This is a genomic window from Roseomonas sp. TF40 (assembly GCF_057219975.1).
Genome location: NZ_JBXVVR010000006.1, coordinates 222,791 through 280,461, shown reverse-complemented (window position 1 = coordinate 280,461; position 57,671 = coordinate 222,791). Strand labels below are relative to the sequence as shown.

Annotated in this window: 42 protein-coding genes (2 of these 42 running past the window's edge); 22 read left to right on the top strand and 20 right to left on the bottom strand. The window is 72.7% G+C overall.

Annotated features, from left to right (window positions below; genetic code table 11):
• On the bottom strand, nt 1-957 hold the 5' portion of the coding sequence (gene pgi / locus AC2D9U_RS18055; RefSeq protein ID WP_484751592.1) for a glucose-6-phosphate isomerase. 660 nt of this gene lie to the left of the window's left edge; the window shows 957 of its 1,617 coding nt (coding positions 1-957); it begins with the start codon at nt 955-957; its stop codon lies off the left edge, out of view.
• Between the two features lie 75 nt (nt 958-1,032).
• Complete coding sequence (locus tag AC2D9U_RS18050; RefSeq protein ID WP_484751591.1) at nt 1,033-1,389, bottom strand: DUF1127 domain-containing protein; 357 nt, start codon at nt 1,387-1,389, stop codon at nt 1,033-1,035.
• A gap of 188 nt (nt 1,390-1,577) precedes the next feature.
• Between AC2D9U_RS18050 and AC2D9U_RS18045 the strand changes: the two genes are divergently transcribed.
• The 7 genes from AC2D9U_RS18045 (at nt 1,578) to bcsD (ending at nt 16,007) form a co-directional block, all read left to right on the top strand.
• On the top strand, nt 1,578-3,356 hold the full coding sequence (locus AC2D9U_RS18045) for an aminopeptidase P family protein (RefSeq protein WP_484751590.1): 1,779 nt from the start codon (nt 1,578-1,580) through the stop codon (nt 3,354-3,356).
• Between the two features lie 125 nt (nt 3,357-3,481).
• Nucleotides 3,482-4,549: a family 8 glycosyl hydrolase gene (locus AC2D9U_RS18040; RefSeq protein WP_484751589.1), complete on the top strand. Its 1,068-nt coding sequence runs from the start codon at nt 3,482-3,484 to the stop codon at nt 4,547-4,549.
• Nucleotides 4,550-5,613: 1,064 nt separating this feature from the next.
• Nucleotides 5,614-5,841 (top strand): hypothetical protein, encoded by a 228-nt coding sequence (locus AC2D9U_RS18035; protein WP_484751588.1) that lies wholly within the window; start codon nt 5,614-5,616, stop codon nt 5,839-5,841.
• An 18-nt stretch (nt 5,842-5,859) separates the two neighbouring features.
• Complete coding sequence (gene bcsQ, locus AC2D9U_RS18030) at nt 5,860-6,660, top strand: cellulose biosynthesis protein BcsQ (protein ID WP_484751587.1); 801 nt, start codon at nt 5,860-5,862, stop codon at nt 6,658-6,660.
• On the top strand, nt 6,657-11,516 hold the full coding sequence (bcsA, locus tag AC2D9U_RS18025; protein WP_484751586.1) for a UDP-forming cellulose synthase catalytic subunit: 4,860 nt from the start codon (nt 6,657-6,659) through the stop codon (nt 11,514-11,516). Before bcsQ ends, bcsA begins: the two co-directional genes overlap by 4 nt.
• Complete coding sequence (locus tag AC2D9U_RS18020) at nt 11,516-15,514, top strand: cellulose biosynthesis protein BcsC (RefSeq protein ID WP_484751585.1); 3,999 nt, start codon at nt 11,516-11,518, stop codon at nt 15,512-15,514. Before bcsA ends, AC2D9U_RS18020 begins: the two co-directional genes overlap by 1 nt.
• A 13-nt stretch (nt 15,515-15,527) precedes the next feature.
• A complete protein-coding gene (bcsD, locus tag AC2D9U_RS18015; protein ID WP_484751584.1) occupies nt 15,528-16,007 on the top strand; it encodes a cellulose biosynthesis protein BcsD in 480 nt (159 codons plus the stop codon).
• A 53-nt stretch (nt 16,008-16,060) separates the two neighbouring features.
• Here the strand turns inward: bcsD and AC2D9U_RS18010 are convergent, their stop codons facing one another.
• Both AC2D9U_RS18010 and AC2D9U_RS18005 read right to left on the bottom strand, forming a co-directional pair.
• Nucleotides 16,061-18,112, bottom strand: coding sequence for a hydantoinase/oxoprolinase family protein (locus AC2D9U_RS18010; RefSeq protein ID WP_484751583.1), 2,052 nt, complete (start codon nt 18,110-18,112; stop codon nt 16,061-16,063).
• Nucleotides 18,109-19,758, bottom strand: coding sequence for a hydantoinase B/oxoprolinase family protein (locus AC2D9U_RS18005; protein ID WP_484751582.1), 1,650 nt, complete (start codon nt 19,756-19,758; stop codon nt 18,109-18,111). Before AC2D9U_RS18005 ends, AC2D9U_RS18010 begins: the two co-directional genes overlap by 4 nt.
• Nucleotides 19,759-19,946: 188 nt before the next feature.
• On the opposite strand from AC2D9U_RS18005, the gene AC2D9U_RS18000 reads away from it, so the two are divergent.
• The 4 genes from AC2D9U_RS18000 to pbpC all read left to right on the top strand — a co-directional run bounded on the left by AC2D9U_RS18000 (nt 19,947) and on the right by pbpC (nt 30,055).
• A complete protein-coding gene (locus AC2D9U_RS18000) occupies nt 19,947-21,407 on the top strand; it encodes an AMP-binding protein (RefSeq protein WP_484751581.1) in 1,461 nt (486 codons plus the stop codon).
• Complete coding sequence (locus AC2D9U_RS17995; protein WP_484751580.1) at nt 21,404-22,864, top strand: MDR family MFS transporter; 1,461 nt, start codon at nt 21,404-21,406, stop codon at nt 22,862-22,864. The genes AC2D9U_RS18000 and AC2D9U_RS17995 overlap by 4 nt, the downstream gene beginning before the upstream one ends.
• Nucleotides 22,865-23,021: 157 nt before the next feature.
• Nucleotides 23,022-28,124, top strand: a complete 5,103-nt coding sequence (locus tag AC2D9U_RS17990; RefSeq protein ID WP_484751579.1) for an alpha-2-macroglobulin family protein — start codon at nt 23,022-23,024, stop codon at nt 28,122-28,124.
• Nucleotides 28,124-30,055 carry a penicillin-binding protein 1C gene (gene pbpC / locus AC2D9U_RS17985; protein WP_484751578.1) on the top strand — a complete coding sequence of 644 codons (1,932 nt, stop codon included), beginning with the start codon at nt 28,124-28,126 and terminating at the stop codon, nt 30,053-30,055. The genes AC2D9U_RS17990 and pbpC overlap by 1 nt, the downstream gene beginning before the upstream one ends.
• Here the strand turns inward: pbpC and AC2D9U_RS17980 are convergent.
• Complete coding sequence (locus AC2D9U_RS17980; protein ID WP_484751577.1) at nt 30,035-30,766, bottom strand: RluA family pseudouridine synthase; 732 nt, start codon at nt 30,764-30,766, stop codon at nt 30,035-30,037. The genes pbpC and AC2D9U_RS17980 overlap by 21 nt on opposite strands.
• Between AC2D9U_RS17980 and AC2D9U_RS17975 the strand changes: the two genes are divergently transcribed.
• Nucleotides 30,765-31,679, top strand: coding sequence for a PfkB family carbohydrate kinase (locus tag AC2D9U_RS17975; protein ID WP_484751576.1), 915 nt, complete (start codon nt 30,765-30,767; stop codon nt 31,677-31,679). The two genes, AC2D9U_RS17980 and AC2D9U_RS17975, sit on opposite strands and share 2 nt — an antisense overlap.
• Here the strand turns inward: AC2D9U_RS17975 and AC2D9U_RS17970 are convergent.
• From AC2D9U_RS17970 to AC2D9U_RS17925, 10 genes are all read right to left on the bottom strand, one after another.
• Entirely contained in the window at nt 31,663-32,634 is a 972-nt protein-coding gene (locus tag AC2D9U_RS17970; RefSeq protein ID WP_484751575.1) for a D-2-hydroxyacid dehydrogenase, read from the bottom strand. The genes AC2D9U_RS17975 and AC2D9U_RS17970 overlap by 17 nt on opposite strands.
• Nucleotides 32,631-33,467 carry a 16S rRNA (adenine(1518)-N(6)/adenine(1519)-N(6))-dimethyltransferase RsmA gene (gene rsmA, locus AC2D9U_RS17965; protein ID WP_484751574.1) on the bottom strand — a complete coding sequence of 279 codons (837 nt, stop codon included), beginning with the start codon at nt 33,465-33,467 and terminating at the stop codon, nt 32,631-32,633. Before rsmA ends, AC2D9U_RS17970 begins: the two co-directional genes overlap by 4 nt.
• Nucleotides 33,468-33,471: 4 nt before the next feature.
• A complete protein-coding gene (locus tag AC2D9U_RS17960; protein WP_484751573.1) occupies nt 33,472-34,752 on the bottom strand; it encodes a peptidylprolyl isomerase in 1,281 nt (426 codons plus the stop codon).
• 164 nt (nt 34,753-34,916) lie between these two features.
• Entirely contained in the window at nt 34,917-37,235 is a 2,319-nt protein-coding gene (locus AC2D9U_RS17955) for an LPS-assembly protein LptD (RefSeq protein ID WP_484751572.1), read from the bottom strand.
• Complete coding sequence (gene lptG / locus AC2D9U_RS17950) at nt 37,236-38,384, bottom strand: LPS export ABC transporter permease LptG (protein ID WP_484751571.1); 1,149 nt, start codon at nt 38,382-38,384, stop codon at nt 37,236-37,238.
• Nucleotides 38,384-39,553 carry an LPS export ABC transporter permease LptF gene (gene lptF, locus AC2D9U_RS17945; protein WP_484751570.1) on the bottom strand — a complete coding sequence of 390 codons (1,170 nt, stop codon included), beginning with the start codon at nt 39,551-39,553 and terminating at the stop codon, nt 38,384-38,386. Before lptF ends, lptG begins: the two co-directional genes overlap by 1 nt.
• A 22-nt stretch (nt 39,554-39,575) precedes the next feature.
• Complete coding sequence (locus tag AC2D9U_RS17940) at nt 39,576-40,154, bottom strand: trypsin-like peptidase domain-containing protein (protein WP_484751569.1); 579 nt, start codon at nt 40,152-40,154, stop codon at nt 39,576-39,578.
• Nucleotides 40,155-40,252: 98 nt separating this feature from the next.
• Complete coding sequence (locus tag AC2D9U_RS17935) at nt 40,253-41,689, bottom strand: FAD-binding oxidoreductase (protein ID WP_484751568.1); 1,437 nt, start codon at nt 41,687-41,689, stop codon at nt 40,253-40,255.
• A 12-nt stretch (nt 41,690-41,701) separates the two neighbouring features.
• The gene (locus AC2D9U_RS17930; RefSeq protein ID WP_484751567.1) at nt 41,702-42,226 is read right to left on the bottom strand and encodes a chromate transporter; all 525 of its coding nucleotides are present in this window, start codon (nt 42,224-42,226) and stop codon (nt 41,702-41,704) included.
• Nucleotides 42,223-42,774, bottom strand: coding sequence for a chromate transporter (locus AC2D9U_RS17925; protein WP_484751566.1), 552 nt, complete (start codon nt 42,772-42,774; stop codon nt 42,223-42,225). The genes AC2D9U_RS17930 and AC2D9U_RS17925 overlap by 4 nt, the downstream gene beginning before the upstream one ends.
• A gap of 99 nt (nt 42,775-42,873) precedes the next feature.
• Here AC2D9U_RS17925 and AC2D9U_RS17920 point away from each other — a divergent pair, with 99 nt between their 5' ends.
• From AC2D9U_RS17920 to hppD, 4 genes are all read left to right on the top strand, one after another.
• A complete protein-coding gene (locus AC2D9U_RS17920; RefSeq protein WP_484751565.1) occupies nt 42,874-43,836 on the top strand; it encodes a Bug family tripartite tricarboxylate transporter substrate binding protein in 963 nt (320 codons plus the stop codon).
• Nucleotides 43,837-43,912: 76 nt separating this feature from the next.
• Nucleotides 43,913-45,547, top strand: coding sequence for a tannase/feruloyl esterase family alpha/beta hydrolase (locus tag AC2D9U_RS17915; RefSeq protein WP_484751564.1), 1,635 nt, complete (start codon nt 43,913-43,915; stop codon nt 45,545-45,547).
• A gap of 19 nt (nt 45,548-45,566) precedes the next feature.
• On the top strand, nt 45,567-46,595 hold the full coding sequence (locus tag AC2D9U_RS17910; protein ID WP_484751563.1) for an alpha/beta hydrolase: 1,029 nt from the start codon (nt 45,567-45,569) through the stop codon (nt 46,593-46,595).
• A 102-nt stretch (nt 46,596-46,697) separates the two neighbouring features.
• Entirely contained in the window at nt 46,698-47,798 is a 1,101-nt protein-coding gene (gene hppD, locus AC2D9U_RS17905) for a 4-hydroxyphenylpyruvate dioxygenase (protein ID WP_484751562.1), read from the top strand.
• Nucleotides 47,799-47,800: 2 nt separating this feature from the next.
• On the opposite strand, the gene AC2D9U_RS17900 is transcribed toward hppD, so the two are convergent.
• Nucleotides 47,801-48,772 carry an L-threonylcarbamoyladenylate synthase gene (locus AC2D9U_RS17900; protein ID WP_484751561.1) on the bottom strand — a complete coding sequence of 324 codons (972 nt, stop codon included), beginning with the start codon at nt 48,770-48,772 and terminating at the stop codon, nt 47,801-47,803.
• A gap of 101 nt (nt 48,773-48,873) precedes the next feature.
• On the opposite strand from AC2D9U_RS17900, the gene AC2D9U_RS17895 reads away from it, so the two are divergent.
• From AC2D9U_RS17895 to AC2D9U_RS17875, 5 genes are all read left to right on the top strand, one after another.
• Complete coding sequence (locus AC2D9U_RS17895) at nt 48,874-50,364, top strand: leucyl aminopeptidase (RefSeq protein WP_484751560.1); 1,491 nt, start codon at nt 48,874-48,876, stop codon at nt 50,362-50,364.
• Between the two features lie 214 nt (nt 50,365-50,578).
• Complete coding sequence (locus AC2D9U_RS17890) at nt 50,579-51,991, top strand: leucyl aminopeptidase family protein (RefSeq protein ID WP_484751559.1); 1,413 nt, start codon at nt 50,579-50,581, stop codon at nt 51,989-51,991.
• On the top strand, nt 51,991-52,440 hold the full coding sequence (locus AC2D9U_RS17885; protein WP_484751558.1) for a DNA polymerase III subunit chi: 450 nt from the start codon (nt 51,991-51,993) through the stop codon (nt 52,438-52,440). The genes AC2D9U_RS17890 and AC2D9U_RS17885 overlap by 1 nt, the downstream gene beginning before the upstream one ends.
• A gap of 44 nt (nt 52,441-52,484) precedes the next feature.
• On the top strand, nt 52,485-53,294 hold the full coding sequence (locus AC2D9U_RS17880; protein WP_484751557.1) for a TSUP family transporter: 810 nt from the start codon (nt 52,485-52,487) through the stop codon (nt 53,292-53,294).
• Nucleotides 53,295-53,392: 98 nt separating this feature from the next.
• Nucleotides 53,393-53,578 carry a hypothetical protein gene (locus tag AC2D9U_RS17875; RefSeq protein ID WP_484751556.1) on the top strand — a complete coding sequence of 62 codons (186 nt, stop codon included), beginning with the start codon at nt 53,393-53,395 and terminating at the stop codon, nt 53,576-53,578.
• Here AC2D9U_RS17875 and AC2D9U_RS17870 read toward each other — a convergent pair.
• Nucleotides 53,553-55,427 carry an ABC-F family ATP-binding cassette domain-containing protein gene (locus AC2D9U_RS17870; RefSeq protein ID WP_484751555.1) on the bottom strand — a complete coding sequence of 625 codons (1,875 nt, stop codon included), beginning with the start codon at nt 55,425-55,427 and terminating at the stop codon, nt 53,553-53,555. The genes AC2D9U_RS17875 and AC2D9U_RS17870 overlap by 26 nt on opposite strands.
• A 34-nt stretch (nt 55,428-55,461) precedes the next feature.
• Nucleotides 55,462-56,271: a dienelactone hydrolase family protein gene (locus tag AC2D9U_RS17865; RefSeq protein ID WP_484751554.1), complete on the bottom strand. Its 810-nt coding sequence runs from the start codon at nt 56,269-56,271 to the stop codon at nt 55,462-55,464.
• A gap of 142 nt (nt 56,272-56,413) precedes the next feature.
• Between AC2D9U_RS17865 and ndk the strand changes: the two genes are divergently transcribed.
• The gene (ndk, locus tag AC2D9U_RS17860; protein WP_484751553.1) at nt 56,414-56,836 is read left to right on the top strand and encodes a nucleoside-diphosphate kinase; all 423 of its coding nucleotides are present in this window, start codon (nt 56,414-56,416) and stop codon (nt 56,834-56,836) included.
• Nucleotides 56,837-56,905: 69 nt separating this feature from the next.
• Here the strand turns inward: ndk and AC2D9U_RS17855 are convergent, their stop codons facing one another.
• Both AC2D9U_RS17855 and purN read right to left on the bottom strand, forming a co-directional pair.
• Nucleotides 56,906-57,067 (bottom strand): aa3-type cytochrome c oxidase subunit IV, encoded by a 162-nt coding sequence (locus AC2D9U_RS17855; protein ID WP_484751552.1) that lies wholly within the window; start codon nt 57,065-57,067, stop codon nt 56,906-56,908.
• Nucleotides 57,068-57,102: 35 nt separating this feature from the next.
• Nucleotides 57,103-57,671, bottom strand: partial view of a phosphoribosylglycinamide formyltransferase gene (gene purN / locus AC2D9U_RS17850; protein ID WP_484751551.1) — the 3' portion only. 28 nt of this gene lie beyond the right edge of the window; 569 of the gene's 597 nt are visible here — the last part of the coding sequence; its start codon lies off the right edge, out of view; it ends in the stop codon at nt 57,103-57,105.

The window sequence follows — 57,671 nt, the reverse complement described above, 5'->3', positions numbered from 1 at the left end:
CAGCGCGTTCACGTGCCAGATCTCGGTGGCGGCGAGCAGGAAGGGCAGGTTGCCCGCGAGCGGCGCCTCCAGGAAGTGCCGGTCCATCGCGGCCGCGCCCTCGAGCAGCCCGGCGAAGGTCTCGACCCCGCAGGCGAGCGCGATGGAGAGCCCGACCGCCGACCACAGGCTGAACCGCCCGCCGACCCAGTCGCGGAAGCCGAAGACCCGCGCGGGCGGGATGCCGAAGGCCGCCGTGGCCGAGAGGTTGGTGGAGAGCGCGGCCAGGTGCTGCGGCGCGGCATGGGCGCCGAGCGTGCCCTCCAGCCAGGCCTTCACCAGCCGCGCATTGGCCATCGTCTCCTGCGTCGTGAAGGTCTTGGAGGCGACGAGCACCAGGGTGGTCTCGGGGTTCAGCCCGTGGCGCATCGCCTCCCAGGCATGGGCATCGACATTGGCGAGGTAATGGGCGCGCAGCGGCATGGCGTGGCGCCAGAGCGCGCGGGTGACCATGGCCGGGCCAAGGTCGGAGCCGCCGATGCCGATATTCACCACATCGGTGAAGGCGCGCCCCGTGGCGCCGCGGATCTCGCCGCGATGCACGGCGGAGGCGAAGTCGCGCATGGCGGCGAGCGTGGCGTGGACCTCGGCGGAGGCGTCCTCGCTGCCGGTGGTGAAGGCGCCGGGCGGGCCGCGCAGCGCCATGTGCAGCGCCGCGCGGCCTTCCGTGGCGTTCACCTTCTGGCCCGCGGCCATGGCATCGCGGAAGGCGGTGACCCCCGCGGCCTGCGCGAGGTCGCGGAGCGCCGCCAGCACCTCGTCATCCAGGGCGGTGCGCGAGAGATCCAGCAACAGGCCGGCGCCGCGATGATGCATCCGCGGGGCGCGGCCGGGATCGACGTCGAGCCTGGCGCGGATCGCGCGCGCCTCGGGGCGTGCTGCCAGCCTGTGCAGCGCCGCCCAATTCTGTTCGACCATCTGGCCCCCTGCCACCGTGCCGCATCACGAGGATGCGGCAGGCGCGTGGCGAAGGCCAGATGGCCAAACTTCGGGTCAGGCGGCGGTCTTGCTGCCTGCCCGGTTGGAGTTGGCGGCGGCGGGCAGCTCGTAGCCGGGCTCGAAGACCCGGGCGATGTCGCCGCGCACCATGCCGATATCGGCCAGTTCGCGGTCATTGAGCTGGCGCAGCTGCGCATAGGTGGCGCGCTTGCGCGGCCAGTCGGCGATGGCGGTGGCGACCACGCCGAGCACCCGGCCGATGGCGCGGAAGCCGTTGCTCAGGCGGCGCGCGATCTCGGCGTCGCGCTGGGCGCGGGCTTCGCGGTGGATCGCGGCGAGCTTGAAGGCCGTGCTGTCCGGGCCGAAGCTGGTCCACAGCGCGGGATCGAGACGAGCGGGGCGGGAGTCCATGATACTTTCCATTCTTCACTGGATGCTGCGGCCGGACCCTCATGGCCCGGCGCTTCAGCGTCTTCGCAGTCGCAACATGGGTGGGCCGGGCGCCAAGGTCATGCGCCGGTCTGGCACATGAGGTATGCGCCAAATGCATGAAACATTGTGGACACATGCTCGAATGTTAGGACTTCAGTGACCCCGCCATGACACAGACCCTCTCCCCCGCCGCCCGCCTCGCCGCGCTGCGCGCCGGTTTCGACGCCGCCGGCATCGACGCCCTGCTGGTGCCCCGCGCCGACGAGTTCCTCGGCGAATACGTGCCCCCCAGCGCCGAGCGCCTGGCCTGGCTCACCGGCTTCACCGGCAGCGCCGGCATGGCCCTGGTGTTGCGCGACCAGGCGGTGCTCTTCGTCGATGGCCGCTACACCACCCAGGCGGCGGCGGAGTGCGACCGCACGCTCTGGCAGATCCGCCACCTGATCGAGCAGCCCCCGGCGGGCTGGGTGAAGGACCACGCGCCCGGCCTGCGGCTCGGCCATGATCCGGACCTGCACAGCGAGGCCGCGCTGGCCCGCTTCACCGAGGCGGGGGCGAGCCTCGTGGCCCTGCCCGCCAATCCGATCGACGCCGTCTGGCCCGACCGCCCCGCGCCCCCCTTCGGCCTGGCCATGGTGCATCGCCCGGAGTTCGCCGGGGAGGGGGCGGATGCCAAGCGTGAGGCCGCCGCCGCCCTGCTGCGCGCCGAAGGGCAGCGGGCCGCGCTGCTCGCTGACCCGCACAGCGTCGCCTGGCTGCTCAACATCCGCGGCACCGACCTCGCGCATACGCCGCTGGTCCTGGCCCGCGCCCTGCTGCACGACGATGCGCGCGTCACGCTCTTCCTGGCGGAATCCCGCGCCGATGCCGCGCTGCGCGCCCATCTGGGGGCGGGCGTGGCGCTGCGCCCGCCCGGCGCGCTGGCCGCCACGCTCGCCAGCCGGGAGGGCCGGGTGCGGCTCGACCCGGACCTGACCCCGGCCTCGGCCGTGGCGGCGCTGCGGGCCGGGGGAGGGGAGCCGGTCTTCGCCGAGGATCCCTGCCGCCTGCCGCGCGCCTGCAAGAACCCCACGGAGCAGCAAGGCGCGCGCGCCGCGCATCACCGCGACGGGATCGCGCTGGCGCGCTTCCTCGCCTGGTTCGCGCGGGCTGCGCCGGCGGGCGGGCTCACCGAGATGTCGGCGGCCGCCGAATTGCTGCGGCTGCGCGCCGAGGGGGTGCATTTCGTGGCCGAGAGCTTCCCCGCCATCAGCGGCGCCGGCCCGCATGGCGCGGTGATCCATTACCGCGCGACCCCCGCCACCGACCGCGCCATCGGGCGCGAGGAGGCCTATCTGATCGACAGCGGCGCGCAGTACCGGGACGGCACGACCGACGTCACCCGCACGCTCTGGACCGGCCCCGGGCCGGCGCCGGCGGCGCTGCGCGAGCGCTACACCCGCGTGCTGCGCGGGCACCTCGCCCTCTCGGCGTTGCGCTTCCCCGAAGGCGTGGCGGGGCCGCATCTGGATGTGCTGGCGCGCGCGCCGCTCTGGGCCGTGGGGCTGGATTACGACCACGGGACGGGGCATGGCATCGGCAGTTTCCTCTGCGTGCATGAGGGGCCGGCCGGCATCTCCCGCGCCGCGAAGCCGATCCCGCTCAAGCCCGGGATGATCCTGTCCAATGAGCCCGGCTACTACCTGCCCGGCCAGTACGGCATCCGCATCGAGAACCTGCTGCTGGTGACCGAGGCGCCGCGCCAGCCCGACCAGATGCGCGCCTTCCTGCAGTTCGAGACGCTGACGCTCGCCCCCTATGATCGCGCGCTGATCGCCGTCGCGGTGCTGAGCCCGGCTGAGCGGGCGCAGGTGGATGCCTATCATGCGCGGGTGCTGGCCGAGCTTGGCCCGGCGCTGCCGCCCGAGGCGGCGGCCTGGTTGGCGGAGGCCTGCAGGCCCTTGTGACGGCGGCGCAGTGGCGGGTTGAGCCGGGGGGGCGGCCCTGCCGGCGCATCGCCCCGCCGCCGGCCCGCCCCGCCTTGCGGCGGCCCGTTAAGCGCGGCTTCACGCCGGTGGCGGAGAGTGCACCCATGTCGCTCTCCCGCCGCGCCCTTTGTCTCGCTTCGCCGGCGTTGCTCCGGTGTCGTGCCGCGGGGGCCAGCGCGGTGCCGGTGGGTGCCGATCCGGCGGTCGAGGCGGCCGAGTGGCGTGCTTTCGCGGCGCGCTTCCTCACCCCCGAGGGCCGTGTGGTCGATACCGGCAATGGCGGCATCTCCCACAGCGAGGGGCAGGGCTGGGCCCTTCTCTGCGCCGAGGCCGTGGCGGATCGCGACCGGTTCGACCTGATCCTGGGCTGGACGGGTCGCGCCCTGTCCCGGCCCGGCGATGCGCTGCTGTCCTGGCGCTGGCGGCCGGAGGCCGGAGTCGAGGACCCGAACAACGCCACGGATGGCGATCTGATGATCGCCTGGGCCCTGCTGCGGGCCGGGACACGCTGGCAGTCCGATGCCTACACCGACCAGGGAACGGCCATCGCCCGGGACGTTCTGCGGTTTTTGACACGTCAGGTCGGCGACGACACGGTGCTGCTGCCGGGTCTGCGCGGCTTCGAGCTGCGGGATCACATCGTGGTGAATCCTTCCTACTACGCGTTTCCGGCGCTGCGCGCCTTGGCGCGGGCGGTGCCGGATCCGCGCTGGCTGGTGCTCGCGGGCGATGGCATTGCCCTGTTGCGGCGCAGCCGCTTCGGCCGCTGGGGCCTGCCGCCGGATTGGGTGGCGCTGCCGCGCGGCGGGGGACGCCCGAGCCCTGCGCCGGGCTGGCCGGCGCGCTTCTCCTACGACGCGGTGCGGGTGCCGCTGTACCTGGCCTGGGCGGGGCTGGGCCAGGAGCCGGCCGCCGCGGCGGCGACCAGCTTCTGGGCGGATCCACGCCACCCCCGCCTGCCGGCCTGGACGGATCTCGGCTCGAACGCGATCTCGCCCTACCAGGCGTCGAGCGGGATCCAGGCCATCGCCCGACTCGCCGCCGCGCAGGCCGCACCACCGCCCGGCGGGCTGGTCGTTGCGGGGGTGCAGGAGGCGCGGGACTACTATGCCGGCATCCTGACTCTGCTCGTTCGTCTCGCGTGGCGAGATTCGCCGAGAGTAACGGTCTAAGAGCGCATTTGGCGCGTCGATTGGCTATTCCATTCCTGGCAGCCTCGCGGCATCTTGCGGCGCACTAAGTCGGGGGTTTCAGGCGGATGGCGCAGGATACGGATGTCGCTCGGGTCGCAGCAGCCTTGCGCGCGCCCGGCATCCGCTATCGTAGTTTCGGTAACGAACCGGTTCGGACCTCCGCGACGGCAGCGGGGGGCGAGTTCTCGCTGCTGAGCGCCGGCCTCACCGCTGCCGCTGAAGTCGCCGCCCAGCAGGGCAATGCGGCCGAGTCCTGGGCCGCGCCGGCCGAGACTGCCGCCCCCTCCTACGCGCCGGAGGTCCAGGCGCCTGAAGCCGAAGCGCCTCAGGCCTATGCCCCCCAGACCTACCAGCCCCAGGCCTACGCGCCCGAAGCCTATGCCAATGAGCCGCGGGCGCGCGACTCCTACGCACGCGATACCTACGCCCAGGCCTCCTATCAGCCGTCGGCTCCCGCCTGGCCCGGCCCGGAGTCGGCCGCCCCCCGGCGCGAACCGGCCGCGCCGACCTGGGAAGAACCGGCCCAGCCGGCCTGGACCGAGGCGCCCCCGCCATCCTGGGCCGCCACCCCCGCGCCCCTGCCGAGTTGGTCCGATACCCAGGCCGAGGCCTGGCCGGCTGCCGTGGCAGAGCCCTGGCCTGCCGAGCCAGCCGCGGCCGCCCAGCCCGCCCCGGCCTGGACTCCCGCACCTGCGCCCGCCCCCGCACCTGTCGCAGCGACGGTGCCGGCGCCCACGCCGGCACCCATGCCCCTGCCGGCCCCGGCACGCAGCGCCGCTGTCGCGCCTGCCCAAGTTGCGCCAGCCCCGGTCGCGCCTGCCCCGGTTGCGCCTGCCCCTGTTGCGCCTGCCCCTGTCATGACGGCGCCTGCGCCTGTTCCCGGGCCCGCCGCGCCCCGCCCTTCTTCGCTGCTGCAGGCGGCGGAGGCGATCAACAGTGCGGCCAGCCGCCCGCCGCTCTCCACCTTGGCGGAGATCGGCGCGCCACCCCCTCCCGCCCTGCCTCTGGAGCCGCCGCGGCCTGCGCCGGCGGCGCTCTTCCCCTTGATCGAGGCGCTCGATCTGCCGGGCGGCTTCGCCCCGCGCCGCGCCGCTGCGCCGCTTCCTGCCGAGCAGCCCGCGCCGCCGCCCGCCGGCCCGCAGGCCGCAGCTGCCGTCACCTTGCCGCTCGCGGAACTGTTTCGCCTGCTCGCGACCGGACCCGCGCCGGCTGAGCCCGCCTTTGCCCTGCTGCGCAGCCAACCGGCGCGCGCGCACGGGCCCCAGACCTGACCGGAGGCTTTTTCGCCCATGCCCCTCATCTGCTTCGCGTCTCCCAAGGGCGGCGTCGGCAAGACCACCCTCGCCGCCAACATGGCCGATGCGCTGCAGCGCGAGGGCCGGCGCGTGCTGGTGATCGATCTTGACCCGCAGAACACGCTGCGCCTGCATTTCGGCGTGCCGCTCTCCGACAATGGCGGATTCACCGCCGACCTGCCGCGCCGGCCGGACTGGCGCAACTGCATCCGCAATTCCGCATCGGGCGTGATGGTGCTGCCGCATGGCGCGATGGAACTGCGCGGCGCGCTCGGCCTCTCCGCCGCGCTGGAGCGCGACCCGGACCTGCTGGCCGCACCGCTGCGCGCCATCCTGGCCGATCCGGGCCTGACCGTGATCGCCGACACGCCGCCCGGCCCCTCCCATGCGCTGGCGGTGCTGGTGCCCATGGCCTCGATGGTGGTGGCGGTGCTGCAGGCCGAGGCGATCAGCGCCGCGCTGATCCCGGATATCGATTCTGGCCGCTTCCTCGGCTCGGGCACCATGGCGGCGCTCTTCGCGGGGCGGTTGCGCGTGGTGCTGAATGAGGTCGACCTGAATTCGCGCCTGTCGCGCGCCGCGGCCGATGCCGTGGCCCGGCATCTCGGCCCGCGCCTGCTCGGCGCCGTGTCGCGCGACGAGACGCTGGCCGAGGCGCTGGCGATGCAGAAGCTGGTGATGGAGATCGCGCCCGAGAGCCGCGCCGCCGAGGATATCCGCGCCATCGCGCGGGCCATCGAGGCCGCGCTGCCGCAGGCGCCGGAGCCCTTCGCGGGCGGCTGGGGCGCGCGGTGAGCGCAGCCGCCGGATTCAGCCGCAGCCGCGCGCTGCGCGGGGGCGTCTGGGCCAAGGGCTGGATCATCTGGCCCTTCCTGCTGCTTGGCGGCCTGATCGCGACCACCTTCATCGTCGCCCCGCTGGAGGCCGAGCAGCAGATCTGGCTGGCGGTGGCGGGCTTCCTGCTGTTCATCGTGGCGAACCGCATCCCCGGGCGCGGCATCACCATCTTCCTCACCTTGCTGTCCTGCGTGGTGTCGCTGCGCTACATCTACTGGCGCATGGTCGATACGCTGGAATTCACCAGCTTCCTCCAGACCTTCCTCGGCACCGGGCTGATCCTGGCCGAGATCTACGCCATCGCCACCATGCTGCTGGCCTATTTCCAGGCGATCTGGCCGCTCGAGCGCAAGCCCGTGCCGCTGCCCGACGACCCCGAGGAATGGCCGACGATCGACGTCTTCATCCCGAGCTACAACGAGCCGCTGGAGATCGTGAAGCCGGCCATCTACGGCGCCTTGGCGATCGACTGGCCCGGCCACAAGTTCAACGTCTACCTGCTCGATGACGGGCGGCGCGACGAGTTCCGCCGCTTCTGCGAGGAGGTGGGCTGCGGCTACATCATCCGCCCCGACAACAAGGGCGCCAAGGCGGGCAACATCAACCACGCCCTGACGCAGACGAACGGCGAATACATCGCCATCTTCGATTGCGACCACGTCGCCACGCGCGCCTTCCTGCAGTTGACCGTGGGCTGGCTGCTGCGCGACCGCGACCTGTGCATGGTGCAGACGCCGCACCACTTCTACTCACCCGATCCCTTCGAGCGGAACCTCGCCTCCGGCCAGCGCGTGCCCAATGAGGGGCTGCTGTTCTACGGCATGGTGCAGCAGGGCAACGATCTCTGGAACGCCACCTTCTTCTGCGGCTCCTGCGCCGTGATCCGGCGCGAGGCGCTGGAAGAGGTGGGCGGCGTGCCGACCGCGACCGTGACCGAGGACTGCCATTGCAGCCTCAAGATGCAGCGGCGCGGCTGGCGCACGGCCTATCTGCGCATCCCGCTGGCGGCGGGCCTGGCGACCGAGCGCCTGATGCTGCACATCGGCCAGCGCATGCGCTGGGGCCGCGGCATGATCCAGATCATGCGCATCGAGAACCCGCTCTTCGCCTCGGGTCTGAAGCTGCACCAGCGGTTCTGCTACTTCATGTCGCAGTTCCACTTCCTCTTCCCGCTGCCGCGCTTCGTCTTCCTGACCGCGCCGCTGGCCTTCCTGCTGTTCGGCGAGAGCATCATCGCGGCGAGCCCGCTGGCGATCCTGGCCTATGCCGGGCCGCACATCCTGCATTCGGTGGGCGCGACCTCCCGCCTGTCGGGCCATGTGCGCCACAGCTTCTGGTCGGAAATCTATGAGACGGTGCTCGCGCTCTACCTCATCCCGGTGATGCTCGCGACGCTGCTCGACCCGAAGAAGGGCAAGTTCAACGTCACCGACAAGGGCGGCACGCTGCAGGAAGGCTTCTTCGACCTGCGCGCCGTGGGGCCGAACATGGTGCTTGCGGTGGCGCTCATCGCCGGGCTGCTCTCGGGCATCTACGGCCTGACGACCAACCCGGTGGAGAGCCTCGATTTCCAGGCCTTCGCGCTGAACATGCTCTGGTGCGCGCTGTCCTTCGTGGTGGTGCTGGCGGGCCTGGCGGTGGGCCGCGAACGCCGGCAGGTGCGTGAGCGTGCGCGCGTCGGCGCGATCATCGCGGCGAATGTGGTGCTGCCCGACGGGCGCGTGATGGAAGGCGAGACGATGGACCTCTCGCTCGGCGGCGCCGCCGTGGCGGTGACACGCCCCGAAGGCGTGGCCGACGATGCGGAGATCACGCTCGAGCTGGATGTCGGGCCCGAATGGGTCGCCATCCCGGCCGAGGTATTGCGCTGGCAGGATGAACGGCTGCAGGTGCGCTTCGCGGCGCAGACGCTGCAGGATGAAGGCAACATCGTACGCGCGGTCCTGGGCCGCGCCGATGCCTGGGTGGATTGGGACGACGTGCGCGAAGACAAGCCCTTGCGATCTCTGGCCGAGGTGGCGCGCTCGATCGGCGGCCTGTTCCGCGGCGACAGCCAGTTCTCCTACTTCGTCCGGCGCAACCGCGGCCGCAAGGCGGCGCCGCGCAGCACCGTCCCGGTGGAGCCCACCCCGGATGCGGCAACGCCCGAGGCCGCGGCGGCACCGGCCGCCGTCGCCGCCACGCCGCCCGCGCCCGTGCGCCGCGCCCGCGGGGAGAGCACCATCCGCCGCGCCGCCGCGGTGGCGCTGATGCTCGCCCTGGGCGCGCCCGGCATGGCCACCGCGCAGGTCACGCTGCGCGGCGCCCCGCCGCCGCCCACGCCCCTCCAGCCCGGGCCGCAGGGCCTGCCGGCGACGCTGCCGCCCCAATCGCCGGGCATCGGCGGCTTCGGTGCGCCAGCGACCCAGGGGGCGGCCGTGCCGCTCGCTCCGGCCCCGGTGCCGACCAGCCCCTTCCTCGCCCCGGTTCAGCCCGCCCAGGCGCCGGCGCCCGCCCCGGCCTCGCCCTTCGGCCAGACCAATTTCCCGAGCCAGCCGCTGGGCGGTGGCCAGGGGCTTGGCGGCGGCGGCGTGGGGGGCAGCCCGAATGTCGGCGTGGCCCCGCTGCCGGCCGCGCAGCCGGGCTTCCTCGGCTCCGTGCCGAATGTCGGCAATTTCGGCGCGCCGACGGGCGCCGTCGGTTCCTCGCGCACCGAGACGCGCACGCTGCGCCAGCTTGGCCTGCGCGCGCCGATGCAGCTGCGCGGCACCTCTGACCTGCAGGGCGTGCTCTTCGGCGTGCGCGGCGATGAGGTGGTGACCGGCGCGCGGCTGGTGCTGCAGGGGGCGACCAGCCCGGCGCTGATCCCCGAATACAGCCAGATCATGATGGCGCTGAACGAGCAGTTCGTCGGCGTGATCAACCCCGATCGCAACCGCCCCGCCTTCGGCCCGCTGGAATTCCCGATCAACCCGGTGTTCTTCGCGGATCTCAACCGGCTGAACTTCCGCTTCACCGGCCGCTACACGATCGAGTGCAACGACCCGCTCTCGGGCCTGCTCTGGTCCAACATCTCCGACCTCTCGACGCTGCAGGTGACGCTGGAGCGCCTGCCGCTGCAGCGCGATCTCGCGCGCCTGCCCGAGCCCTTCTTCGACCCGCGCCTGCTGCGCGAGCCGCTGGTTCTCCCGGTGGTGGTGCCGGACGGGACGGGCAATGAGCAGCTGAAGGCGGCCGCCACGGTCGCATCCTGGTTCGCGGTGCAGGCGGATTACCGCGGGGCGAGCTTCCCCGTCTCCTTCTCCCTGCCGCAATCGGGCAATGCGGTGGTGATCCTGGGCGGGCAGGATTCGATCCCCGGCGTGGCGCTGCCGCGCTTCGAGGGACCGACCGTCGCCCTGGTCTCCCACCCCACCGACCCCTTCGGCCTGCTGCTGGTCGTGGGCGGGCGCACCGGCGCCGAGGCGGCGCAGGCCGCGCAGGTGCTGGCCGGATCGCGCGAAGCCCTGGCGGGCGAGATCGCGGTGGTGCAGGCGGTGAACACGCCGCAGCGCACGCCCTATGACGCGCCGCGCTGGATCCGCTCGGACCGCCCCGTGCGCTTCGGCGAGCTGGTGGATCCTTCCGAACTCCAGGCCTTCGGCTATGCGCCGGGCCCGATCGCCATTCCGTTCCGCACCGCGCCCGACCTCTACACCTGGCGCGGCCGGCCGCTGCCGGTGGAGATGCATTATCGCGCCCCGCCGGGCCCGATCATGGATGTGGCGGTGTCGCGCGTCGATGTCGCGCTGAACGACATCTACCTGCGCTCCCTGCCGCTGCGCGACATCGAGCCGGGCTGGCCGCTGAACATCCTCTCGCGCCAGTTCGTGCAGAGCGAGCGGCAATCGAGCCGCTTCGGCCTGCCCGCCTACCTCATCTTCGGCATGAACGAGCTGCAGTTCCGCTTCGACATGCGCCCGCTGCACCGCGGCGACTGCATCGCGGTGCCGGCGGATGTGCGCGCCACCATCGACCCGGACAGCACCATCGACCTGACCGACGCCTATCGCTTCACGACGCTGCCGAACCTCGCCTTCTTCGCCGGCTCGGGCTTCCCCTTCACGCGCATGGCGGATTTCTCCGAGACCGCCGTGGTGCTGCCCGAGCGCCCGACGACGCAGGAACTCAGCGCCTTCCTCTCGCTGATGGGCCGCCTCGCCGCGCATGTCGGCCATGCCACCACCAAGATCGAGGTGGTGCGCCCCGGTGGGCTTGAATCCGTCGCGGCGCGCGACCTGCTCGTGATCGGCCCGCTGGGCCGCCAGTCGGCGCTGAACACGCTGCTGCGCGACGGGCCGGTGATGCTCGAGGGCAACCGGATGCAGGTCGCCACGCCGGATGCGCTGGAGGGCTTCCGCAACCTCTTCCTTGGCGATGAGCCCCGCATTGCGCGGCAGGAAGCGCAGGCGCTGCTGGCTTCCCCGGGTGAGGGGCTGGGCATGCTGATCGGCTTCGAGAGCCCGCTGCGCTCGGGCCGCTCGGTGGTGGCGCTGACCGGCACCACCGCCACGGGCATGGACGCGATGCTGGCCGCGCTGCGCGACCCCGAGCAGTCGCCGCGCGTGCAGGGTGACCTCGCCATCCTCTCCGCCGGGCGGGTCAACGCCTTCACGCTGGGCAACCGCTACACGGTGGGCAGCCTGCCGCCGCATGTCTGGCCGCAATTCTTCTTCCAGACGCGCCCCGACCTGCTGCTGCTGCTGCTGGTCGTGGCCTGTGCCATCGTCGCCGTTCCCTCCTATTGGGCCCTGCGTCGCCGCGCCGCCATGCGCCTCCGGACCCGTACGCAATGATGACGCCGACCCTTCGCACCCGCCTGCTGGCCTCGGTCTTCTCCCTCGTTGGGCTGCCGGCCCTGGTCCAGCCTGCGCTGGCACAGGGCGTGGTGCCGCTCACGCCCGGCGTCGCGCCCCAGGCCGGGGGGCAGACCGCCTTCGTGCCGGCGCTGGTGCCGGCCGGCGCCCCGCAATCGGCGGCGGTGACCGCGCTGCTGGACCAGGCGAACTACTGGAAGCTTCAGAACCGGCCCGAGCAGGTGCTCCGCACGCTCGAGCGCGTGCTGCAGGTGGCGCCGAACAATGCCGAGGCCCTGTCGGGCGTCGCCGAGGCCCATGCGCAGATGGGCAACACCGCCCAGGCGCAGGAAGCGCTGGCTCGGCTGCGCGCCGCCGCACCGGCGGATCCGCGCACCGCGGCGGCCGATGTGGCGGTGCGGACCTCCACCGTCGATGCCGGGCAATTGGCCCAGGCGCGCCAGCTTGCCCAGGCCGGGCGCAATGCCGAGGCCGCCGAGCGCTACCGCGCGCTGTTCCGCGGCGGCCCCGTGCCGGACAGCTTCGCGCTGGAATACTACCAGAACCTGGCGGGCACCGAGGGCGGCTGGGTCGAGGCCCGCGACGGGCTGCTCAACCTCTCCCAGCGCGCGCCCAACAACAACGCCGTGCAGCTCGCCTATGCGCGGGTGCTGACCTATCGCGAGGATACCCGCGCCGAGGGGATCGAGCGCCTGCGCCGCCTCTCCGCCCGCCCCGATACGCAGCAGAGCGCCTCCGCCGCCTGGCGCGAATCCCTCACCTGGCTGGGCGCCGGGCCCGAGGCGGTGCAGCCGCTGGAAGGCTATCTGCAGCAATTCCCGAATGATTCCGACATCGCCCGGCGGCTCGAGGAAGCGCGCAACCCGCCCGGGGGCGCGGTGGACCCCGGCGCCGACCTGCGCTTCCGCGCCTGGGACGCGCTGCAGCGCAACCAGGTGCGGGAGGCCGAGCAGGGCTTCAACCAGGCGCTGGCCATCAACCCCAACGACGCCGAGGCGCAGGGCGGTCTCGGCCTGATCCGGCTGCGGCAGAACCGCGTGGCCGAGGGCCGGCGCCTGCTGCAGGATGCGATCGTCAATGATCCGACCCGGGCCGAGGATTGGCGCCGGGCGCTGAACTCCATCGGCACCGGGGGCGGTGGCGGCGGCGGGGCGCGCGGCGTGGCCGGCGCCGGCGGGCGTGGCGGCGGCGGGGCGGTGACCACGCCCGATCTGCAGCGCGCGCGCAACCTGATCGATGCCGGCAACATCGCCGAGGCCGAGCCCGTGCTGGCGCGCATCGTCGCGCGCAATGGCGGCGACCGCCCGGATGCCGAGGCGCTGCAGGGCGACATCGCGCTGCGCCAGGGCAATGCGGCGCTGGCCGAGCAGCGCTTCCGCGCCTCCCTCGCGCGCCGGTCCAATTTCGGCGCCGCCCTGTCGGGCCTCGCCAGCGCGCTCCAGGCCCAGGGCAAGTTCGCCGAGGCCGAGGAGATCCAGCGGCGCCTGGGCACCGGCACCCCGCCGCAGGTCCGCGCCGAGGCGCTGCGGGCCGAGGCGAACCGCACCGATGATCCGGCGGCGGCGGCCGCGCTGCTGCGCGCGGCCATCCAGGCCGACCCGAACAATCCCTGGCTGCGCACCGACTATGCGCGGCTGCTGGCGCGCTCCGGCCAGGGCGCGGATGCGCGGCGCATGATGGATGAGAGCGTGGCCAACCGCTCGACGCCCGAGGCGCTCTTCGCCGCGGCCATCTTCGCCAACGAACAGGGCCGCCCGGCCGATGCCGTGCGGCTGCTGGAACGCGTGCCGGCCGGCGCCCGCAACGCCGACATGAACCGCTTCCTGGCCAGCGCGCGGATCCAGGCGGAGGTGCGCGGCGCCGCCGCGCTCGCCACCCAGGGCCGCCGCCAGGAAGCCCGCACCCGGCTGATGGCCATCGCCGCCCGCCCCGACCCGACCGGGGAGGCCGCGCCCGCGGCGGTGCGCGCGCTGAACGCGATGAACGAGCCCGTGGCCGCCCAGCAGGCCGCCCGCCAGGCCGCCATCGCCGCGCGCGGGACGAACCCCACCGCCCAGCTCGCCGCCGCCGGCGCGCTGATGGAAGCGGGGCTGAACCGCGACGCCGCGGCCGTCACCCAGACCATCGACCCCAACCGCCTGACGCCCGACCAGCGCCAGGTGGCGCAGGGGCTGCAATCGGGCCTCGTCATCCGCGCCTCCGACCAGCTGAACCAGCGCGGCGACCAGGCCACCGCCTTCGAGGTGCTGGCCCCCACGCTGCGCGCCGATCCGCAGAACCCGGCGACGAACCTCGCGCTCGGCCGGCTCTACCAGGGCGCGCGGGACCATGAGCAGGCCGGGCGCATCGCGGAAGCCGTGCTCAGCCGCAATCCGCGCGACACGGATGCCCGCCAGGCCGCCATGGACGCCGCCATCGCCCGGCGCGACTGGGGCCGGGCCGAGGCCCTGCTGAGCGAGGGCGCGGCGCTGATGCCCAATGATGCGCGCATCCCGCTGCTGGAAGCGCGACTCGCCCGCGCCTGGGGCGATTCGACGCGGGCGCAGAGCGCGCTGAACCGCGCCGCCGCGCTGCGCCGCCAGCAGATCGGCCTGGATGCCCAGCCCGGCGTGCTCGGCACCGGCGGCATGGCCACCCAGGCGACGGTGCCGCAGCAGCAGCCCGCCGCGCCGGGCTTCGAGAACCCCTTCCGCCGCGTGCCCCTTGCCGGGCAGGGCGTGCCGCCCGAGGTCTTCGCCCCCGCGCCGGTCCGGGGCGCCAACCAGCAGGTCGCGCAGGTGCTGCCCAGCCCGGGCTTCGTGCCGCCGCCCGCCGACCCGCTGCTCGCCGAGATCACCCGCCAGCAGCAGGAGGTGCGGACCGAAGCCGCGCCGCGGCTCAGCCCGGCCTTCGGCCTGCGCGGCCGCAGCGGCGATTCCGGGCTCGACCGCCTGACCGAGATCCATGCCGGCGCCGAGGGCTCGGTCGCCGTGCCGGGCATCGGCGGGCGTCTGACCGCGCGCGCCAGCCTGGTCAACCTCGAGACCGGGGAGATCAGCCAGTCGGTGGCCAATGCGCGCCGCTTCGGCGCCGCCCCCCTGGTGCTCGGCACCAATGCCACCGCCGCCCAGGTGCGCGCGGCGACCAACACCGACACCTCGGTCAGCGGCTACACGCTGGGCGTGGCCTATGCGCGCGACTGGCTGAGCATGGATATCGGCACCACGCCGATCGGCTTCCTGATCGAGAATACGGTGGGCGGCATCGAGATCGCGCCCCAAATCTCGGAAGGCGTGCGGCTGCGCCTGATCGGCGAGCGCCGCGCGGTGACGGAGAGCATGCTTTCCTGGGGCGGGCGCTACGACCCGACCAGCGGCGCGACCTGGGGTGGCGTGACCCGCACCGGCGGGCGTGCGCAGCTGGAGTTCCTCTCGGGCGAGACCAGCTTCTACATCGCCGCGGGCTACTACCAGTTCGACGGCACGCGCGTGGCCGACAACAACCGCATCGAGGCCGGCGCGGGCTTCGTGACCCCCGTCTGGCGCTCCGGCAGCCAGGAGATCACGGCCGGGCTCGACCTCGTGTACTTCGCCTACGACAACAACCTCCGCTACACGACGCTCGGCCATGGCGGGTATTTCAGCCCGCAGACCTTCCTTGCCGCCTCGATCCCGGTGGATTGGCGCGGCCGCTCGGGCGACCTTGCCTGGCGGCTGGGCGCGAGCATCGGCGTGGCGCAGTTCAACGAGGACCGCGTCGCGGTCTTCCCGAACGACCCGAGCCTGCAATCGCAGCTGGTCGCCCTGGCCGCGAGCGACGGCACGCTCAGCACGCATTACGCGGCGCAGGACAAGACCGGCCTGACCGCCGGGCTGCGCGGCGACCTGGAATACTCGGTCACCCCCGCCTTCCGCATCGGCGGCGCGCTGCGCCTGGATCAGGCGGCGGATTGGAACGAGTATCGCGCGCTGCTCTACGCACGCTATCGCTTTGAATAAGCTGGACCTCAGCATGACCTCGGCCGAACCGATCACCGCCGCCTACCTCGCCCGCCGCTCGGTCGGCCCGCAATGGCGCGGCTTCCTGCGCGCCATGGTCGAGACGCTGGACGAACACCTGGACGCGGAAGGCCGCGCGGCGCTGCTGCGCGCCGTGGGGGCGCGCATGGCAGCCGCCCTGCCGCTCGCCTATTGCGACACGCTGGTGGATCTGGAGGCGCGGATGAATGACGCGCTGGCCGGCGCCGAATGGGGCTTCTGCCGCCTCTCCTTCGACGCCACCGCCTGCCGGCTGGTGATCACCCATGGCGCGGCCCCGGCCGTGGGCACCGGCGAGGATTCCGACGGCGCCTGGGCGGGGGCGGTGCTGGAAGGGCTCTACGGCGCCTGGTTCGCCGGCCAACCCGGCGCGGATGGCGCGCTGCGGCCGGTCCTGATCCGCTGGGAGCCGGGCGAGGCCGTGCTGCACTACGCCCGGGTGGCTGCAGCCTGATCGTCTTTGAGCAAGAAATCCGATCAGATGAGGTCATCTGATCGGAAATTGCTCTACCCCGGCAGCGTGACCTCCAGCCAGCCGCGGGCATCCAGCCGCGCGGCGTCGCCGGGCAGCAGCAGGACCGTGGTGGTGTCGCTCTCGACGATGGCGGGGCCAGGCACGGGCTGATCGGGCGCGAGGTCGGCGAAGCTCCAGACCGGCAGATCGGCCCAGGCGCCCTCGATCCAGGCGCGGCGGGTGGCCTGGGGCGTGGCGGCGTCGCGCGCCGGCAGGGCGGGGGCGGGGCGGGCCGGCAGGCGGCCGATGGCGGCGAGCCGCGCCGTGACCAGCACCACCTCCTCGCCCTGCAGCGCATAGGTGAACAGCGCCTCATGCCGCGCATGGAAGGCGGCTGCGAGCCGGGCGGGCAGGCCGGGGGCGGACCACTCCACCGCATCGAGCGGCACCCCGACCTCGAAGACCTGCTCGCCATAGCGCATGTCCGCGCTGCGGCGGATCAGCGGCTCGCCCGGCATCCAGGACGCCAGCCGCGCGCGCGCGGCGGCTTCCAGCGCGTCGAACAGGGCGCGCAGTTCGGCTTCCTCCGGCAGGCCGGTGGCGCCGACCAGGCTGCGGGAGACCTCGTAGCGCAGATCGGTCTGCAGCATGCCCCAGGCCGAGAGCCCGGCGGCGAGCAGCGGCACGGCCACGCGCCGCATGCCGAGATCCCGCGCGACCGCCGAGGCGTGCAGCCCCGCGGCCCCCCCGAAGGCGAGCAGGGTGAAGCCGCGCGGATCCACGCCGCGCCGCACCGTGGCGACGCGGATGCCCTCGGCCATCGCCACATTGGCCAGCGCATGGATGCCGGCCGCGCATTCCATCGCCCCGAGCCCCAGCGCCGTGCCGAGCCGCGCCACGGCATCCTGCGCCGCCGCGGTGTCGAGCCGCCGCGTGCCCCCGAGGAAGCGCGCGGCGTCGAGGTAGCCGAGCACGAGATTCGCATCCGTCACCGCGGGTTCCGTCCCGCCCGCGCCGTAGCAGGCCGGGCCCGGCACCGCGCCGGCGCTGCGGGGCCCGACCCGCATCATCCCGCCCGGGCCGACATGGGCGATGGAACCGCCCCCCGCCCCCAGCGTGACGATGTCGAGGCTCTCCAGCGCGATGCGCTCGCCCCCCACGGCGCGCCCGCGGCCCAGCGCGGCCTCCCCGCCCGCGATGAGGGCGACATCGGTGGAGGTGCCGCCGACATCGAAGGTCACGAGGTCCTCGCCCAGCCCTGCCTGCGCCAGGGCCAGCCCCGCGGCCACGCCCCCGGCCGGGCCGGAGAGCGCCGTGCCGGCGGCAAGCCGCGCGGCCTCCGCCACGGGCGCCACACCGCCATGGCTGAGGATGACGAAGAGCGGGCCGTGGAAGCCGGCCTGCTCCAGCCGCTGTTCCAGCCGGCCGAGATAGGTGGCGACGATGGGCCCGACGGCCGCGTTCACCACCGTGGTGGAGAAGCGCTCGAACTCCTTGATCTGGGGCAGCACCTCGCTGCTCAGGGTGACATAGGCGCCGGGCAGGGCCGCGCGCACCGCATCACCCACCGCGCGCTCATGGCTGTCGTCGCGCCAGGCATGCAGCAGGCAGACCGCCACCGCCTCGACCTGCTGGGCGCGGAGCTGCGTGATGGCGTCCTCGAGCGAATCGAGATCGAGCGGCGTGGCCACCCGGCCCTCGGCGCGGATGCGCTCCCGCAGCCCGATCCGCCGCGCGCGGGGCACCAGGGGGGCGGGGGGCGAGAGGCGCAGGTCGTAGCGCTCGGGCTTCAGGCCCTCCCGCATCTCGATCACGTCGCGATGGCCCTCGGTGGTGATCAGGCCGATGCGCGCGGTGCGCCGTTCCAGCAGCGCGTTGGTGGCGACCGTCGTGCCATGCACCAGGCGCTCGGTCATCTCGAGCATCTCGCGCAGCGTCAGGTGCAGCGTGGCGGCGAGCAAAGCGAGGCCATCGAGCACGCCGCGCGACTGGTCATCGGGCGTGGTCGCGGCCTTGACCAGCAGCGTCGCGCCATCCGCGCCGAGGCAGACGACATCGGTGAAGGTGCCGCCGACATCGACGCCGATGCGATAGGGGGCGTTCACTTCACCAATCCTTCGGCCCGATCCTGCGCGATGCGGGTGGGATCGCGCAGCGCGGGATCACCCCAGCCGCCACCACCGCCCGAGCGCACCACCAGCACATCGCCCGGCGCGAGCAGGATCGCGGCCTCCTTGGTGCGCAACTCGCGCTCCGTGCCGTCCTTGTGGCGCAGCGTGTAGCGGTGCGGCGCGCCATCCGCGCCGCCGAGCATCCCGGCCGCGCCATGGCGCACGCCATCGCCCGCCGTGTTCGCGCGCGCCTCGCCCGCCGTCTCGATCACCAGTTCGAGTTCGGCGCCGAAGCCGCCGCGATACTGGCCCAGGCCGGCGGAATCGGGGCGGAATTCATGGCGGCGGAAGAAGAGGGGAAAGCGCGCCTCCGCCATCTCGACGCTGCCGAATTTCAGCCCGCCGGCGGAATGCCACTCGCCGGCGCCGGACCAGCCATCGCCCTGCGCATGGCCGCCGCCGCCGGGGCGCGCATGGAAGAGATGCCAGACGAATTTTTTCGAGTCACGCCGCGGATCGTTGCCCTGGATCGCGACGCGGAAGCGCCTGCCCCACCCACCCATGGCACGTTGCGGGCAGGCCGGCGCCAGGGCCTTCACGATCGCCTCGACGATCTCGTTGCTGCAATGGCTGGTGCAGAGCGTCACCGCCGCGCCGGGCCGCGCATTGACGATGCTGCCCTCGCGCGCCGTGACGGAGAGCGTGCGGAAGCAGCCCTCGTTCTTCGCCACCTCCGGGTCGAGCAGATAGGCGAGCGCCATGCGCGCCGCGCTCAGCGTGTTGGGCCAGGAGGAATTGACGAAGCCGCGCACCTGGTCGGCGCTGTCGGAGAGATCGACATGCACATGCCCGCCGCGCTTGGTGACGCGCGCGACGATGGGGATGTCGCGCGCGCCATGGCCGTCATCATCCAGCGTGGCCTCGCCGCGGTAGTCGCCATCGGCCCAGGATTCGATGATGCGCGCGGCATGGGCTTCCGCGAGGTCGAGGATCGCCTCCACCGCCGCCGCCAGCTTGCCCGCGCCATGCTGCGCGAGCAGCGCCTCGATGCGCTTGCCGCCGAGCCGTGCCGCGCCCCACATCGCCATCAGGTCGCCGCGGAAATCGCGCGCGATGCGGGTGTTCAGCGCCAGCATCTGCACGAGGTCCTCGCGCAGCGTGTCGTGCTCGCCGAGGCGGATGGGCGGGATGCGGATGCCCTCCTGCCAGATCTCGGTCGCGCCGGGGTTGTAGCCGCCATGCGTGGCGCCGCCGATGTCGGATTGATGGGCGCGCACCACGCAGAGGAAGCGCAGCCTCCCCTCACCGAAAACCGGGAGAACGATCGTCAAATCCGGCAAATGGCTGCCGCCATGCCAGGGGTCGTTCAGCAGGTAGCACTCGCCGGGCTTGATCGCGCTCCCGAAGGCCTTGAGCACGGCCTCAGCGGCAAGCGGCATGGCGCCGACATGCACCGGGATGTGATCCGCCTGCGCCACCAGCCGCGCCTGCGCATCGCACAGGGCAATGGAGAAATCGCGCGAGGAATTGAGGATCTGCGAGGTCGCGGTGCGCAGCAGCGCCTCGCCCATCTCCTCCACCACCGCGCGGAAGCGGTTCTCCAGCACGGCGAGGGTGACGGCGTCGGGTTTCTCGGACATGGGCGGGACGGTCCCGCGCGTCCAGTCACCCGTCAAGCTCCAGAGCAATAGCCGCTGCGATATCGCGGCGTTGCCGCGAGATCGGAGCGGATTTCTTGCTCTGGAACCAATGCGTGCCAGAGCACGATCCGTCCAAAAGGACGGATCGTGCTCTGGTGGTGCCGAACGCGCCGCCGCATCATGCGCGGATGGCGCCTGCCACGCTCACCCATCTGCTCGAGACCACCGCCGCCGCGCGGCCCGATGCGCCGGCCTTTGGCGGGCTGCGCTGGGCCGAGGTCGCGCGGCGCGTGGAGGCGATGGCGGGCGGGCTGGCGGGGCTGGGCATCGGCCCCGGCGACCGGGTGGCGCTGTTCCTGCCGAACCGGCCGGATTTCCTGCTGCTGCTGCTGGCCCTCGCGCGGCGCGGCGCCTGCGCCATCCTGCTGAACACGCGCTTCCGCGCCGCGGAACTGGCAAATCTGCTGGCGCGCGCCAAGCCCTGCGCGATCGCCGTGGCGCGGGATTTCGCCGGCGTCGATGCGGGCGCGATCCTCGAGGCCGTGCCGGCCGATGCCCGCGCCGGGCTGCGATTCGTGATCGGCGCGGATGGTCTGGGGGCGGGCGTCCTCGCCGGCCTGCCGGTGCACCCGCTGGATACGCTGGCCGGGGAGAGCGCGGATGCCGCCACGCCCGAGAGCCCGGCGCTGACCTACACCACCTCCGGCACCACGGCCGGGCCGAAGCTGGTGCTGCACAGCCAGCGCAGCCTCGCCACCCATGCGCGGGCGGTGGCGGCGCGGATCGGGCTCGACGCGCCGGGCGCTGCCTTCCTCGCCGTGGTGCCGCTCTGCGGCACTTTCGGGCTGAGTGCCGCGCTGGCGGCGCTGGCCGGGGGGGCGGCCATCGCGATGCAGGAACGCTTCGAGGCCGCGGCCGCCGATGCGCTGATCCGCGACCAGCGCATCACCCATATGGTCGCGGGCGATGAATTGCTGCTGAAGCTCGCCGAGGCGGCCGGCGGCCGGCCCTATGCCCCCTTCGCCTTCACCGGCTTCGCCAATTTCCACGGCCAGGGTGCCGCGGTGCTCGCGGCCTCCGACGCGCTGAACCTCGCGGTGCGTGGCGTCTATGGCAGTTCGGAGGCGCAGGCGCTGTTTGCCGTGCAGGCGGCGGGCGTGGCGCCGGGCGGCGGCATGCCGGTGAGTGCCGAGGCCGCCTTCCGCATCGATGCCGAAGGCGGGCTGCATCTGCGCGGGCCCTCGCTCTTCGCCGGCTATCTCGGGGCGCCGCCGCATCAGGGCTGGTTCGCCACCGGCGACCTCGCCGTGGCGCGCGCCGATGGCGGGGGCTTCGACTTCCTCACGCGCAGCGGCGATGCGCTGCGCCTCGGCGGCTTCCTGGTCTCGCCCGAGGAGATCGAGGTCTTTCTCGCGCATCAGCCCGGCGTGCGCGCGGTGCAGGTGGTGGAGGATGCGGGCAAGGCCGTCGCCTGCGTCATCCCCGGCGCGGATTTCGACGCCGCCGCCCTGCTGCGCGCCGCGAAGGCGAGCCTTGCCGGCTTCAAGGTGCCGGCGCGGGTGGTCACGCTCGACGCCTTTCCCGTCACCGATGGCCCGAACGGGCCAAAGATCCAGCGCGCCGCGCTGCGGGCGCTCGCACGGGGATGAGTGCCCTGTCCGATGACCGGAAGGCCGAAGGGCCTGGAGGGCTGAATCGGCCGGGCCAAAAGCAAGCCGATCCGCGCACCATCGCCATCATCGTGGCGAGTGCCTTGTTCATGCAGAACCTGGACAACGCCGTGGTCGGCACGGTGCTGCCGTCCATGGCGCGGGACCTGAACCAGGACCCTGTGCATCTCTCGGTCGCCATCACCTCCTACCTGGTGGCGCTGTGCGTCTTCATCCCCGTCTCGGGCTGGATCGCGGATCGCTTCGGGGCGCGGCGCGTCTTCATGCTGGCGATCTTCGTCTTCGCCCTGTCCTCCGCCCTGGTCGGGCTCTCCCAGGGCCTCGTCTCGCTGGTGGCGGCGCGCGTGCTGCAGGGCGTGGGGGGCGCGATGATGGTGCCCGTGGGGCGGTTGCTGCTGCTGCGGCGCATCCGCAAGGAGGAACTGGTCTCCGCCATGACCTGGCTGACCATGCCCGCCTTGCTGGGGCCGGTCTGCGGCCCGCCGCTGGGGGGGCTGCTGGCCGATGCGGTGTCCTGGCGCGCGGTGTTCTGGATCAACGTGCCGGTCGGCATCCTCGGCCTGATCCTGGTCTGGCGCTTCATCCCCGATGTGGAGAAGGAGGATGCCGGGCCGCTCGATCTGCGGGGCCTCACGCTCTGGGGCGCGGCGCTGGCGCTGCTGATGGCGGCGGCGGAGACGCTCGGGCGTGGCCTCGTGCCGCATTGGGCCACGGCGGCGGCGGCGCTGGGGGGGCTTGGCTTCGCCTGGCTGGCCATCGGCCATTCGCGGCGCGCGGCGCGCCCGGCGGTGGATCTCTCCCTGTTCCGGATGCGCAGCTTCGGCATGTCGATGGGTGCGGGCTCGCTGTTCCGCGCCGGGGCCTCGGCCGTGCCCTTCCTGCTGCCGCTCAAGCTGCAGCTGGTCTTCGGGCTTTCGGCCGGGACCAGCGGGCTGGTCACCTTCGCCTCGGCGCTGGGCGCCTTCGCGATGAAGCCGCTGGTGCGCCCGCTGCTCAAGCGCTTCGGCTTCCGCACGGTGCTGAGCGTGAATTGCGTGGCGGCGACGGCGGGCGTGGTGGTCTGCGCCACCTTCACCCCCGCCTGGCCGCTGGTGGCGATCTTCGCCGTGCTGGCGCTGGGTGGGCTGACGCGCAGCCTGCATTTCACCGCGCTCAATGCGCTCTCCTTCGCCGATGTGCCGCCGGAGAAATTCGCCGCCGCCACGGCCATGACCGGGACCTTGCAGCAGCTGGGCCTGGCGCTGGGCGTGGTGCTTGGCTCGATGACGCTGGAGGCTTCGCTGGCGGTGACGGGGCGGGACGCGCCGGGGCTGGGCGAGTTCTCCGTGGGCTTCCTGGTGGCGGGGCTGGTGGTGCTGGCCTCGCTGCCCTCGACGCTGCGCCTGCCGCCCGAGACGGGGGCGCGGGTGTCGGGGCATCGGCCGGCGGGAAGCTGAACGGGCTGGCCCTGTGCCTTTCCACGCGTGCGGGCGGCGAAGCCGACCGAGGCGCGGAAGGGCGCCCGGCGCCTGAGGGCGCAAAATGCTCACACCTCCATGCATTCGCCACACAGCCATGCCATGCTGTGCGAAACGCCTGCCCGGAGCACGCCTGATGTTGCGCTTCCTGCTGCCCTTCCTGGCCCTTCTCGCCTGGCTGGTCCCGGCGCAGGCCCTGGAAATCCCTGGTCTCGACCGCGATGCGGATGTCTATGAAGGCAGCCTGACGCGCCGCTTCCCCGCCGGCGGCACGCCGCAGCAGCGCGCCCAGGCCGAGACCCGCGCCCGCGCCGCCGAGGCCCGCAACGACTGGGCCGCCGCCGCCACCGCCTGGGAGGAGCGGATCGCCCTCGGCCAGGCCAGCGCCGATACCTGGCTGGCGCTCGGCACCGCGCAGCTGCGCCGCACCCCGCCCGAGGCCGCCCGCGCGCTGCAGGCCGGCTGGAAGGCCTTCCTGATGGTGCCCGGCGGCGTGCCCGAGATCCCCTCCCTGCAACTGATCGCCGAGGCGCTGCGCGTGGCCGACCGCCCGGCCTTCCAGCTCCAGGCGCTGGAAGCGGTGGTGGAGCGTGCGCCGGATGAGGCCCGTTACCGGGAGCAACTCGCCGCCGCGCGCCGCGCCGCGGGGCTGCTGGTGCGGCGCCTGCGCACCGAATCCGACGCCGAGCCGGCGCGCGCCTGCATCGACTTCACCTCCGCCCCCTCCCGCCGCGCCGACTTCCAGCCGCAGGACTGGTTCCGCGCCGAACCGCCGCTGCCCGGCATGACCGTGGTGCGGGAGGGCGACGTGCTCTGCCTCGCCGGCCTGCCCTGGGGCCAGACCACGCGGGTGATCATGCGCGCCGGCCTGCCGGGCGAGGACGGGCTGCGCGTGCTGCGCGACTGGCAGCTCAACATCGCCATGCCGAACCGCATGCCGCGCATCGCCTTCGACAGCCGCGCCTTCGTGCTGCCGCGCGGCCAGGCGCCGCAGCTCACGGTCGCGACGGTGAATGTCGCCTCTCTGGAACTGCGCCTGATCCGGGTCAGCGAGCGCAACATCGCCACGCTGACGCGCGACTGGCGCCCGGGGACGCTGCTCGAGGGCTGGACCGCCAACATCATGGCCGATGAAAGTGGCCGCGTGGTCTGGGAAGGAAGGGCGGAACTGCCCGCCGCCGCGCCCAACACCACCGCCCGCACGGCCCTGCCGCTGCCCGAGGCGCTGCGGACGGCGGGGCCGGGGATGTACCTGCTGGTCGCCCTGCCGGGCGATGGCCAGCGCAACCGCATCTCGCCCAGCGCGGTGGCGATCCTGGCGACGGACCTGGGTCTCACCGCCTGGCAGGGGCCGCAGGGGCTGACCGCCCAGCTGCGCGGCTTCTCCGACGCCCTGCCGCGCGCCGGCGCGCAGGTGCGGCTGCTGGCCCGCAACAACGACATATTGGGCGAGGCGACGACCGACGCGCAGGGCCAGGTCACCTTCGGCGCGGCGCTGCTGCGCGGGGAGGGGCCGCAATCGCCGCTCGCGCTGCAGGCCCTGGCCGGGGATGATTTCGCGAGCCTCGATTTGCTGACCGCCGCCTTCGACCTCTCCGACCGCGGCGCCGAGGGCCGGGCGCATCCCGGGCCGCTCGATGCCTTCGTCTGGCTCGATCGCGGCATCTATCGCCCGGGCGAGACGGTGCAGGTCTCGGCCCTGCTGCGCGAGGGCGGCGGCGCGCCGGCCGACATCCCGGCGCGGCTGCGCATCCGCCGGCCGAACGGGCAGGTGTTCTTCGAGGCCGTGCCCGCGCGCGTGCCGGGCGCGGCCTTCACCGTGCCGGTGGCGCTCTCCTCCAGCGCGCCGGTGGGCGCCTGGACGGTGGAGGTGCTGGCCGACCCCAGCGCGCCGCCGATCGGTCGCACCACCTTCCGCGTCGATGCCTTCGTGCCGGAGCGGCTGGAAGTCACCCTCGGCACGGCCGGGTCGCTGGTGCCGGGCAGGGCGCTCGACCTGCCGGTCACGGCGCGCTTCCTCTATGGCGCGCCCGGTGCGGGGCTGACCGGCACGGCGGAGCTGCGGCTGGTCCCGGATGCCGAGCCCTGGCCTGCCTGGCGCGGCTGGCGCTTCGGGCTGATGGAGGAAAGCTTCGCCCCCGATTTGCTGAATTTCGAGGTGCCGGAAACCGACGCGCAGGGCCGCGCCGCGGTCTCCGTGCTGCTGCCCGCCGCCCCCGATACGACCCGCCCGGTGAAGGCGGAGATCGCCGTGCTGATGGGCGAGCCCGGCGGGCGGGTGAGCGGCGCGCGCACCACCCTGCCGGTGCGCCCGGCCGGCACGCTGCTCGCCATTCGCCCCGGCTTCGAGGGGGGCGCGGTGGATGCCAATGCCGAGGCCGCCTTCCAGATCGCCGCGGTGAATCCCGAAGGGGCCGCCATCGCCGCCAATCTCCGCCTGCGCCTGGTGCGCGAGCGCCCCGACTGGCGGATCGTGATGCGCGAGCGCATCGCCCGCTATGAGACGGTCTGGCGCGATGAGCCGGTGGACAGCACCAACATCGCCGTCGCGCCCAACGCGCCGGGCCGCTTCGCCCGCGTGCTGCCCTTCGGCCGCTACCGCATCGAGGTGAGCGAGCCCAACGGCCTCGCCATCGCAAGCTACCGCTTCCGCAGCGGCTGGGCGCAGGGCGAGTCGGCGGAGGTGCCGGACCGCGTCGATCTCGCCGCCGACAAGCGCGCCTATGCGCCGGGCGAGACGGCGCGCATCCGCATCACGCCCCCCTTCGCCGGGCGCGCCAGCGTGGCCGTGCTGACGGACCGCGTGGTGTCGCTGCAGGAAATCACCGTGCCGGAAGCGGGCGCCGAGGTCTCGGTGCCGGTCGATCCGGCCTGGGGGCCGGGCGCGCATGTCTCCGTCACCGTCTTCCGCCCCGGCCAGTCGCCGGCCGGGCGGCCGGGCCGCGCGCTCGGCCTCGTCTGGCTCGGCCTTGATCCCAGCGCGCGGCAGATGGCGGTGGCGATCGAGACCCCCGACCTCGTGCGCCCCAATACCCGCATCGAGGTGCCGATCCGGCTCGCCCAATCGGGTGGCTCCGCCATGGTCACGCTGGCCGCGGTGGATGAGGGCATTCTGCGGATCACCAACTTCGCCTCGCCCGATCCGGCCGGGCATTTCCTGGCGCGGCGGCGCCTCGGCCTCGACATCCGCGACGATTACGGGCGGCTGATTGCCCCCGCGGAGGGTGAGGCGGCGGTGCTGCGCCAGGGTGGCGACGGCATGGATGGCGCGGGCATGATCCAGATCCCGCAGCGCATCGTGGCCCTGTTCAGCGGCGCGGTGGCGGTGGGCCCGGATGGCCGCGCGGTGATCCCGCTCGACATGCCCGATTTCGCCGGCGAGGTGCGGCTGATGGTCGTGGCCTGGGAGGGTAACCGCATCGGCCAGGCCTCGCGGCCCATGACGGTGCGCGAGGCCGCGGTGGCCGAGGCGCTGCTGCCGCGCTTCCTCGCCCCGGGTGACACCGCCCGCCTGCCGGTGCTGCTGCACAATGTCGAACTGCCGGCCGGCGCCTTCACCGCCACCCTGACCGCCACGGGCGCCATCGAACTCGCCGGGCCGGCGCGGATCGAGCTGAGCCTGGCGGCCGGGGCGCGGGCCCTGCCCGCCACGCAACTCCGCGCGACCATGGTGGGGGAGGGCGTGCTGCGCCTGGCCGTCACCGGGCCGAACGGCTTCACCACGACGCGGGAGAGCCGGATCACCGTGCGCTCCTCCCGCCCCGCGGTCAGTGAGATCGCCTTCGCCACGCTGCCCCCCGGCGGCACGGCGGCGGTGCCGCTGCCCTCGGACCGCTTCATCGCCGGCACCTGGCGGGCCTCGGTGAGCTGGGGGGCGCCGGTGCGCTTCGATTCGGCGGCGCTGCTGGCCGGCCTCAAGCGCTTCCCGCTGGATTGCCTGGAACAGGCCTCCTCCCGCCTGCTGGCGCTCAGCTTCGCGCCGCAGAACCCGGACACGGCGCAGGAGGACCAGGCGGCGCTGCTCCAGGCGCTGCAATCCGTGCTGGACCGCCAGCGCTTCGATGGCCGCTTCGGCTTCTGGTCCGCCGAGGGCGAGGTGCATGACTGGGCGAGCCTCTACGCCGTGGAGGCGCTGCTGCGCGCCAAAGCGGCCGGCGCCCCGGTGCCGGAAGCCGCGCTGGCCGATGCGCTGCGCGGCGTCGAGGAATCGCTCGAGCAGAACAGCAGCGGCCCCGCGGCGCTGGCCGCCCAGGCCTATCGGGTGCACCTGATGGGCCTCGCCGGGCGGCACCGGCTGGGTGCGGCGCGGCGCCTGGCGGAGAGCCTCGACGCCCTGCCCACGCCGCTGGCCAAGGCGCAGCTCGCCGCCGCCTTCGCGCGGGCGGGCGACCGGGCGCGGGCCGAGCAGGTCTTCGCCGCCGCGCTGGCCAATCCGGGGCGGAGTTTCTGGTTCGCGGATTACGGCTCGGCGGCGCGCGATGCGCTGGCCACCGCGCTGCTGCTGCGCGAGAGCGGCGTGGCCCAGGACCGGCTGCCCGCGCTGCTCGCGCGCCTGCCGGGGGCGGATTTCACGCCGGCGGTCAGCAATACCCAGGAACAGGCCTGGGCCGTGGCCGCGGCCGCGGTGCTCGGGCGTGACGGGCGGCCGCTGCGCATGACCTTCAATGAGCGCGACCTGCCCGTGGCCCCCGTGCTGCACGCGGCCCTGACCGCGCCGGGCCAGGCGCGCAACCGGGGCGATGCGCCGGTGGTGCAGGCGGTGACCATCGCCGGCGTGCCGACCTCGCCTTTGCCGGCGGCCAGCCAGGGGCTGCGCGTCGCGCGCCGCTTCTTCGACATGGCGGGCCAGCCGGTGAATCTCGACACGCTGCGGGCGGGCACGAATTTCGTGCTGCTCATGGAAGTGCGCGCGCTGAACAACGAACGGCATGAGGCGATGCTCACCCAGGGGCTGCCCGCGGGCTGGGAAATCGCCGGGCGGCTGCCGGCGGGTGAGGTCACGGGCATGCCCTGGCTCGGCACGCTCACCGAGGCGCAGAGCGTGGCCGCGCGCGATGACCGCTTCGCCGCCGCCATCGAGCTAACGCCCGATTCGCCGCTGGCGCGGCTCGCGGTGCGGCTGCGGGCGGTGACGGCAGGCTCCTTCGAACTGCCGGGGATGGAGGCGGCGGACATGTACCGCCCCGGCATCTTCGGCCGCCAGAACAGCGCCCGCATCGCGGTGCTGCCGGCGGAGTGATGCGCCGCCGCCTGACCCTCGCCGGGCTCGCCCTGGCGGCGGTGGCGCTGGCCGTGGTGGCGCTGGACCGGGCCTTCCCGCCCAACCTCGTGCGCCTCGCGGCGGGCGTCGAGGTGCTGGACCGGGAGGGGCGGACCCTCTCGGTCCTGCCGGCCGCGGGCGGGGTCTGGCGGCTCGCCACCACGGTCGAGGACGTGCCGCCGCACCTGATCGCGATGCTGGTCGCGGCCGAGGACCGGCGCTTCCTGTGGCATCGCGGCGTCGATCCCGCGGCGCTGGCGCGCGCCAGCCTGCAATGGATCCGCGCCGGGCGGGTGGTCTCGGGCGGGTCGACGCTGACCATGCAGGCCGCGCGGCTGCTGGAGCCCCGCCCGCGCACGCTGCGCAGCAAGCTGATCGAGATCGCGCGCGCCCTGCAGCTTGAGGCCCGCTTCAGCAAGGGCGAGATCCTCGGCATCTGGCTGACGCTCGCGCCGCAGGGCGGCAATCTCGAGGGGCTGCGCGCCGGCTCCCTCGCCTGGTTCGGCCGCCCGCCCGGGCAGCTCGACGCCGGGGAGGCCGCGCTGCTGATCGCCCTCGCCCGCCGGCCCGAGGCGCTGCGCCCCGATCGCCACCCCGAACGCGCCCGCGCGGCACGCGACGCCGTGCTGCTGGCCCGCGCCGCCGGGGCGGGCGAGGTCAGCGTCGCCGAGCGCGACCTCGCCCTCGCCAGCCCCCTGCCCAGCGCCCGCACGCCCCTGCCGCGGCTCGCACCCCATCATGCGCGGGAGGTCGCGCGCGGGGCGCCGCCGGGCGCGCGCATCGCCACCACGCTCGACCGCGACCTGCAGCGCGCCGCCGAGCGGATTGCCGCCGAGGCGCTGCGCCCGCTGCCCGAGCGCGCGGCGATCGCGCTGATGATCACCGATGCCGCGACGCGCGAACCCCGCGCCCTGGTCGGCGGCGCCTTCGGGGTGGAGGCCCGGGCCGGGGCGCTGGATCTGACGCGCGCCGTGCGTTCGCCCGGTTCGGCGCTGAAGCCGCTGCTCTACGCGATGGCCTTCGAGGCCGGGGCGGCGCGGCCCGAGACGCTGCTGAGCGACCTGCCGGCGCGCTTCGGCAGCTATGCGCCCGAGAATTTCTCCCGCGATTTCGCCGGCCGCGTGACGGCGGCGGAGGCGCTGCGGCAATCGCTCAACCTGCCGGCGGTGGCGCTGCTGGCCGAGGTGGGGGCGCTGCGCTTCGCCGCGGCGCTCAAGAGCGCGGGGGCGCCGCCGCGCCTCGCGCCGGGGGCCGAGCCCTCCCTGCCGCTCGCGCTCGGCGGGTCGGGCACCACGCTGCGGGAGATGATGGCGCTCTACGCCACGCTGGCCGACCAGGGGCGGGGCGTGGGTGGCGTGCCGGTGGTCGCGCCCCAGGCGGCGCGGGCGGTGGCGGGGGTGCTGGTGCAGCCCTTCCCGGGCGGTGGCCCCGGGGGGATCGCCTGGAAGACCGGCACGAGCTGGGGCGGGCGGGACGCCTGGGCCTTCGGCTATGACCAGCGCCATGTGGGTGGCGTGTGGATCGGCCGGCCGGATGGCACGCCGCTGCCCGGGCTGACGGGGCGCACCGCCGCGCTGCCGCAACTCGCCGCGCTCTTCGCCCTGCTGCCCGCCGCACCGCTGGAGCCGCTGCAGGTCCGCCCCATCGCCCCGCCGCTCGCCCAGCCCGTGGACCGGCTGCGCCTGGCGTTTCCCATGCCTGGCGCGGTGCTGGTGGAGGGGGCGGGGCCGGTCACGCTGCGCGCCACGGGCGGGCGCCGGCCGCTGACCTTCCTGGTCGATGGCGCGCCCCTGGCGCATGAACGCGCCCGGCGCGAGGCCGCCTGGACCCCGCCGGGGCCGGGCTTCTACCGCATCACCGTGCTGGACGCGGATGGCGTGGCGGCACGCTCAGACCTGCGGGTCCGCTGAGGGAGCACAGCGCGCCAGCGCCGCGTGCATATGCGCCGGTACCGGTGCTTCGAGGTCCAGCGGCGGGTCGAGCGGCAGGTGCAGCGCGCGGGCCAGCAGGTGCAGCCCGCCCGGCTCGCCCGCGCCGTAGAGCGTATCGCCCAGGATCGGGCAGCCGAGATGCGCGCAATGCACGCGAAGTTGATGCGTGCGCCCCGTCTCGGGCCGCAACTCCAGCCAGGCGAGGCTGGGCGCTCCCTTGGGCGCGCGGCCGAGCACGCGCCAGGCGGTGCGGGCCGGATCGCCCTTGGCATCCACCGCCATGCGCCAACCGGCCGCGCGCGTGCTGGTCTTGAGCAGCGGGGCGTCGATCACGCCGGCCTCGGCGCCGGGCGCGCCGCGTACCACCGCCCAGTAGGTCTTGCGCACATGGCGCCCGGCGAACAGCGCGTTGAGCGCGGCCAGCATCGGCGCCGTGCGGCCCAGCACCAGCAGCCCGGCCGTGTCGGTATCGAGACGATGCGCCGGCTGCGGATCGCGCTTCCTGCCCATCCGCAAGGCGGGCAGGTGGCGCGCCAGATCCTCGCCCTGGCGCGCGGCGATGGGCAGGCCGGCGGGCTTGTCGAGCACCAGGATCTCCGGCGTCACCAGCAGCAATCGCGCCTGCAGCCAGGCGGGCAGCGGAATTGCCGCTTGGCGAAGGGGGGGGCGGGATGGGACGTTACGTCGCATGAACGCACCTGATTCCCGCCCTGTCGTCGTCTGCCTCGGCAGCGTGGTCATGGACCACACCTTCTACGTCGACGACATCGTGCAGCCGCCCTCCAAGAACCGCGCGCGCAGCTACAAGCTGGGCGCGGGCGGCCTGGCCGCCAATGCCTCGGTCGCGGTGGCGCGGATGGGCGGCAATTGCATCTTCTGGGGCCGTGTCGGGGATGACCTCAACGGCAAGCCGCTGCTGCAGGCGCTGGCGGAGCAGGGGGTGGATGTCTCGCATTGCCGCCTCGCCCCCAATGCGCGCACGCCGGTCTCGGCCGTGCTGGTGGACCCGGTGGGCGAGCGCAGCATCTACGCCTATCGCGGCGAGAATCTCGGCACGGACCCGGCCTGGCTGCCGCTGCAGTTGATCGACACGGCCAAGGCCTTCCTCTGCGACCCGCGCTGGCCGGAAGGGGCCGCGCGCGCGCTGGACTATGCCCGCGCCAAGGGCATCCCCACCGTGATCGATGGCGAGAAGACCGAGACGCGCATCCTCATGGACCTGATCCCGCGCGTGGACCATGCCGTGTTCTCGGTGCCGGGCCTCGCGAATTGGGCGCCCGGGGCCAAGCCGGTGGAGGCGCTGCGGCGGGCGATCGAGGCCGGCTGCACCGTCGCCGCCGTGACGCGCGGCGAGAAGGGCACGCAATGGATGACGCGCGAGGATCCGACGCCGCGCGTCACCCCGGCCTTCCGCGTGCAGGCCACCAACACGACCGGCGCGGGGGATGTGTTCCACGGCGCCTACGCGCTGGCGATTGCGGAGGGGCAGAGTGCGGCGCAGGCCATCCGCTTCTCCTCCGCCGCCGGGGCGCTGCGCGCGCGCGACGGCGCGACGCCGGACCGGGCCATGGTCGAGGAGCTTCTCGCTACACAACCTGGTTGAACAGCGCCGTCTCGCCGCGGCGCAGACGGCCCAGGTTTTCCTCCATCAGGTCGAGCACATTGCCCTCATAGGCGCGCGTCTCGCCGCCGGTATGCGGCGTGATCACGACATTGGGCATGTGCCAGAGCGGGCTGGCCTCGGGCAGCGGCTCTTCCGCCGTCACGTCGAGCGCGGCATGGCCGACCTGCCCGGAGGCCAGCGCCGCGATCAGCGCGGCCTCGTCGCAGACCGGCCCGCGCGCGACATTCACCAGCATCGCGCCCGGCTTCATCGCGGCGAATTCGCTGGCCCCCATCAGCCCGCGCGTCTCGGGCGTGAGCGCGCAGCAGAGCGCGACGATGTCGGCGCGGGCGAGGCAGGCATGCAACTCGCCCATGCCATGCACCTCATCCGCGCCATCCGCCCCCTTGGCCGGGTCCGCGCGCAGCCCGATGACCTTCATGCCGAAGGCCTTGGCAAGGCGCGCGAGCCGCCCGCCGATGCGCCCGAGCCCGACGACGACCAGCGTCTTGCCGCCGAGCTCGTCCTCGCGCTGGGTCAGGTCCCCGATCATGCCGCGCCAATGTCTTCCGAGTTGGTTGTCGCGAGCTTCCGGAAGCCGGCGCATGACCGCCAGGATCAGCGCCATCGCGTGTTCCGACACCGCATTCGCATTCGCCCCCTGCGCCGAGGCGAGGCGGATGCCCGCACCGCGCAGCACGTCGCGGTCATACTGGTCGACGCCGGCGCTGATCGACTGGATGAATTTCAGCCGCTTCGCCTTGGCCGCGAGGTGGTTGCGCCACATCCCCGAGACCAGCAGCACATCGGCCTCCTGGATCCGTGCCTCCAGCTCATCGAGGGAGCGGACCTCGAAATGCGCGAGCGTCCCGCCGCGCTGCGCGTAGCGCTCGGCGAAGCGGTAGGCGACATGCGCGAAGCAGATCCTGAGGTCGGTATCGGGCGGCAGGGTCATGGCGGATTCTCTCTGCTCAAGAGGCAACGGGCGAGGCGGTCGAACTCGGCGACGCTCAGCGTCTCGGCGCGGCGGTCGCCGGCGATGCCGGCAAGGCCGAGCAGGCCTTCCGCATCGCCGAGCGATTTCAGCGCGCCGCGCAGCATCTTGCGGCGCTGGCCGAAGGCCGCCGCCGTGGTGCGCTCCATCGCCGCGAACAGCGCCGGGCCGGGATCCTCGGCATGGGGCGTGAGGCCGACGACGGCGGAAAACACCTTGGGCGGGGGCGAGAAGGCGCCCGGCGGCAGGCGCAGCAGGAAGCTCACCTTGCAGCGCCACTGCGCCAGCACGCCGAGCCGCCCGTAATGCTCGGTGTCGGGGGCGGCGCAGATGCGCTCCGCCACCTCCTGCTGGAACATCAGCGTCATGCCCTCGATCGCCGCCGCCGCGCGCAGCCAGCCGACCAGCAGCGGCGTGCCGACATTGTAGGGCAGGTTGGCGACGATCTTCCGTGGGGCAGCGAGTTCGGCGGCGATGTCGATGGTCATCGCATCGGCCTCCCGCACCTCCAGCCGGCCGGGATGCAGCGCGCCGAGTTCAGCGAGGGCGGCGATGGCGCGGCGGTCCAGCTCCACGGCCAGCACGCGCGCGGCCGGGGTGGCGAGCAGCGCGCGGGTCAGCCCGCCAGGGCCGGGGCCGACTTCCAGCACATGGCGCCCCGTGAGGTCGCCCGCCAGGGCCGCGATGCGCGCGCAGAGCGCCTCATCGAGCAGGAAGTGCTGGCCGAGCGACTTGCGGGCATCGAGGCCGTGGCGCGCCACCGTCTCGCGCAGCGACGGCAGCGCGGGGGTCATCGGCTCAGCTACGCATCTCGATCTGCGCGCGGCGGCGGATCTCGCGCTGCAACTGGCGGGAGAGCAGTTCGGCGCGGTCGCGCGTGATCTGCTGACGCGCGGCCTCGGGCGTGGGCTCGGCGAGGTTGCGGCTCTCGCGCGAGCAGACCATCAGCACGGCTACGCCATCGGGGGCGATGATCGCCTGGCTGGCGCGGCCCGGCGGCAGGGAGGCGACCATGGCGCGCAGCTGCGGCGGCTGCATCGTCTCAAGGCGCACCGGCCCCGGATCGGTCGGGCGATCGGAGCCGGAGGCCCGGGCGGCGGCCTCGATCGCATCGCAGCTGCGGGCGGAGGCGGAGAGCGCGCGGGCGCGCTCCACCACGGCGATCTGCTGCGGCGTCGGCGCGTTGGGGTCGAGCTGGCCAGGGAAAGGGAAGAAGACCTGGCGGATGCTCAGCATGGTGGCATCGTCCCGCCCAACCTCGCGCCGCGCGCGCAGGGTGACGATCTGGAAGCCGCCGGGCACGCGGATCGGGCTGGCGATGGCGCCGGGGGGCATCTGTGCCAGAACCCGCTGCACCGCGGGGTCCACGGCCTCGGCACCGACCCAGCCGAGATCGCCGCCGGCGAGCGCGCTCTGAGACTGGCTGAACTGCGTCGCGGCGATGGGGAAGGGCACGCCGCCGCGCAGCTGGGCCACGATCTCATCCACGAAGCGGCGGACCTCGGGTTCCTCCGAGGGGTCGTCCACGGGGACGAAGATCTCGCCCACCAGGTATTCCGGCTGGCCTGCGCGGGCGCGTGTGGCGGCGATGAAATCGGCCACCTCGGCGTCGCTGATCGGCCCCTGGGCGTTCAGCATGGCGCGAATCAGGCGCGACCAGGCGATCTGCACGCGCAGCTGGTCGAACAACACGCGAGGCTCGATGCCGGCGCGGCGCAATTGCGCCACCAGCCCACCAGGGGGAAGGTTGTTGCGGCGTTCGATGTCGGCGAGGGATTGGGCGATGTCCTGGTCGGTCACCGGCACGCGGCGGCGCTGGGCTTCCTGAAGGCGGAGCCGTTCGTCGATCAGCAGGCGGGTGACCTGCGGGTTCAGCCGGTCCAGCGCGGCGGGGGCGGCGTTGAGCCCGGCATTGAGCGCGAAGAGGCGGCGCCGGCCATCCACATCGGCGCGGGTGATGATGTCGCCGTTGATCACGGCGATGATGCGGTTGGTCTCCTGCGCCGGCGCCGGCACGGGCGCGCCCAGCAGCCCGGCGGCGAGGGTGAGCGGCAGGAGAAGGCGGGGCAGGAGGCGCATGGGGTATTGCTTAAGCGCCCCGCGCCCGCTCCGCAACCGCACAAGCCGTGCGTGACCATGCCGAGAGTGCCACCCCTCGGGCCGCGAAAGCGGCCCCGCGCGCAGACGACCCGTTTGGCCTTGCGCACCAGCGCGTCGGCGCGTCCGTCACGCCGTCTTAGGGCTCACAAAGCCCTGATCCCGAAATCGCCGATGGTCTTCAGCCCGATGCGGAACAGCAGCAGGGTGCCGGAGGCGTATTCATTGCCGGTCTGAAGGTTCTCGGCGCGATTGCGCACGAAGCGGGTCTCGAAGATGAAGCACTCGTCCTCATAGGTCAGCGCCACCTGCCCGGCCACGCCGCGATCGCGCGCGATGTCGTAGCGGCCGAAGGCGCCCAGCCGCCAGAAATCATTGAGCTGCACCGAACCGCCCACCGAGATCTCCTCCCGTTTGGCGGTTGCGACATAGGGCTCGGGCATGGTCAGGAAATAGCCCGCGGAGAGGGTGAAGCGCGGGCCGAAGAAGGTGCCCGTGAAGTCCCACAGCCGCGGCTCGGTGGTCTGGCTGTCGAGCCGGGCGCGGCCCATCACCTCGAACCACGGCACGGGGGCGAGGCGCACGCGCCCCACCCAATCCGAGGCATGGCGCTCCAGCCCCGAGCCGGTGGGGTAGGTCGCGTCCGTGTCGGCGCGGAAGGAGCGCCCGGCCAGGCCCTCCAGCTGCCCGCCATTGGGGAAGAGCCAGGCGGCGCGCAGCGCCGCATCGGCGCGGGTGCCGCCCTCCAGCCGGTCACGGCCGGGAAAGCGGTTGAGCGCGAAGAGCGTGGCGTCCGTGAATTCCAGGTCGAGGCTGTCCTCGTTCGGGTAGTTCGACTGGCTGCCGGTATTGGGGCCGGTCACGAACTGCACGCGCGGTTCGATCAGATGCGCGCCGTAGGCGCCCGCGTCGCGGATCAGCGGCAGGCGCCAATCGATGGCCGCCCGCGCATGGGCGCGCGAATACAGGCCATCGGCGCCGGGATCGCCCAGCGTGGGGGTCAGTGCGATGCCATCCGCCCAGCCGCCCATCGCATCCGCCTGGGCGCGCAGCGTCCAGATCTCCCCGTACTGGCCAAGCAGGGGCAATTCGTAGCTGGCGCGAGTCGCCGCACGGCGGGTATCGGTGCCCGCACTGCGGAAGATGCTGAGGGCCGAGGCATCGAGCGTGAAGCGCCCACCCAGGCTGTCCTGCGGCATCACCCATTCGGTATAGCCGAAGGGCAGCACGAAGGGCGTGACCGAGGTGTTGATCGAGGCCGAGGAGGCCAGCGCCTGGTAGAGCCGGCTGTCGATCCGCGCATAGCCATCGGTGCCCCAGAAGCCCTCGAGATAGGCGTTGGAGGTCAGCAGGTTGGGCGAGCCATAGCGATAGGCGCGCAGATAGTCGCGCGAGGAGGCGCGGTTCAGCGCGAAGCCGGCGCGCCAATTCTCATCGAGGCTGAAGCGCCCATTGGCGAAGACATGGCCGCCCACGCCGTCGTCATCCGTGCGGTCGCCGTCGAGATTGCCGACCGAGCTTTCGATCATCAGCTCGCCATTGTTGAAGCGCCGGCGATAGATGCCGCCGAGCTGCGGCAATTGGCGGGTGGAGACGGTGGTGGAGACGCGCAGATCCGATTGCTCGTCGATCGCCCAGTAATAGGGCTGCTCCACGAAAAGGCCGAGCAGGTTGGAATTGCCGAAGGTGGGCGAAAGGAAACCCGAGGCGCGGCGCGCATCCGGCGAGGCATGGCTCAGATAGGGCGTGTAGAGCACCGGCACGCCCGCGAACTGCACCGCGGCGTCGCGGTAGCGCACGCGCTGCTCGGTGCTGTGCAGGCTCGCGATGCGCGCGCGCAGCTGCCACAGCGGCGGGCGGTTGGGGTCCTCGGGGCAGAGGTCGCAGGCGGAATAGACGACGCGGGCGAGGTCGGTGATGTCGCCATTGGTGCGCCGCGCGCCCGCGGCGGCGACGCGCGCATTGCCGGCGAGCAAGCCGCCCACGCCCTCCAGCACCGCATCGCGCATGCCCCCGGTCAGCTCGGCGCGGTCGGTGAAGAGGATCTGACCATTGGCCTCGATCAGCACGACGTTGCCCTCGGCCACCGCCACGCCGGTGGCGCGGTTGTAGGTGAAGGTGTCGGCGCGCAGCACGCGCTCGCCCTGCCAGGCCTCGACCCGGCCGCGCGCGGTGACGGTCTCGGTGTTCTGGTCGTATTCGACCTCGCCGGCGGTGAAGGTCACCGGCTCGCTGTTCTGGGCGGGCGAGCCGAGGCCGAGCAGGCTGGGCTGCGCCTCGGGCCGGAGGGGCGTCAGCGCGATCAGGAAGGCGGCGGCGGCGATGGGCGCGGCGAGGCCCGCGCGCCACAGGCCCGGATCGGCCACGCGGCGGCGCCTAGCCGGCGGAGGCGGGGCGGCCGGGCGCGGCCCATGGATCGCGGGGGGCAGCTTCGGGCGGCGGGGCGGGGGGGTGGCGTCGGTCACTCAGCCATCCTCCAGATGCAGCAGCAGGGCGAGGGCGAGCAGCAGCCCGGCCAGGGTGGGCGCCCAGGCGGCCAGGATCACGGGCAGCGACCCAGCCTCGCCGAATTCATTGCTCACCTTGTCCACGACGAAAAGGGCGAAGCCCGCCGCCACGCCGCCGCCGATCATCTGCGCCACGCCGCCACGGCGCGTCTGGCGCATGGAGAAGCCGGCCGAGAGCAGCGCCATGGCCAGGGCGAGCACCGGCAGGGCCAGCAGCGACTGGAACTGGATGCGGTGCCGCACGGCGGAGAAGCCGGCACTCTCCAGCACCTCGATGAAGCCGGGCAGGGACCAGAAGCCCAGTGTCTCGGGCGAGGCGAAGCTGTCCTGGATGCGGTCGGGCGTCAGCTCGGTGGGCAGGGAGAGGTTGCGCGGCGCGCTCGGCAGGCGGTCCGCGCCGAAGGTCACGGCCTCTTCCAGCAGCCAGCGCCCCTCGCTCAGCCGCGCGCGCGGCGCCTCGATGCGCGCCAGCGGCCGATCCTCGGCGGACAGGCGCCAGACCGTGACCTCCTGCAACTCGAACCGGGCCCGATGCGCAGGCGGCATGGTGGCGCCCGGGGCGGGCTGGGCCATGGGCACGGGCCGCCCGGCCAGGATGGCCACGCCCTGCGGCTCGATCTCACGGTCCGATTGGCGCAGCCACAGCCGCCCGCCGGCCAGCGCGGTCAGCCCGCCGCCGGTGCGCAGGAAGCTCTGGTCCAGCCGCTCGGCGCGCGAGAGCAGCACGGAGGAAAGCGGGGAGACGCCGAGTGTCGCGACCATCCCCAGCAGCACCGCCACCGCCAGCGGGCCCATCAGGAAGCCCCAGGCCGACACACCCGCGGCGCGTGCGACGATCAACTCCGAGCTGCGGGTCAGCCGCCAGAAGGCGATGATGCCGCCGAGCAGGATGGCGAAGGGCAGGATCTGCAGCGCCACGAAGGGCAGGCGGAGGGCCGCGATCTCCAGCGGCACGGTGAAGCCCACATCGGGGCGCGTGGCGGCGCGGCGCAGCAACTCGATGAAGTCGAACAGCGCCACCAGCCCGGTCAGCGCGCCGAGCATGGTCAGCGTCATCAGCGCGAAGCCGCGTGCGACATAGAGCGTCAGCGTCTGGGTGATGACCATCAGGCGGCCTCGCCCAGGCTGGCCGGTTCGGGTGGCAGGCCGCGCGGGCGCGGGCGCGGCAGGCCCGGCGCGCCCTGGATCCACCACAGGCTGACCACGCCGGGCAGCACGGCATGCAGCCAGATCAGCGCCACGAAGGCGTTGTCGCGCGTGGCGAGGTTGCCCACCGTCAGGCCGAGGGCGAGCAGCCCCACCACCAGCCCCACCCCGATCACCAGGCGCAGCCCCCCGCCATGGCGCTGGAACTGCCCGGTTAGCGCCACGGCCAGGCCGACCAGCGCGAAGGAGAGGGCGGTGAGCGGCGAGGACAGGCGCTGATGCGCCTCCCCATAGAAGCGGGCCAGTTCGCGCGGGCGCAGCCCCTCGGCCGGGTCGGGGGCGAGCAGCTCCTCCACGCCGCGTTCGCGCGAATCGCGGAAGCGCGCCTCCTCCTGCCGCGTGGCGCGGGCGAGGTCGAGGCTGTTCTCCGCGAAGCTCAGCACGGAAAGCCGCATGGCGGGCTGGCCCGGCGCGGGGTTGGGCACGCGCTCGATCTGCTGGCGCACGCCATCGCGCAGCGTCACGCGCGGGCCGGTCGGCGTGGTCACCACATTGCCGCTCTCGGCCAGGATCGTCACCGGCGCGCCGGCCTCGCGCGCGTCATGCACCAGGATGCCGCGCATCGTGCCGTCGCGCTCGCGCGTGCGGGCATAGACGGTGAGATCGCCGCCGACCGAGCTGAATACGCCCTCCTGCAGCAGGATCGCGGCCATCTGGTTGCGGATCTCGAACTGCCAGATGCGGAAGGCGGTGTGGGAGAGCGGCACGAGCCAGAGGTTGAGCAGATAGCCGATCACCACCGCCCCGCCCGCCAGCACCATCCCCGGCCGGGCCAGCCGCAGCTGGGAGAGGCCGGCGGCGCGCATCACCACCAGCTCGCGGTCGGAATTCATCCGCACATAGGTGAACAGCACGACGATGAAGGTGGTGATGGGCAGGATCACCGCGAAGAAACCCGGCAGCATCAGCCCGGTGAGCTGGATGAACACCGCCAGCGACAGGCCGCGATCCAGCACCAGCTCGATGAAGCGCAGCGATTGCGTCAGCCAGACCAGCGCCGCCAGCCCGCAGGTGACGGCAAGCAGCCCGCCGAGCAGCTGGCGCAGGATGTAGCGGTCGATCCGGGTCATCGCCGCCTGTCTAACAGGCGGGTCATGTCCCCACAAACCGCCGGATGGTGCTGGCCGGCACCAGCCGCGCCCGGGGGGGGCCGCCATCCTCGTCACGGTGGCTGACCAGGCCGGCGAGGCAGCCCGTGGTGGCCTCGAACAGCGCGCCGCCCGAGGCACCGGGTTCGAGCTGCACGGGAATCTCAAGATAGGCGCCGAACTGCGCCTCCGGCTCGGCGGCGAGGCGCGTGACGCGCGTGCGCAGCGCCTGCCCGCCCGTGACCAGCAAGGCGGGCGTGCCGGGCGGCGGGGTGGTGGCGCAGATGCTGGCAGCCGGCGGCGCCGGGGCCGCGCGCTGGGGCGTGAGCAGCGCCAGATCCTCGGCGCCGAGATAGCGCTGGCCGATCACGGGGTCGATCCGGTAGCGGCCCGAGTTGGTCAGGGTGGCGGGCAGGCTCGCCCCCCCCAGCGTCAGGCTGAGTGCCGGCGCCACGGCGGGACAGCCGCCGCGCAGCGCCTGGCTCGACCCATCCACCACATGCGCGACCGTCAGGAAGCGCCCCTCGCCCAGATGCACGGCGCTGCCCGTGGCGCGGCAGCGCCCGCCGGTGCTCGACGCCACGGCGACGACGCTCGCCGCCGCACGCTGCGCGGGGTCCGGCGCGCGCGGCGCGGGCGCGCCGCAGGCGCCAGCCAGAAGCAGAACGGCAAGGGCGCGTTTCAGGGGAAGACTTTTCCAGGGTTCATCAGGCCCTGCGGGTCGAGCGCGGCCTTGATGGCGCGCATCGCCCCCAGTTCGGCGCCGCCGCGCCAGCTCTCCATCATGTCGGTCTTGAGCCGGCCGATGCCGTGCTCGGCGCTGAAACTGCCATCGAGGTCGCGCACGATCTCGTTCACGCAGTCCATGATGTCGTGGCTGCGGGCGAGGAAGGCCGCACCATCCATCCCCTCGGGCTGTTCGAGGTTCATGTGGATGTTGCCGTCGCCGATATGGCCGAAGGGCACGGGCCGGCTGCCGGGAATCAGTTCCACCAGGGCGGCGGAGCAGCGGCGGATCATCTCCGGCACCCTGGAGACGGGCACCGAGACGTCGTTCTTCACCGAGGCCCCCTCGCGCTTCTGCGCCTCGGGGTGTTCCTCGCGGATGCGCCAGATCTTCTGGGCCTGGGCCTCCGATTCCGCCAGCACGGCGTCGATCACCACGCCGTCCTGCATCGCCTCGAACAGCACGCTCTCGGCCATCTCGCGCAGCCCCGCATCGGGGCGGGGCGAGGCGAGGTCGATCAGCACGTAGTGGTCGGCGCGGCTTTCCACCGGCAGGGTGATGCCCTCGATGTGCTTCACGGCGAAATCGACGCCGAGGCCCGACATGTATTCGAAGGCGCGCACCGCGCTCTCATCGCGGTCGCGGAAGCGGCGGAACAGGGCAAGTGCGGCATCCTCATCCGCCACGGCGCAGAAGGCCAAGGCGGTGTCGCGCGCACGCGGGAACAGGCGCAGGCTCGCCGCCGTGATGAAGCCGAGCGTGCCCTCCGCGCCGACGAAGAGATGCCGCAGCGCGTAGCCGGTATTGTCCTTCCTGAGGCGCCGCAGCCCGTGCCAGATCGCGCCATCCGGCAGCACGGCCTCGAGCCCCAGCATGAGTTCGCGCGCATTGCCGTAGCGCACCGTGGTGTTGCCCCCCGCATTGGTGGAGAGCACGCCGCCGATCGTCGCCGTGCCCTCGGCCCCCAGGCTGAGGGGGAAGAGGCAGCCGGCCTCGGCGGCGGCGACCTGCGCCGCCTTCAGCACCACGCCCGCCTCGGCCGTCATGGTCATGTCCACGGGGTCGAGGGCGCGGATGCGGTTCAGCCGCGTCAGGCTGACCACCACCTGGCGGCCGCTCTCATCGGGGATGGCGCCGCCGACCATGGAGGTGTTGCCCCCTTGCGGGACCATCGCCACGCCCGCGGCAGCGCAGAGCTTCACGGCCTCGGCCAGTTCGGCGGTCGAGCCGGGGCGCAGCACGCAGGGGGTGGCGCCACGATACAGCGCGCGCCAATCCGCCAGATGGGGTTCAAGGTCGGTGGGCGCGGTCAGCAGGCCGCGCGGGCCGAGCAGGGTGCCGAGCCGGTCCAGCAGGCCGGCGGGGAGCGGGGGGCGGAGGGTGTCGGGCATGATCGGCTGCCTTTACAGGAAAATCGCGCCCGCCACCGCCCCCACCCCGAGCACCCAGAGCGGGCTGCGGTCCGAGCGCCAGACGAAGAGCGTGGCGGCGACGGTCAGGCCGATGCACAGCGCATTCACCGCCGCCGCCTGCCCCAGGATGACGCCCGAGGCCAGGATCAGCCCGATGGCGACGGGCACCAGCCCGCGCTCGATCCGGCGCAGCCAGCCCGCGCCGGCGCGGCGGCGGCGGAAGCGGGCGAAACCATAGGCGATCAGCCCGGCCGGGCCGGTCATGGCGGCGATCGCCACCAGCAGCCCGCCCAGCCCCGCCACCTGCCAGCCGATCAGCCCCACCACCAGCACATTCGGCCCCGGCGCGGCCTGCGCCAGGGCGAAGAGCTGGGCGAAGCGCGCATCATCCATCCAGCCATGCACATCGACGGCGAGGCGGTTCATCTCCGGCACCACGGCGATGCCGCCCCCGACCGCGATCAGCGAGATGCCGAGGAAGCCCAGCGCCAATTGCCAGAGCGGGCTGTCATTCATCGCCGCCCCTCCACCCACCAGGCGGCGAGGATGCCGAAGGGGCCGAGGCCCAGCACGATCAGCGGCAGCGGCGCGCGCAGCACCGCGGCGGCAAACAGCGCGGCGAGGCCCACCGCGATGACCGGCAGGGCGGGGCGGAGGTTCTGCGTCATCTTGAGCGCGGTGCCGATCACCATGCCCGCCGCCGCGGCCGCCGTGCCGGCCAGGGTGGCGCGCACCAGCGCGACCTCCCCATAGGCATCATGCAGCACGGCGAGGCCGATCAGCAGCAGCATCGGCGCGCCGAAGAGGGAGATCGCGCCAGCCACCGCCCCGGCCGCGCCATGCCAGCGCTCGCCAAGCTGGATCGCCACGTTCAGCGCATTGGCGCCGGGCAGCACCTGGCCGATGCCCAGCACCTCGGCATAGTCCTGCTCGCTGATCCAGCGCTTCTCCTCGACCAGCACCCGCCGCGCCCAGGCGTTCACGCCGCCGAAGCCGATCAGCCCGATCCGCAGATAGGCAAGGCAGAAGGCCGGCAGACTCGGCGGCGCGATCGGGGCGGGCATGGCGCCATCAATCCCCGCCGTGGCGCGCCGGGCAAGCCCGGCGCTTTGCCCGGCGCGCGGGATGCGGCATAAGGCGCGCAAACGTTGAGGAAAGCCATCATGCATCGTCGCACCCTGCTGGGCTCCACCCTGGCGCTGGCCGCAACCCCCGCGCTCGCGCAGGAAACCTTCCCGGCCCGCCCGATCCGCCTGCTGCTGGCCTTCGCGCCGGGTGGGGGCACCGACCTGATCGCGCGCACCGTCGCCAATGCCATGGGCCCCGCCCTGGGCCAGACCGTGGTGGTGGAGAACCGCCCCGGCGCGGGCGGCAACATCGCCACCGAGCAGGCCGCCGCGGCGCGCCCGGATGGCTACACGATGCTGATGGGCAATCACGGCCCGATGTCGGTCAATGTCTCGCTGTTCCGCAACATGCGCGTGAACCCCGAGACGGCGCTGGAGCCGATCGGCCTCGTCGCCGATGCGCCGCTGATCGTCGTGGTCGGGCCGAAGTCGCGCGCCACCACCCTGCGGGAACTGCTGGATGAGATTCGCGCGGCGCGCGGCAACATCACCTACGCCTCGGCCTCCAACGGTTCGGCCAGCCACCTCGCCGCGGCGCTGATGCTGCAGATGGCGGGGCTCGAGGCCGAGCACGTGCCCTTCCGCGGCGCCGGCCCGGCGCTGACCGATGTGGTGGCCGGGCACATCCACTTCATGGTGACCACGCTGCCTTCCGTGGTCGGGCTGATCCAGTCGAACTCCGTGCGGCCGCTGGCGGTGACGGGCGATGCGCGCATGACGCTGCTGCCCAACATCCCGACCGTGGCCGAGACCATCCCGACCTACAAGGCGACCGCCTGGTACGGGCTGCTGGTGCCGAAGGGCACGCCCGAGCCGATCCGCGCGCGGCTCTTCGCCGCGCTGCGCGAGGCGCTTGCCAACCCCGAGGTGGTGCGCCGCCTGCGCGACGAGGGGGCCGAGCCGAGCACGATGGACGGCCCCGCCTTCGCCCAGTTGATCCGCTGGGAGCGCGAGCGCTGGGCCACCGTCGTGCGGCAAGCGCGCATTACTGTCGACTAGCGCCAGGCGCGCATCACGGTGGACTGAGCGCGCCCTCCTGGTTCAGGCTTCGCTTGCCCGAGACCAGGGGGAAACGATGCACAAGTCGATGCGGGTCGCGGCGCTGGCCGCGACCCTGGCCATGCTGGCCGCCACGCCAGGCGTGGCGCAGCCGGCGCGCCCCGCCTGCGCCGGCCTCACGGGCCTCGCCATCCCGGCCAGTGCCATCACCCTGCCGACCGGCGGCGCGACCATCCGCGCCGCGCGGGTGGTCGAGGCCGGGGCGGCGGACAATCCCAACGGCACCTATTGCGCCGTCGATGGCGCCATCCTGCCCGTCGATCCCGCCGCGCCGGAGATCCGCTTCCGCGCCAACCTGCCCGCCAATTGGAACCAGCGCGCGCTGCAATTCGGCGGCGGCGGCTATAATGGGCGCATCCCGAACACGACGGGGCTGGAGACGCATGGGCTGGCCGGCACGGCGACGCCGCTGGCGCGCGGCTTCCTGACCTTCGCCTCCGATTCCGGCCATCAGGCCGCCAGCGCCGACGATGCCTCCTTCGCCCTGAATGCCGAGGCGCTGCACAATTTCGGCTACCAGCACATCCGCAAGACGCTCGATGCCGTGCGGCAGGTGAGCCTCGCGCATTACGGGCAGGTGCCGCGGCGGGTCTATTACACTGGTGGATCGACCGGCGGGCGCGAGGGTTTGACCGCCGCCATCCGCTGGCCCGAGGCCTATGACGGCATCATCACCTGGTATCCGGTCTCGAGCTATATGGGCCTGCGGCTCTGGGGCGCGATGCTGGCGCGCGCGGTCTATGACGATGACAGCGCGGGCTGGATCCCCCCCGCCATGGTGGCGCGCATCGCCCGCGACTCGCTCGCGCGCTGCGATGCGCTGGATGGGCTGGCCGATGGCCTCGTCAGCAACCCCGATGCCTGTCGCGCCGGCTCCGCCGCCGCGCTCGAGGCCCTGCGCTGCCGCGCCGGCGAGAGCGGGCACCCCGAGCACTGCCTGACCGAGGCGCAGATCGGCCGCACCATGCGCGTCTACCACCAGGGCTACAGCCTGCCCTTCGCCTTCGCCAACGGATCGCGCGACTATCTCGGCTACAACAGCCTCGAGGGCATCGCCATGCAGCTCGGCAGCCAGTCGGCACTGCTCGACCCGCCGCGCTCGGGGCCGAACGCGCATCACGTGGACCGCGCCTATCAGTTCTTCCGCTACTTCGTGAAGGACGGGCGGGATCTCGACATGCGCCGGCTCGACGTGACGGCAGACGGGCCGCAGCGCGCGCGTATCCTGGAGATCTCCGCCCTGTTCGACGCCACGGCGACCGACCTTTCCGCCTTCGCCGCGCGCGGGGGGAAGATGATCTGGCTGCATGGCCATGACGACCCCTCCGTCAGCCCGCTGGAGAACCGGCGCAACGTGCAGGCGATCACGCAGCGCATGGGCCGCGCCGCGACGGAGGGCTTCCTGCGCTACTACGAGATCCCGGGCCTCGCGCATGGCGGGGGCCGCTTCGCGCCGATGCTGGAGAGCCTCTCCGCGCTCGATGCCTGGGTGGAACAGGGCCGCGCGCCGGAGGGCCTGATTGTCACCGATGGCACCAGCAGCCCCACGCGCGGCCGCACGCGCCCCCTTTGCGCGGCGCCCGCCTGGCCGCAATATCTTGGCGCGGGTCCGGTGAACGAGGCAGCGAGCTTTCGCTGCGTGGCCGAGTGATCCGCGGGGAAACGAAAGCATGAAACAGACCATCCTGGCGGGTGCGCTCGCCCTCGCCACCGCGCTGCCGGCCGCCGCCCAGCAGCAGCCGCCCGTCTCGCTGCAAAGCTGGGGCAGTTTCCATGTCGGCGGGCGGGAGGTCGTGGTCTCCGGCCAGCCGGTGCGCGAGGTGCTGTTCACGCCCGGCGGCGTGCCGGCCCGCGTCGATCCGAACGGCACCTATCTGATGGGCTCGATGTACGCGCAGTACATGATCCCGGCCAATCCGCGCGGCCGCGCGCCGATGCTGATGTGGCATGGCGGCGGCCTGACCGGCGTGACCTGGGAGACGACGCCCGACGGGCGCGAGGGCTGGCAGAACTTCTTCCTCCGCCGCGGCTGGCCGGTCTATGTCGCGGACGCCGTGGAGCGCGGGCGCGCGGGCTGGTCGATGATCCCCGAGCAGACCGGCGGGTCGCATTTGCTGCTGACCGTGGACAACCCCTTCGAGCGTTTCCGCATCGGCGCCGGCCAGGGCAGCTTCGCGCGGGGCGAGGTGCTGCCGGGCAACCAGTTCCCGGCCGATCGCGCCAGCTACATGAACTTCATGCGCCAGATCGTGCCGCGCTTCACCACCACCGACGCGCTGACGCAGGAGGCCTATGGCGCGCTGCTCGACCGCGTCGGGCCTTCCGTGGTGGTCGCGCACAGCCAGGCCGGGCTGTTCGGTTGGCGCGCGGCGCAGGACCGGCCCGACAAGGTGCGCGCCCTGGTGCTGATCGAGCCCGCCGCCATCGGCGACCCCGCCCGCGTGGCGGCGCTGAAGGACATCCCGGTGCTGATGGTCTATGGCGACTACATCGCCCAGGACAGCCGCTGGCCGACCATCCGCGGCAATGGCGTGCGCTTCGCGGAGGCCGTGCGCGCGGCGGGCGGCAGCGTGGATGTGATCGACCTGCCGGAGATCGGCATCCGCGGCAACAGCCACATGATCATGATGGACCGCAACTCGGATGCGGTGGCCGAGGTGGTGCAGCGCTGGCTGGCCTCGAAGGGCCTCTGGCAGTGACATGATCCGGGTCCGGCGGCGCGCCCGCCGGACCCTTTTCGCCTTTGGATCAGCCCCAAGCTGCCTGTAAGAGGGCGCATCAAGACGCCACGGGAGGGCAGCATGGATATTCCGCCGGATCGCAGCGCCTATGCGGGCCAGATCAGCGAGGCCAATCCGATGGGCACGGATGGCTTCGAATTCGTCGAGTTCACCGGCCCCGACATGCCCTATCTCCAGGCGTTGTTCACGCGGCTGGGCTTCGCGCCCGTGGCGCGGCACCGCTCGAAGGACGTCACGCTCTGGCGCCAGGGCGACATCAACTTCATTCTCAACGCGGAACCGGGCAGCTTCGCCGCCGCCTTCGCGCGCGTGCACGGCCCCTCGGCCTGCGCCATGGCCTTCCGCGTGGCGGATGCCGCCGCCGCCTGGCGCCGCGCCGTCGCGCTGGGGGCGAAGCCGGTCGAGGCCAAGGTCGGGCCGATGGAACTCGCCATCCCCGCCATCGAGGGCATCGGCGGCTCGCTGCTCTATTTCGTCGATCGCTACGGCGCCAATGGCGGCATCTACGACATCGACTTCAAATGGCTGGGTGAGCCGAATGCGCGCCCGCTCGGGGCGGGGCTGACGGTGATCGACCACCTGACGCACAACGTCCATCGCGGGCGGATGGATGTGTGGTGGGATTTCTACGCGCGGCTCTTCAACTTCCGCGAGATCCGCTACTTCGACATCGAGGGCAAGCTGACCGGGCTGAAGTCGCGCGCGCTGACCTCGCCCTGCGGCCAGATCCGCATCCCGATCAATGAAAGCTCCGACGACCGCAGCCAGATCGAGGAATATCTGCGCGCCTATGGCGGCGAGGGCATCCAGCATGTGGCGCTGGGCACCACCGACATCCATGCGAGTGTGGAGGCGATGCGCGGCCGTGGCGTGGCCTTCCTGGACACGCCCGACACCTATTACGAACTGCTCCCCAGGCGCCTGCCCGGCGTGGAGGATCAGGTGGAACGCCTGCGCCGCAACCGCATCCTGATGGATGGCGCCCCCACGCCCGAGGGCGGGCGGCTGCTGCAGATCTTCACCGGCAACATGATCGGCCCGATCTTCTTCGAGCTGATCCAGCGCCAGGGCGACCAGGGCTTCGGCGAGGGCAATTTCAAGGCGCTGTTCGAGAGCATCGAGCTCGACCAGATCCGCCGCGGGGTGCTGACGGCGGGCTGAGCCTATCCCCGTGGGGCGGCGGCGCGGGTGAGGCGATCATTGATCGCCGCACCCAGCCCCGACTCCGGCACCGGCATCGCGGCAATTCGCGAAAGTCCCAGCCGCGCGCCCTGCGCATCCAGCCAGCGCAGCCCGCTGAACAGGCGCGACGCGGCCTCGGCCAGGTCACCGGATGGCGAGAGGTTCCACAGCGCGCTTGCGCCCGGCAGCGGCGCGGGGCCGAAGGCGAGCAGCGCCTCATCCGCCGCGACCTCGGTGGCGTTGAGCCGCACCGGCAGGCCCGGCGCATAATGGCTCAGCAGCATTCCCGGGCTGCGCAGGCTGCGCGTGGCCTCCGCCGCGCTGAGCGGCAGGGGACGCCCGACGCGGCCGATCACGGCCTCGATCGCCTCCACCGGCACGCCGCCCGGGCGCAGCAGCACCGCGCCCGCGCCGGTGAGGTCGAGCACCGTGCTCTCGACGCCCACCGCACAGGCCCCGCCCTCCAGCACCGCCGCGATCCGGCCCTCAAGCTCGGCCATGACATGCGCGGCCGTGGTCGGGCTGACGCTGCCCGAGCGATTGGCCGAGGGCGCGGCGACCGGGCCATCGAACAGGCGCAGCAATTCCAGCGCCTGCGGATGGGCGGGCACGCGCACGGCCAGCGTATCCAGCCCCGCGCCGGCCAGCAGATCGATCCGGCAGGCCGGGCGGCGTGGCAGGACCATCGTGAGCGGCCCGGGCCAGAACCGCGCGGCGAGTGCGACGGCGCGCGAATCGGCGATGACCTCGTCGAATGCCGCGGCAGCCAGACAAAAATGGCAGATCAGCGGGTTGAAATGCGGCCTGCCCTTGGCCTCGAACACCGCCGCCACGGCGCGGCCCTGGCGCGCATCCGCACCCAGTCCATAGACCGTCTCGGTCGCGAAACCCACCAGCGCGCCCGCCCGCAACAGGCGCGCGGCCTCGGCCACATCGGTGATCAGCTGTGTCATGCGGGGCTGATAGCGTCGCGCCTCCCGCCACGCCAGCGGCCGGATTGGCGATGCCGGGCCACAAGGTGATACTCTCGCGCAGAAGCAAGACGGAAAGACCCATGCCCGACATCGCCTTCGTCAAATCCGCCCTGCCGCGCGGCGGCGTGCTCGTGCTGCTGATCCCCGAGGGCGAGGACGCCCCCATCGGCCTGCATGCCGAGGCCGAGCGCGCCAGCGGGGGCAGCCTCTCCCGCGCGCTGGAGGCGGCCGGCTTCAAGGGCCGCAAGGGGCAGACCGCGACACTCTACGCGCAGGGGCCCTTCAGCAAGCTCGTCGCCATCGGCATCGGCAAGGCCGAGGACGTCACGCCTGAGACCGCTGAGGCCGCCGGCGGCAATCTGGTGCCGCTGCTCGCCCAGGATCGCGAGGCGACAGTGGCCGCCGATGGCCTGACCGGCGCGCTGGTCGCGAGCTTCGCCTTCGGCGCCACGCTGCGCTCCTGGCGCTTCGACCGCTACCGCACGAAGGAGAAGGAGGAGGACAAGCCCAAGCTCGAACGCCTCGCGCTGGCCACCACCGAGGTCGCCGCCGCCAAGGCCGCCTTCACGCCGCTGCGCGCCGTGGCGGATGGTGTGTTCCTGACGCGCGAATTGGTGAGCGAGCCGCCCAACATCCTCCACCCGATCGAATTCGCCGAGCGCATCAAGGGGCTCGAGAAGCTTGGCCTCGAGATCGAGGTGCTGGGGCTGAAGGAGCTGAAGAAGCTCGGCTTCGGCGCGATGATCGGCGTGGCGCAGGGCAGCCAGCACGAACCGCGCCTCGTGATCATGCAGTGGAAGGGCGCGCCCAAGACGAAGCGCGCGGCGCAGAAGCCCATCGCCTTCATCGGCAAGGGTGTGACCTTCGACACGGGCGGCATCTCCATCAAGCCGGCCGGCGGGATGGAGGACATGAAGTGGGACATGGCCGGCGCCGGCGCGGTGGTGGGGCTGATGGCGGCCCTCGCCGGGCGGCGCGCGAAATGCGACGTGGTCGGCCTGGTGGGCCTCGTGGAGAACATGCCGTCGGGCACCGCGCAGCGGCCGGGCGATGTGGTGAAGTCCTATTCCGGCCAGACGATCGAGGTGATCAATACGGATGCGGAAGGGCGCCTCGTGCTCGCGGATGTGCTCTGGTACTGCCAGGAGCGGTTCCAGCCGCGCTGCATGATCGACCTCGCGACGCTGACGGGGGCGATCATCGTGGCGCTTGGGCATGAACATGCCGGGCTGTTCAGCAATGACGACGACCTCGCGCAGCGCATCCTGGCCGCCGGCAGCGCGGTGGGCGAGAAGGCGTGGCGGATGCCGCTCGGCGAGGCCTATGACAAGCAGCTGAAATCCGACATCGCGGACATGAAGAACGTGACGGGGCGGATGGGCAGTTCCATCACCGCGGCGCAGTTCATCCAGCGCTTCGTGAACACCAAGGACGGGCCGATGCCCTGGGCACACCTGGACATCGCGGGCACGGCGTGGAGCAGCAAGGACAGCGCCACGGTGCCGAAGGGTGCGACGGCCTATGGGGTGCGGATGCTCGATCGGCTGGTGGCGGAGATGGGGGAGGGGTGAGGGGGGCGTTGCCCCCCTCAAACTCCCCCCACCAGGGCGCAGGGCGCCCTGGACCGCCGGGGTATCTGGCGACGGGTGGGGAGGGGTCTCGCGCGCGCGCGAAACCCCTCCCCACCCGTCGCCAGGAATCGCATGGGTTCCAAGGGGCCACTGCCCCTTGGTGGGGGAGGCATGGAGGGGGCAACGCCCCCTCCATCATCCGCATTGGCCCCGCATGCTCCGCATAAGGTTCACCCGCCGTGCGCCCGAGGGTGCCGTGCCGGTGCTGGCCGTCCTGCGTCCCGGCGACCCCTTGCCGGCCGAGGCCGCGCCCGCCGGTTTCACCGCCGCTGCCGAGTCCCTGCTCGACCTGCCCGGCACCCCGCGCCGGGCTTATCTCGGCCTTGGCCCCGCGCCGCAGCAGGCGGGATTCGAGCAGGCGGGCACGCTGGCCGCGCGGCGGCTGAAGGACGTGCCGCATCTGGCGGTCGCGGCGCAGGCCCTCGCGCCCATGGAGATCGCCTGGCTCTGCGCCGGGCTGGCCCTCGGCGCCTGGGTCTTCGACCGGCACCGATCCGCGCCCCTGCCTGCCCTGCGCAAGGTGAGCCTGCAGGTCGCCGACCCGCGCGCCGCCGAGGCCGCCTGGGCGCAGCTGGCGCCAGGGGTGGAGGGCTGCCTCTGGGCGCGCGACCTGGTGAGCGAGCCGGCCAACCACCTGACCACGCGGCGCTTCGCGGAGCAGTTGGAAACGCTCGCCGGGCACGGCATCCATGTGGACATCTGGGGCCGCAAGCGCCTCGCCCGGGCGGGGATGGGCGCGCTGCTCGCGGTCGGCGCCGGCAGCGCCACGCCGCCGCGTCTTGCCGTGCTGCGCTGGCGCGGCAGCATCGCGTCCCCGCCGGTGGCCTTCGTGGGCAAGGGGATCGTCTTCGATACGGGCGGGATCTCGATCAAGCCGGCGCAGGGGATGGAGTCCATGCGCGCGGACATGGCGGGTGCTGCGGCCTGCGCGGGGGCGATGCTGGCGCTGGCGAAGCGGCATTCGCCCGCGCCCGCGGTTGCGGTGCTCGCCCTGGCCGAGAACGCGACCGGGGCGGGCAGCTACCGGCCCTCGGACGTGCTGCGCACCGCTTCGGGCCGCACGGTGGAGGTGGTGGATACGGATGCCGAGGGCCGGCTGGTGCTGGCCGATGCCCTGCACCACGCCACCAGCGCCTTCGCCCCGCGCGCGGTGATCGACCTCGCCACGTTGACCGGGGCCGTCGTCAGCGCGCTGGGGACGCACCGCGCCGGGCTTTTCGGGACGGATGCGGCGCTGATGGCCGAACTCGCCGCGGTGGGTGAGGCGGTGGGTGAGCGGCTCTGGCCGCTGCCGATCGGGGATCGGCATCGCGCGGACCTCGATTCCGACATCGCCGATCTGCGGCAATGCCTGCCGTCCGGGAAGGGCGTGCCCGATGCCAGCCATGCGGCCGCCTTCCTGCGCGAATTCGTCGGTGATTGCCCCTGGGCGCATCTGGACATCGCCGGCGTGGACACGCAGTCAGAGCCCCATGCGCTGGGCCCGGCGGGGGCGACGGGCTTCGGCGTGCGGCTGCTCGACCGGCTGGTGGCGCAGCATTTCGAGGCGGAGGCAGCGCATCCCTGATGGCCGAGATCGGCTTCTACCACCTGACGCGCACACCCCTGGAACAGGCGCTGCCGAAGCTGCTCGGCCGCGTGCTGGACACCGGTGGGCGGGCCGTGGTGCAGGTGGGCAGCGCCGAGCGGCTCGCCGCGCTGGATGCCGCGCTCTGGACCTGCCCGGAGCCGGATTGGCTGCCGCATGGCACGCCCGCCACCGGCAACCCCGAATTGCAGCCGATCTGGCTGACGACCGAGGACGGCGCCGCCCCGAATGGCGCGCGCTTCCTCTTCCTGGTCGATGGCGCGGAAAGCCGGCGCCAGGGCGAATATGACCGTGTCTTCGACCTCTTCGACGGCGCCGATGAGGCCGCGCTGGGGGCGGCGCGCGCACGGTGGAAGACCGCCAAGGCCGCGGGCCATGCGCTGACCTATTGGCAGCAGGGTCCGCGCGGCTGGGAGAAGAAGGCCTGATCGTCCGCTTTACGGCTGGAGGCGCCCCAATCTAGCCTGCCGTTATGCACGACGATATACAGCGCCCTCCCACCCGCGCCGCGCTGGCCTTTGTCTGCGGTGCGGCGGTCGGGGTCCTGGGCGGGCTGATCGGGCTGGGCGGTGCGGAGTTCCGCCTGCCCCTGCTGCTCGGCCTCTTCCTGCTGCCGGTGCATCAGGCGGTGCGGCTGAACCTGCTGGTGAGCCTGGCGACGGTGACGGCCGCGGCGGTGGCGCGGCTCGGCCTCGCCCGCTTCCCCGATCTGGCGCCCCTGCTGCCCGAGATCCTCGCCGTGACCGCGGGTGCGGTCTTGGCGGCCTGGTTCGGCACCGGATTGCTGGCGCGGCTCAGCGCCGCCTTCCTGACCCGCGTGATCGCCGCGCTGCTGGCGCTGATCGCGCTGATCCTGCTCACGGAGGCCCTCTTCGGGCTCGAGACCGGGGCCGGGGTGCCGCAGGGCCCGTGGCGGCTCGCGGTCGGCGTGGCGGCGGGGCTGGGCATCGGCCTGATCAGCTCGCTGCTGGGCGTGGCGGGGGGCGAGTTCATCATCCCCACCATGATGCTGGCCTTCGGGGCCGATGTGCGCACCGCCGGCACGGCGAGCCTGCTGATCAGCCTGCCGACGGTGGCGGTCGGCGTGCTGCGCTTCCATCGCCAGGGCGCCTATCGCCATGGCGGGGCGCTGAGGGCCGTGGCGCTGCCGATGTCGATCGGCTCGGTGGCCGGCGCGCTGCTGGGCGCGGCGCTGCTGCCTTACGCGCCGGGCAGCGCGCTGAAGGCGGGGCTGGGCCTCATCCTCGCCATCTCCGCGGCGAAGCTGTTCCGCCGGCCCTGACGGCCCTGCGGTCGTGCTGCGGCGCACACTCATAAGTTGCAACGCCGCCCCGGCAACACCTATGCTTCCTGTCAAGGAGATCATGCGGGGTTAAGGCCATGGACACCGATCTGCACGTCGAGCCGCCCACCGAAGCGATCCTGATGAAGCCCAAGGCCCCGATGGACCCCGTCCAGGCCGAACCCGCCACCGGGCGCGCCCTCTGGCCCACCTTCATGCGCCGCACCCTGACGGAAGAGGCGCTGGACGTCGCCGCGCTTACGCCGCGTCCAACTGCTCGGTGAGGCTGAGCCACTCGTCTTCCAGCGTGGCGATGGAGCGCGCTATGACGGTGCGGCGCGTATTCGCCCAGGCGATGTCCTCGGCCTTGCGCTTCGCATAGGTCTCGGGATCCGCGAGGCGCTTCTCGATCAGCGCATTCTCGAGCGTCAGGCGCTCGATCTGCTTCTCGATCTCCTTCACCCGCGCCTTGAGGGGGGCGAGCTGCTGGCGCGTCAGCGCCTTCTCGCGCCGCTCCGCCCCGGCCTTGCCGGCCTGCGCCGGCTCCTCGCCGCGCGCGGCGGCGCGGGCGCGTTCCAGCAGGAAGTCCCGATATTCCTCCATGTCGCCCTCGAAGGGCTTCACCGTGCCGTCCGCCACAAGCCAGAGCCGGTCCGCCACCAGCTCGACCAGATGCGGGTCATGGGTGATCAGCAGCACCGCGCCCTCGAAATCCGCCAGCGCGCGCACCAGCGCCTCGCGCGCATCGATGTCGAGATGGTTGGTGGGCTCATCGAGGATCAGCAGATGCGGCGCGTCGCGCGTGCAGAGCGCCAGCAGCAGCCGCGCCTTCTCCCCGCCCGAGCAGTTGCGCACCGGCGTCTCGGCGCGCTCGGCGGTCAGGCCGAAGCGCGCGAGCTGGCTGCGCGCCTGGGCCGGCGTGGCGTGGGGCAGGGCGGCCAGCATGTGCGACAGCGGCGTGCCATCGGCGTCCAGATCCTCGCTCTGGTGCTGGGCGAAGAAGCCCACGCGCAGCTTGGGCGAGCGCTTCATGGTGCCGCGCTGCGCGGTGAGCCGCCCGGCGATCAGCTTCGCCAGGGTGGATTTGCCGTTGCCATTCGCGCCGAGCAGCGCGATCCGATCTTCCTGGTCGAGCCGCAGGTCGAGGTTGGACAGCACCGGCGCCCCGCCATAGCCCACCGCGGCGTGTTCCAGCGCCAGCACCGGGGGCGCGAGCTGTTCCGGCGCGGGGAAGGCGAAGGAGCTCGAGGCATCCTCCACCACCGCTTCGATCACCGGCAGCTTCGCCAGCGCCTTGATGCGCGACTGCGCCTGGCGCGCCTTGCTGGCCTTGGCCTTGAAGCGGTCCACGAAGGCCTGCATGTGGGCCCGCTGCGCGGCGATCTTGGCGCGCTGGCTCTCCTGCTGCGCCGCGCGCTCGGTGCGCACCCGCACGAAATTCTCGTAATTCCCGGGGTAGAAGGTCAGCTTGCGCTGGTCGAGATGGACGATGCCATCCACCGCGCGGTCGAGCAGCCCGCGATCATGGCTGACGACGATGGCCGCGCCGGGGAATTTCGCCAGCCAGCTTTCCAGCCAGATCGTCGCCTCGAGATCCAGGTGGTTGGTCGGCTCATCCAGCAGCAGCAGATCGGGTTCCGCGAAGAGCGCGCGGGCGAGGGCCACGCGCATGCGCCACCCCCCCGACCAGGAGGAAAGCGGGCGGGCCTGCGCCTCCGCATCGAACCCCAAGCCCGCCAGGATCACGGCCGCACGGGCGGGCGCGGCATCGGCGCGGATGGCGATCAGGCGTTCATGGATCTCCGCGGCGCGGTGATCCTGGCCGTGCTGCTCCAGCTCCTTCAGCAGGGATGCCCGTTCGAGGTCGGCTTCCAGCACGCTCTCGAGCAGGCTGGTCTCCCCTCCCGGGGCCTCCTGCGCCACAATGCCGAGCTTCGCACGCGCCGCGAGCCGCACATCGCCGCCATCGGGCTGCAACTCGCCCGTGATGGTCTTGAGCATGGTGGACTTGCCCGCGCCGTTGCGCCCGACAAGGCCGATCTTGCGCCCGGTATCGAGGGTGAAATCGGCATTCTCGATCAGCGCGCGGGCGCCGACGCGGATGGTCAGGTTGCGGATGGTGAGCACGGTCATGGGGCGGGCTTGTAGCGCGCCTTCGGGCTTCGCGTCAGCGATGTTCGTTGAGGAAAGCGAGCACGGCGGCGCGCGCGCGCCGGGTCGCGGCAGGATCGGGCCCCGTCGTGGCGCCGAACATCGTGGGGCTGCTGGGGTTGTAGAACTGTGGATTGAAACGGACGCTGAGGTGCTCGGGCTCATCGAAGCCGTGCGGTGCGCCCTCAAGCAGCAGCACGCGCGGTTGCGGGCCGGATCGCCAGCCATGCGTGACATAGCGCTGGCAATCCTCTGGGGGCGTCCAATCATCCGCCCCGGCCAGCACGAAGAGCAGGGGCCCGTGCAACCGCGCCGAGAGGCCGAGGCACAGGCCGTATACCGCGATGCCCGCGCGCGGACGCGGCAGCGGCGTGCTGCCGTCATTCGGCGCGAGCAGATCCCAATGGTCGCTCATCACCACCGCGGTCAGGTAGTGCCCGCCCGAGAAGCCCATGACGAAGATTCGGTCAGGCTGCACGTCGGGCCGGGCCTGCAGGATCCGAATGAGGTCGTGCGTGTCCCGCAGGCGAACGGAGGAAATGTTCATCCGCGGGTGGATCACGGTGCATTGCTGGCCCACCCCATGGGGGCCGTACTGATCCGGGATGGCCGACATGAAGCCGGCCTCGCGGAACCAACCCGCCCACATCGGCCCGTTGAGCCGCGGGCCGCCGCAGCCATGCAGGATAACCACGACAGGAAACGGCCCGGGACCCTCCGGTCGGACGATCTGCGCTTCAATCGAAGGCCTGCCGCCAGCGGCAGGGCGCAGGGTCTCGAAGCCGGGGCGGCAGGCCCCAACAAGAAGGCCCAGCACCAGCAGCATGGCGAGGCGCATCGTCGATCCTCCCCAGTTTCGTTACCAGACACTGACAGAGGGCGCTGCGCGGCCGCAAGGGCTTGCGCGCCGGGCCGGTCCCGCCTATCCGGCGCGGCACCGCACGCAGTTGCACAGCAGGAACACAGACATGGCCATCGAGCGCACCTTCAGCATCATCAAGCCCGACGCCACGCGCCGGAACCTCACCGGCGCCATCAACGCGGTGTTCGAGAAGAATGGCCTGCGCATCGTCGCTCAGAAGCGCGTCTGGATGAGCCGCGCGCATGCCAAGAAGTTCTACGAGGTGCATGCCGCCCGCCCCTTCTACAACGACCTGGTGGACTTCATGGTCTCCGGCCCCGTCGTCGTGCAGGTGCTCGAGGGTGAGAACGCGGTGCAGAAGAACCGCGACCTGATGGGCGCGACCAACCCGGCCAACGCCGCCGAGGGCACGATCCGCAAGATGTTCGCCGAGAGCATCGAGGCGAATTCGGTGCATGGCTCCGACAGCGCGGAGAATGCCGCGATCGAGATCGCCTATTTCTTCTCGGGCACCGAGATCGTCGGCTGAGGCGAACCCACGCGAAAAAGGCCGCTTCCCACGCGGGAAGCGGCCTTTTTTTGTGCCTTCCCGGCCGGATCAGACCAGGAAGATGCCCATCAGCACCAGCAGCACAACGACGCCGACGATGGCCCATTTCGAGCCATCCATGAAGCTGTCGTAGAAGCCCTGGCGCTCCTCCATGATGTCCTCGGCCTTCACCTCGACCAGTTCGATCGGGCCCGCGGCATGTTCAGCCATGTCTGTCCTCTGTTCGGAAACCTTGCCCGCCGTTTCTAGGCAGCGCCGGGGTCCCGGGCAAGGGTGGTCGCAAGGCGGGCCAGCGCGGCCGGGTAGAGACGGTGCTCCTCGGCCAGCACGCGGGCGGCGAGGCTGGCCTCCGTGTCGCCCGGCAGCACCGGGACGGCCGCCTGGGCCAGGATCGGCCCCTCATCCACCCCCGGCGAGACGAGGTGCACGGTACAGCCATGCTCGGCCACGCCGGCCGCCAGCGCGCGCGCATGGGTATCCAGCCCCTTGAATTCGGGCAGCAGGGCCGGGTGGATGTTGACCATGCGCCCCTGCCAGCGCGTGACGAAGGGGGCGGTCAGCACCCGCATGAAGCCGGCCAGCGCCACGAGTTCGATGCGATGCGCCGCCAGCACCGCCTGCAACTCGGCCTCGAAGGCCTCCCGGCTGCGGCCGCGGCTCTCGACGATGGCGGTCGGGATGCCCTGTGCCGCGGCATGCGCCAGCCCGGCGGCGTCGGCGCGGTTCGAGACGACCAGAACGAACGCCGCCGGGTAGGCGGGGTCCGCGGCCGCGGCCGCGAGCAGCGCCATCATGTTGCTGCCGCGCCCCGAGA

What these genes read in the sequence shown, in the direction of transcription:
- AC2D9U_RS18050 (WP_484751591.1), bottom strand. Translation starts at nt 1,389, where the DNA reads ATGGACTCCCGCCCCGCTCGTCTCGATCCCGCGCTGTGGACCAGCTTC.
- AC2D9U_RS18045 (WP_484751590.1), top strand. Translation starts at nt 1,578, where the DNA reads ATGACACAGACCCTCTCCCCCGCCGCCCGCCTCGCCGCGCTGCGCGCC.
- AC2D9U_RS18040 (WP_484751589.1), top strand. Translation starts at nt 3,482, where the DNA reads ATGTCGCTCTCCCGCCGCGCCCTTTGTCTCGCTTCGCCGGCGTTGCTC.
- bcsQ (WP_484751587.1), top strand. Translation starts at nt 5,860, where the DNA reads ATGCCCCTCATCTGCTTCGCGTCTCCCAAGGGCGGCGTCGGCAAGACC.
- AC2D9U_RS18020 (WP_484751585.1), top strand. Translation starts at nt 11,516, where the DNA reads ATGACGCCGACCCTTCGCACCCGCCTGCTGGCCTCGGTCTTCTCCCTC.
- bcsD (WP_484751584.1), top strand. Translation starts at nt 15,528, where the DNA reads ATGACCTCGGCCGAACCGATCACCGCCGCCTACCTCGCCCGCCGCTCG.
- AC2D9U_RS18005 (WP_484751582.1), bottom strand. Translation starts at nt 19,758, where the DNA reads ATGTCCGAGAAACCCGACGCCGTCACCCTCGCCGTGCTGGAGAACCGC.
- AC2D9U_RS18000 (WP_484751581.1), top strand. Translation starts at nt 19,947, where the DNA reads ATGGCGCCTGCCACGCTCACCCATCTGCTCGAGACCACCGCCGCCGCG.
- AC2D9U_RS17995 (WP_484751580.1), top strand. Translation starts at nt 21,404, where the DNA reads ATGAGTGCCCTGTCCGATGACCGGAAGGCCGAAGGGCCTGGAGGGCTG.
- AC2D9U_RS17990 (WP_484751579.1), top strand. Translation starts at nt 23,022, where the DNA reads ATGTTGCGCTTCCTGCTGCCCTTCCTGGCCCTTCTCGCCTGGCTGGTC.
- pbpC (WP_484751578.1), top strand. Translation starts at nt 28,124, where the DNA reads ATGCGCCGCCGCCTGACCCTCGCCGGGCTCGCCCTGGCGGCGGTGGCG.
- AC2D9U_RS17975 (WP_484751576.1), top strand. Translation starts at nt 30,765, where the DNA reads ATGAACGCACCTGATTCCCGCCCTGTCGTCGTCTGCCTCGGCAGCGTG.
- AC2D9U_RS17980 (WP_484751577.1), bottom strand. Translation starts at nt 30,766, where the DNA reads ATGCGACGTAACGTCCCATCCCGCCCCCCCCTTCGCCAAGCGGCAATT.
- AC2D9U_RS17970 (WP_484751575.1), bottom strand. Translation starts at nt 32,634, where the DNA reads ATGACCCTGCCGCCCGATACCGACCTCAGGATCTGCTTCGCGCATGTC.
- rsmA (WP_484751574.1), bottom strand. Translation starts at nt 33,467, where the DNA reads ATGACCCCCGCGCTGCCGTCGCTGCGCGAGACGGTGGCGCGCCACGGC.
- AC2D9U_RS17960 (WP_484751573.1), bottom strand. Translation starts at nt 34,752, where the DNA reads ATGCGCCTCCTGCCCCGCCTTCTCCTGCCGCTCACCCTCGCCGCCGGG.
- lptG (WP_484751571.1), bottom strand. Translation starts at nt 38,384, where the DNA reads ATGGTCATCACCCAGACGCTGACGCTCTATGTCGCACGCGGCTTCGCG.
- lptF (WP_484751570.1), bottom strand. Translation starts at nt 39,553, where the DNA reads ATGACCCGGATCGACCGCTACATCCTGCGCCAGCTGCTCGGCGGGCTG.
- AC2D9U_RS17935 (WP_484751568.1), bottom strand. Translation starts at nt 41,689, where the DNA reads ATGCCCGACACCCTCCGCCCCCCGCTCCCCGCCGGCCTGCTGGACCGG.
- AC2D9U_RS17930 (WP_484751567.1), bottom strand. Translation starts at nt 42,226, where the DNA reads ATGAATGACAGCCCGCTCTGGCAATTGGCGCTGGGCTTCCTCGGCATC.
- AC2D9U_RS17925 (WP_484751566.1), bottom strand. Translation starts at nt 42,774, where the DNA reads ATGCCCGCCCCGATCGCGCCGCCGAGTCTGCCGGCCTTCTGCCTTGCC.
- AC2D9U_RS17920 (WP_484751565.1), top strand. Translation starts at nt 42,874, where the DNA reads ATGCATCGTCGCACCCTGCTGGGCTCCACCCTGGCGCTGGCCGCAACC.
- AC2D9U_RS17915 (WP_484751564.1), top strand. Translation starts at nt 43,913, where the DNA reads ATGCACAAGTCGATGCGGGTCGCGGCGCTGGCCGCGACCCTGGCCATG.
- AC2D9U_RS17910 (WP_484751563.1), top strand. Translation starts at nt 45,567, where the DNA reads ATGAAACAGACCATCCTGGCGGGTGCGCTCGCCCTCGCCACCGCGCTG.
- hppD (WP_484751562.1), top strand. Translation starts at nt 46,698, where the DNA reads ATGGATATTCCGCCGGATCGCAGCGCCTATGCGGGCCAGATCAGCGAG.
- AC2D9U_RS17900 (WP_484751561.1), bottom strand. Translation starts at nt 48,772, where the DNA reads ATGACACAGCTGATCACCGATGTGGCCGAGGCCGCGCGCCTGTTGCGG.
- AC2D9U_RS17895 (WP_484751560.1), top strand. Translation starts at nt 48,874, where the DNA reads ATGCCCGACATCGCCTTCGTCAAATCCGCCCTGCCGCGCGGCGGCGTG.
- AC2D9U_RS17890 (WP_484751559.1), top strand. Translation starts at nt 50,579, where the DNA reads ATGCTCCGCATAAGGTTCACCCGCCGTGCGCCCGAGGGTGCCGTGCCG.
- AC2D9U_RS17885 (WP_484751558.1), top strand. Translation starts at nt 51,991, where the DNA reads ATGGCCGAGATCGGCTTCTACCACCTGACGCGCACACCCCTGGAACAG.
- AC2D9U_RS17880 (WP_484751557.1), top strand. Translation starts at nt 52,485, where the DNA reads ATGCACGACGATATACAGCGCCCTCCCACCCGCGCCGCGCTGGCCTTT.
- AC2D9U_RS17875 (WP_484751556.1), top strand. Translation starts at nt 53,393, where the DNA reads ATGGACACCGATCTGCACGTCGAGCCGCCCACCGAAGCGATCCTGATG.
- AC2D9U_RS17870 (WP_484751555.1), bottom strand. Translation starts at nt 55,427, where the DNA reads ATGACCGTGCTCACCATCCGCAACCTGACCATCCGCGTCGGCGCCCGC.
- AC2D9U_RS17865 (WP_484751554.1), bottom strand. Translation starts at nt 56,271, where the DNA reads ATGCTGCTGGTGCTGGGCCTTCTTGTTGGGGCCTGCCGCCCCGGCTTC.
- ndk (WP_484751553.1), top strand. Translation starts at nt 56,414, where the DNA reads ATGGCCATCGAGCGCACCTTCAGCATCATCAAGCCCGACGCCACGCGC.
- AC2D9U_RS17855 (WP_484751552.1), bottom strand. Translation starts at nt 57,067, where the DNA reads ATGGCTGAACATGCCGCGGGCCCGATCGAACTGGTCGAGGTGAAGGCC.